This window comes from Paenibacillus sp. 01T47, from assembly GCF_056398245.1.
Genome location: NZ_JBFTPA010000002.1, coordinates 461374 through 519044, shown reverse-complemented (window position 1 = coordinate 519044; position 57671 = coordinate 461374). Strand labels below are relative to the sequence as shown.

Here is a 57671-nt window from a genome sequence, read left to right as displayed (position 1 = left end):
AGGGCTCTTGATCTAAAAGCAGACCAAAAAACGAAGCTGCAGTTTGCGGATGCGTTAGAAATTCCTGTTTGGGCGACTGGTTACGTAGCTGCAGCTGTGGAGACAGGAATAATCAAAGGGCGAAATGGTAACCGGTTTGCACCTCAAGAGCATGCTACTCGGGCTGAGTCGGTAGTCGTCATCCTTGCAATGTTGAAGCAAAAATAGAACGATAAACAATAACAAAGGAAAGTCGAGGGGAAAAAAAGTATGAGGAAAACCATGAGTCTTCTATTAGCTTTGGTGATTGGCTTCACATTATGCTTGCCTATGACTAGTACGGCATATGGCGAAGCGGGTGGAACGGGAGCAACGATGGCGGTAACCGATTTAACGACGGAGTACACGAACAATCCGATCGGTATTGATGTGGTGAAGCCGAGGATGAGTTGGAAGCTTCAGTCCGATAAACGTGGACAGCTTCAAACAGCATATGCCATTCAGGTAGCTAGCACCAAACAGAAATTGCTGGATAATCAACCGGATGTGTGGAATACCGATAAAGTTGATTCGAATCAATCGGTAAATGTCGTTTATGACGGCAAACCTCTGGAGTCTGGCAAACGTTACTTTTGGAGAGTAAAAGTATGGGACTTGAACAATGAGAAGGCTTCAGAATGGAGTGATCCTGCTTGGTGGGAAATGGGTCTTCTCCATGACTCGGATTGGCAAGCGGAATGGATCGGTATGAGCGACGCGAACAATATGACAACAGAAGGTCTTAAATGGGTTTGGTTTCCGGAAGGGAACCCGGCTTCAAATGCTCCTGCAGGAGATCGCTATTTTCGCAAAACCATTCAATTGCCGTTAGACCGGACAATAACACAGGGGAAATTTTTATTAACTGCGGATGATGGGTTCGTGTTATATGTGAATGGAAAGCGAATGGGTAGTTCTATCAAAGCGGTCGATTCATGGAAAGAAGGCAAAATTGTAGATGTCTCAAGTGCACTCATTCCTGGATCTAATACGATTGCAATCCAAACATCAAACGATGGCGGACCTGCTGGTCTTCTTGGCAGCTTGAAAGTGGTATTCGAGGAAGGAACACCTCTTCAATTGAATATGGATCATGGTTTGAAAGCAGCCAAGGTAAAGATGGAGGGATGGGAGAAATCAGATTATGATGACAGCAGCTGGTCAGCTGCGATGATCGTCGCGTCCTATGGGGAGTCGCCGTGGGGGAAAAACGTAAAAATTACAGCTTCGCCTCCTTACATTCGCAAAGGTTTCTCTTTAGAGAAGTCCATTGCAAAAGCAAGACTTTACTCCAGCGCTCTCGGAATATATGAACCTAGCATTAACGGCAAACGTATAGGCAGAGATTTATTTACGCCAGGATGGACAGATTACACGAAGCATATTCAATACCAGACTTATGATGTAACTGATTTGCTTCAAAACGGTGACAACGTCATTGGCGCTATATTGGCTGAGGGATGGTATTCAGGTCATGTCGGTTTTATTGGTCCGAACATTTATGGCGATAGCAATTATTTGTTCATGCAATTAAATCTGGAGTACACAGACGGTTCAACAGAAACGATTGGAACGGATCAATCATGGAAATGGGCTGCAGGACCAATTGTATCTTCTAGTATTTTGATGGGAGAGACCTATGATGCAACGAAAGAAATAGACGGATGGGATACTCCTGCCTTCGATGCATCGAGCTGGGATTCGGTTCAGAAATTAGAGGATGAAGTGACTGGGAAGCTAGTCGCCCAGGATGGCCCAACGGTACAATTAATTGAAGAAATGAAGCCGATTAAGATGACAGAGCCGGTACCTGGCAAATATGTGTTTGATTTAGGGCAGAACATGGTCGGAACCGTAAGGCTAAAAGTAAGCGGTGAAGCAGGTCAAACGGTTACTCTGCGACATGCAGAGGTGTTAAACCCGGACGGGACCTTCTATACAGCAAACTTGCGTGCGGCAAAAGCAACGGACCGTTATACCTTGAAGGGCAGCGGAGATGAAGTATATGAGCCGAAGTTTACGTTTCATGGTTTCCGTTATGTGGAGGTAACGGGTTATCCCGGTGTGCCGAGTATGGATGCCGTTACAGGAATGGTCATGCATACAGCAGCACCGTTTAGCGGCAAGTTAGAAACTTCTAGTGCGATGTTGAATCAACTGCAAAGCAATATTACTTGGGGGCAGCGAGGCAATTTCTTGGAGGTTCCTACCGATACGCCTGCGCGTGACGAGCGTTTGGGTTGGACCGGTGATATCAATGTCTTTATTGGAGCTGCTGCTTTTAATATGGACGTGGCAAAGTTTATAGGAAGCAAATGGATGAGAGATTTGAGAGATGGACAATCGATTAACGGTGCTTTTCCCGATGTAGCGCCTAATGTTCTCGGAGAAAGAGGCAATGCCGGCTGGGGGGATGCTGGCGTTACCGTTCCGTATACCATTTGGCAGCGTTACGGAGATATCCGTGTTATTGAAGAAAATTATGATGAAATGGTTCACTGGATCGAATATATGAGAAAAAATAGCTCTGGACTTATTCGTCCGTCGTCCATGTATGGTGATTGGCTGGATGTGAATGATCCAACGCCAGGAGATTTAATCTCTACCGCTTATTTTGCGTACAGTACAAAACTGGTATCCGAAATGGGGCATGCCATCGGCCGTCAAGAGGATGCCGACAAGTACGAGCAGCTTTATGAGCAAGTGAAAGCAGCGTTTATTAAAGCCTATGTTAGCGAAGATGGAAAAGTTAAAGGAAATAGCCAAACGGGATACGTCTTGGCTTTGTACATGGATTTGGTTCCCGAATCGAAACGTCAAGCTGCGGCGGATCATTTGGTAGAGCTGATTAAAGCGCGCGATTGGCATTTATCAACCGGTTTTCTTGGGACGAGAGATTTATTGCCGGTATTGAGTGAATCGGGACATTTGGATGTTGCTTACCGATTGCTCAACAATGACACTTATCCTTCATGGGGATATCAAATCAAAAATGGTGCGACTACGATGTGGGAGCGCTGGGATTCTATTAAGCCGGATGGCAGTTTCCAAGACATTGGCATGAACTCCTTTAACCATTACGCTTATGGAGCAGTCGGAGACTGGATGTATCAAAATATTGCCGGCATTCAACAGGACCCTGCAAGCCCGGGTTATAAGCATATTTTGATTAAACCTCGACCTGGTGGAGATTTGACTAGTGCCAAAGGATCGTACAATTCTGTTTACGGTATGATTGTAAGCGATTGGAAAATAGAAGGGGATATTTTTAGCCAGCATGTCACGATTCCAGCAAACACAACGGCTACGGTCTATATCCCTGCTGACAGCAAGTGGGCAGTAACAGAGAACGGCCAATTTGCATTGTCGGTGGAAGGTGTACAATTTGTTGGTATGGAGGAAGGCAATGCGGTATTCACTGTAGGTTCGGGTGATTATCAGTTTGTAGTTGATCCTATTATTGGAGAGTTAGGCAGTGCACTTGATGAGGCGGAGAAATTTCAAAATGAAGTAATAAGCTATTCCAATAATGGAGAGCTCACCAGCGAACAAACTCAGTCACTTTCAGGTAAAGGCGAGGCGCTTGCAAGCCGAATTGAAGCAAGTATTGAGGCGTACAAAGCGGGTGATGATGCACTCTTTATCGAGCAAGTTCATCATGCTTTATATGAAACAGACGGTTTACAGCTATGGTTGCAAGAACAAAGCGATGCTGGGTCAATAAATGACGCTATTGCTAAAAATTTAGCAAATCTTGTTTCAAACGCAACAGCGTTTTTGTCTGCCATTAGTAATGAAAAGTTAGGAATAAAGTGGTTAATTAGCCCTTCGGAGCTATCCGTACTGCCCGGGAATACATTTACAGTTGAAGTGAAAGCAACTAACGATGGTGATGCGAGCATTAATGATGTGCGTTATACTCTCCAGAAACCCGAAGGATGGGAAGTCACTTCGATAGGAGATAGCCAAATAGCTGTCATTAAACCAGGTGAAACGTTTGCTGCTGCATTCCGTGTGAAAGTGTCGGAGCAACAAAAACCCACTAGCCTATTTAATATAGTTGGCAGCGGAAGCTACAAAATAAATGATGCAACAGTGGAAGTGCCTTTGAAGACGACAATAAAGATCGATTCGCCAATCATTTTCAAAGCATTAAACGTTGAACCAGCAACAATCGAGCCTAGCGGTACAGCAACGGTTAATACAACCATTCAAAATAAAGGAAGCTTTTCCGTTGAAGGATCTATAGAGCTCAGTGCTCCTTTAAACTGGATGGTTTCCCCTGCACGCCAAGCCTATAGCCTTGAAGCCGGTGAAGAAAAGAATATTAGTTTTGAGGTGAAATCACCGCTTCTTGCAATTGAATCGGCTGTTGAGGTGCATGCGATTGCTTCGTTTAATGGAGCTGAAGCAGCCAAGAGCAGTACGGCCATTCAAGTGCGTTATAAAAACCCGCCGCTAGACTTTTACGATCATGTAGACGTTGGCGAACAAGGCTCTGAACAAAAACATAATGTAAAGTTTTCCGCTCAGTCCGGTGCAAATGTTGAGGAGGGATTAACGAGAAGATATGTTAATCATGGAGACGCAAATGGTTATTTCCAATTTGATATGGCCGTTGAGCCAGGCAAACCTTTCATCATTAGGGCAATCGAAACGTATGATCGGGCACAAATGAAAGATTATTATGTATTGGTAAACGGAACGAAAGTGCTCAGCCGCGTGAATGAAAAAGATAGCCGAGGTATTGTAACCTATCAATTTGTTGTAGACGATATCTCTTTAACAAAGAATGGCAAGGTGACTGTTCGGTTCCAAGAAGATGAGGAAGGACGCAATTATGATCCTTCGATTGCCGACGTTTGGACGATGCCGCTGAACGCAGAATATGTCTCATTACAGGATATTCCTGCTAGAGTAGCTGGGGACTCCGTAACGATAGCGGGGTATACGACACTCGATAAAGTGGAGGTAAAGGTACTAGGGCCGGATCAAGCAATGTTGTTCAATAAAGAATTGCCTGGCGGTGTATTTAGTGAATCCTATTTAATAGAAAAAGATGCGTCTTCGGGAACTTACACAGTGGTTGCAGGCAATGGTATGACGCAAGCAATCAAGCGTTTCGAAGTAAGCGCAACTATTCCTGTTACTGAACTAAAGCTCGATCGTTCTTCCATCGAATTGAAGGATGGTGAAAGCATTGAAATTTCTGCTACCGTCTTTCCGGCGAATGCAACAAACAAAAATGTGCATTTTGTATCTAATCATGAGAACATCGTTGTCACGAATGTTCATTATGATGAGGCTAGTGCAGTAACCAAAGCAACCGTTACCGCAACCAATAAGGGAGCGGAAGCATTAACAGGTCTCATAACGGCGAAGACGGAAGATGGAGCAAAAACAGCTGCACTGAATGTCAAAGTAAGCGCAGTTGCTTTAGAAAAAGATATGGCCACACTGTCAGGTCCTGCAATGGTTTTAGCAGGGCAGTTGGCAGAGTGGACAATTGGAACGGACAATATAAGTTCGAATTTCACGGCTCTTGATGTTATTTTTCATTATGATCCGCAGAAGTTTGAATTCCAGACAGTGAAAGAAGGCATATCTCAAGCGTTAGATCCGTCAGCCATTCAATCGTTGAAGCCGAATTTCGCTGTATTCGGGAGTGCGGTTAAACCAGAGCTTGGCCAGATTCGAATCATTATGGTAACCACGGGTGAGCAGCAAGGCGGCATCGACGGTGGTCCTTTGTTCAGCCTCCACGGTAAGGTGAAGGCAGAAGCGAAGGCAGGCAGCACGACCGCATCGTTGTCTGATTTCGAAGTATCGATGAATGGCAAAGGAACAATAATGAATGTGTCCCAAGCTTCGCTATTGATCGAAGTGAATCTTGCTGATAAAACGGCGCTGAATGCAGCAATCCAGCAAGCGGAGTCCGCTCATGAAGCTGCTGTGGAAGGAACTTTACCTGGTCAGTATCCAATTGGAGCTAAAGCAGCATTGCAAGCAGCAATCAACAGCGCGATAGCCGTCAAGAATGATGCGAATGCGACAGGTGAGGAAGTTGCTGGTGCGCTTAATGCTTTGAATGCGGCTATGAAACGGTTTGCCGACTCGGTCATTCCATCGATTCCTGTGGACAGAACCGTATTGAACGCTGCGATTGCAGCAGCACAGACAAAACATGACAGGGCGATTGAAGGGACTAAGGTTGGAAAGTATGCTGCAGGATCAAAAGCGGCGCTTCAAGCAGCCATTAATACAGCCAAAAACGCTGGCAGCAGCCAGTGGCAGGTCGATGAAGCTGTAACGTTGCTAAACAAAGCTGTTCAAGTATTCACGTCGAAGATCGTGACATTAATCGAGGGACAAACGAAGGTTACGATACGAGATCTATCGATTATTGCGAAATTCTACGGTGTAACCTCAGCAGATCCGAACTGGTCTGAAATTGAAAAAGCGGATGTGCTAGGCATAAATGCAATTGATATTCGTACTTTAGCGGCAGTTGCCCAAATGATCCTCGACGAGTGGCGCACAGAATAGCATTTTTGTAATTGATTATGAAAAATAATAGTTATGCTTAAAGTTAAGACACAGGGCCAAAGAACAAGGAAAAGAGCAGGTTATCGAAAAGATAACCCGCTCTTTTTTTTTGCATTCCATTTGTATTCCAGATCTTATCTCTGATTTTCTCGCTCTATATTTGACAAAATCGCTTATAAGTGCGCAGAATTCTTATTGATCTTTTGGAGCAAAGTAACCAATAGTTCTATCTCTTCTGCTGATAATCCTTCGGCAAGCGTGTTATTTATTTCCGCAAGAATCGCTTGGAGCACCGGAGCAAACTCAAGTGCCTTCGATGTCGGGTAGAGCAGGGAAGAGCGGCGGTCCTTAGGATCAACTCTCCGCTCGATATATCCGGACTCCTCCAGCTGCTTTACTGAACGAGCCGTTGTTGCCTTATCAAATTTCAACTCATTGGTCATTTGATCCTGTGTTATGCCAGGTTGTTTCAGAATCAGCTTAAGGAAGCTTGGCTGCCCGCCACTGCCGATACCATAGGGCAAAAGCTCACCAGCGAGCTTTTTTTGATTTTGGCGATGAAGCTGAGAGATCAGCTTGCCGATCGGTTCCTGGTTCGATTTCATCATGCGCACCTCTTTAAATAAATTTCAAATCGTCGATTAGCCTTTCCTCAAACACTACATGAAATTGGTTGCGTGCGCAACTACATTGTAGTACACTGGGTGTATTATTTGGTTGCATTCGCAACTATATATCAATAAAGAGGCATGAGGTGCTAGGTATGAGTACAATTGGTGCAACCTATCAAGAGGATGAGGCGATCCAGAAAAAACGCTGGATGATCCTGATCGTATTAAATTTATTCACGTTTATGGCAACGCTTGATGGCAGCATTGTCAATATTGCTTTGCCTGTGCTGGTCAAGCAGCTGCATCTGCCTCTAGCGCAGGTAGAGTGGGTGACGACCATCTATTTATTGTCGATTTGCACGGCCATACTTTTCTTTGGAAAGCTGGGGGATATTGCTGGCAAAATAAAAATCTTCAAAATTGGCATGGTCGTTTTCATTTTTGGATCACTGCTTTGCGGACTAAGCTCATCCCTACCCTTCCTCATCGCTTCACGGGTTATACAGGCGATTGGGGCTTCGATGACCATGGCCAACAGCCAGGGCATTGTCACCGATATTTTCCCGTCCACAGAGAGGGGCAAAGCGATTGGGTTGATCGGTACCTTCGTTTCGTTAGGCAGTATTGCGGGACCTAGCTTGGGCGGCATTATTGTCTCGACCTTAGGCTGGGAATATATTTTCTGGGTGAACGTTCCGATCGGACTGATTGCCATTATCCTCGGATGGAAGGTATTGCCTTCGGACTTTATCAAGGTAAAATCTAAAATCGATATTCCCGGCAGTCTTTTGTTCGCCGTGTTCATTATCGCGCTGTTTGCTGGACTGCTGCTTGGTCAGCAATTAGGGTATGGAGACAGCCTGATTATTTTATCACTGATCGTAGCAGGCGCTGCTTTCATCGCTTTTATAGGAGTGGAGCTTCGCAGTCCTCATCCGCTGTTGCAGCTTTCGCTATTTAGAAATTCTTTGTTTTCACTCAGTATTCTTTGCGGCTTTCTTGTGTTTGTTGCTAACTTCTGCTTTAACATTATTGCACCTTTCTATGCGCAGAATATGCTGGAGCTGTCCCCCTTCTATGCAGGGTTCCTGCTTATGTTATTCCCGATCTGCATGGTCGTCATCTCTCCGATAAGTGGGGCATTATCGGATAAGATCGGCTCTGAAGCACTCACCTTCGCTGGGCTAATCGTGATGGTCATCGCACAGTTTGGGCTAGCCCGCCTGCATGACGGCAGCTCTGTTGTGCTCGTGGGCGTTTGGATCGCTATGCTAGGCATCGGCAGCGGTTTATTTCAGCCGCCAAACAATTCTTTAATCATGTCCAAGGTTCCTCGCACACAGCTTGGCTCTGCCGGCAGTGTCAACTCACTGGTTCGCAACGTGGGTATGGTCGTCGGTATTACCCTTGCCACTACCATCTTGTTTCACGAAATGAGTGAAAAAGCCGGATACCGGGTAACCGACTTAATTCCAGGCCAACCCGCTATTTTCCTTTCAGGCATGCATCTTGTATTCATGACATCGTCGGCCATTTGCTTAGTATGTGCAATGCTGACTGGCTGGAGACTTGTCATTATGAAAAAAGCAAAAAGAGCAACAGCCTAAAACCGCATGATTTTAAGTATCCTTTTACGTTCTTGACTGCACAGTCAAGAACGTGGTAGAGTTATCTCATGAGCAGACCAAGAGAATTTGATGTCGATCGTGTTTTGCACCAGTCCATGGAAGTGTTCTGGTCCAAAGGGTTTAAGTCCACCTCTTTTGAGGATCTAACCCGTATGACGGGAGTCAAGAAGCAAAGCTTATACTGTGTATTTCATGACAAGAGAGCCTTGTTCCTGAAGGCTTTAGCACATTATCGTGAACAGAGCATTTCGTTACTGAAAGAGCTGGAGGAGCAGAACATTTCTCCACTGGAGAAGCTCGACTCATTACGCAGATCTCTTCTAAACGATGAAGCCATGTGCCGTGGATGCTTAATGGTCAATTCGTCTCTGGAGTTCGGAAAAGAGGACGAGCAGGTCACTCGCGAAATCGAGCTCATGTTCCTCGAAGCCGAACAGGTTCTAGAGAAAATCATGAGCAGCGGTCAGCAGCAGCAGTTGATCACCTCCCGTTTTTCCAGTAAAGAGCTTGCAGCTTATTTGAACAACGCTATTTCTGGCGCTAGAATTTTAGAGAAATCAGGCGCAGCTCGTGAACAAATCGAGGCGGTCTTGCGTACATCTTTTGCAATGATTTTGCCTTGATTTTTTTTGCCATGATTTTGACCGATGAGTCAAGAATATGAAATAAATTCAGATGATAAACAAACACTACAACCTTAAGGAGGTGGTGGGCAGGTAATTCCCTTTGGATGGACATTCACATTAAAATTGCGCAGATTGCTGCAGGCGACTGCCTGTTATATTACGAAACATTATAAAATTAATTTTGGAGGCTATTATGAACTATTCTCAAACCGTAGAACCGCTGTTTAAACCTTTCAAGTTAGGAAATTTGGAATTAGCTAATCGGATCGTCATGGCACCGATGACCCGTCAATTTTCACCTAATGGCGTGCCAGGTGCAAATGTAGCTTCCTACTATCGTCACAGAGCAGAGAACGGTGTAGGACTGATTGTGACTGAAGGAACCATAATCAATCACCCGGATGCATCCAATCAGCAGAACATTCCCCATTTTTACGGCGAAGCAGCCTTAAATGGCTGGGCAAACGTGGTGTCTGAAGTACATGAAGCAGGCGGTAAGATTATTCCGCAAATTTGGCATATGGGAGCACGCGGACATGTTGGCGATTATACGGAAGCAGAAATTGCAGATATCGTCCAATCGTTCGCACATTCAGCGCTGGAAGCCAAGCGGATTGGATTCGATGGCATTGAGCTGCACGGCGCGCATGGATATTTAATTGATCAATTCCTTTGGGAGAAGACTAATCCGCGCACGGATCGTTATGGCGGGGACATGCTGGCACGTACTACCTTTGCGGTAGAGGTTGTCAAAGCTTGCCGCCTGGCAGTCGGAGCAGAATTTCCCATCGTACTGCGATTATCCCAATGGAAATCGAATGAATACACAGCAAAATTAGCAGAAACCCCGGAACTGCTGGAACAGTTCCTTGCCCCGCTCGTTGAGGCAGGCGTAGAAATATTCCATTGCTCCACTCGCCGTTTCTGGGAGCCTGAATTCGAAGGCTCTGATCTTAATTTTGCCGGATGGGTCAAAAAGCTTACAGGCAAACCAACGATTACCGTTGGATCTGTTGGCCTTGATGGCGACTTCATTAGCCTTTTCCAAGAAGGAAAGGGTGCCACTAACGTCGGGCTTGAAGGATTGATTCAAAGGCTCGAGCGTGAAGAGTTCGACATGGTAGCCATCGGCCGAGCGCTATTGGTTGATCCGGCTTGGGCAGCCAAAATCCGGGATGGCCGGACAGACGAGCTGATTCCATTTACTTCAGAGGCATTAAAAACACTAAATTAAGTCAGGATATTAATCGCTATTTCAGGTGGAAATAATAGGTGAGTAAGCATGCTGCGTAATGCAGCATGCTTTTTTACATTTCATTTAAATCGTGCATACATATTATTGGTCTATTGATGTGAAATGGGATAAAGCTCCATCTCCATGCATAATTGGGCGCTTCGAGGGTAATTATACCAAATGAAATATTGTCCGGAAAATGGAGGTGAATAACAGTGGAAGTATCCTTTTCTAGACTTCAAATCATTTTTTTATTGTTGTTATCGCTCGGAATATCGAATCATGTACTAATCATTCCGCATCTGTTAAAAGCAGCGGGACGCGATGCCTGGATTAGTATTCTGCTTGCTTATGTTGGATTGATTGTTTGGAGCCTGATCTTATATTGGATTTTAAAATCGATGAGTACTTTATCGTTTCAAAGCTGGATTGAAGGCCGAATCGGAAAAATCGGTTTTAATGTCATTGGCGGTGGATTCGCTCTATATTTACTGGTAGCCGGCATGATGATTGTTTTTGATACAACAAAAAACGTCAATATTTATTTCCTCCCGAGAACACCGAGTGCTATCGTTATCCTCAGCTTTATTTTCTTGGCTTACTGCGCTGCTAGAGGGGGACTCAAAACCATCGTATATATGTCTACCGTATTATTGCCTGTCGTTTGGATATTGGGAATCGGCGTAGCTATTATGACAAAGAACAGCAAAGATTACGGCATGCTGCAACCCATTTTGACAGAAGGAATAGGTCCAGATCTGAGAGGAATAGTGGTCGTTTTTGGCGGGAGCATAGACCTCATGGTGCTGCTTCTATTACAGCATAAATTGAAGAAACCTTTAAATTATAGCACCGTTTTTGTGCTGCTTACCTTATTAGTGGGATTGATCATGGGACCTACTATAGGATCTTTAGCTTCCTTTGGGCCGATCCAGGCTGAAAATTTTCGGTTTCCCGCTTTTGAGCAGTGGAGGCTGGTGATGATCGGAAGACATATTTCGCATGTAGACTTTTTTGCAGCTTTTCAATTAATGGCCGGAAGTATCGTGAGAACGGCCCTTATCATCTATTTTTTAGCTCAACTTATGGGACGTGGTTCTGAGAAATATTCAAAAACGATTATGATTTGCATAACAGTTGTCATTTCTATACCTTCGTTATTAATGATTAGTGATATTAGCATGCAGGCGTTCATTCAGCGCTACTTCTATACCTATTCACTGTGGTTTGGAGTAGCCATAACGGCGATACTCTTTATGATCACCTATATGCCACATCGAAGAGAGGAAGCCCAATGAATCAGCTGCTTGAAGAATCAAAGCTTTTTGTTGATCTGGAAACTAGCCTGCAAAGTGGTAGCCTAAGGAAGAGCCAATTGATAGATGTATTCTCCAATTACTCAGATGTACAATTTCCCCCACTGCCGCAACTGGAGATGCAGGATAAGCTGACGGCATTTTATTGTGAAGGAATGGTTGATAAAACGGAGTTGAACATCTATTTCACCCGAATGTGCCAGTATATAAACGCCATGTTATGCGGTACGGATGAAGTACAGGCTCAAGTGGACGAATTACCCTTATTCGCAATAAAAACGACAGCTGAAGATATGGTGTCTCATTTATTTTGCGGCAGCTTGATTATATATTGTGAAGGAGCAGTGGACTTTTGGGTTGTTCACATTTCTAAGATTCCACAGCGGTCGTTGCAGGAATCGAATACAGAAATTTCAATTAAGGGGCCAAAAGACGCCTTCACGGAAGATTTGTTTACGAATATCTCACTCATTCGGAAACGGATGCAAACGGGTTTGCTGTTCAGTGAGCAGTTCGTCATTGGGAACATTAGCAAAACCGAAGTATCTTTGCTTTATCTTAGTCATAAAGCGAACCCGGAAATGATAGCTGAAGCACGTAAACGATTGAGTAACATTGATTTGGAAAGTGTGGTGAGCAGTGGGCAGTTGGAGCAATGGTTATCGGATCGAACCTTCTCGCTGTTTCCATTAATTGATTATATTGGTCGTCCTGATTTTGTTATCGAAACACTTCTGCGGGGGAGATTTATCATTGTTGTAGACGGATCACCAATGGTACTGATCGGACCGAGCAACTTTTTTGAGTTATTAAAATCACCTGAGGATGTCCACTTCCCCTATTTTTATGTCATGTTTCAAAGAGCCCTTCGCATTATAGGGCTCATACTAAGTATTTTTTTACCTGGCTTCTGGATTGCCATTGCGACCGTAAATCTGGATCAAATCCCTTTCTCCTTATTATCAACAGTAGTCATATCTCGTGAAGGTGTTCCTATGCCATCTTTCCTTGAAGCATTGCTGCTGTTATTTCAATTTGAATTGCTTAGAGAAGCGGGCGTTCGGCTGCCTAAAGCTGTTGGACAAACCATCGGTATTGTCGGCGGTTTAATTATTGGAGACTCGTTAATAAAGGCTGGACTTGCTTCACCCACATTGCTTGTTGTTATTGCTATTTCGGTGGTAGCTACATTTAGTTTGGTCAATCAGTCGCTGTCAGGAACAGTGAGCCTGCTCAGACTTTTTATTTTGCTAATTTCCTCTATGCTTGGCATTTACGGTTTCTTTCTGTGCATGTTTCTGATTCTGATCTATTTATGCAGGCTCGATTCGTTTGGGCTTTCCTATCTAGAACCGATATCCTCCTTGCGAATGAAAGACTGGTTATCAGCGTTGCTTGCTGATCCATTCAGAAGGTCACGTTTCTCTTCGGCGATGTTAAACAAAAGGAAAAGGTGAGAGAAATGATGCGTAATTTACGATTGACTTTTGTTCTGATAGTCCTCTCGTTATGTATCTCAGGCTGTGCTTCAGATGTTAAGGATATTGAGAAATTGAATTATGCATCGGCAATTGGCGTGGACTACAAGGATGGAAAATATCACGGTTATATCCAGTTTGTTGATTTTCAATCGATCGCTAAATCGACTGAAGGAAAGAAGCAAACAGCGAAAATTTGGGTGGGCGAGGGGGTAGGAAGCTCTTTTGAAGAGTCCTTCTTTGCTCTATATCAAACCGCACAAGAACGAATTTATTGGGGGCATTTGACTTCTGTTATCGTGAGTGAAGCGGCTTTCAAAAGAGGATTTGGAGAAATCTACGATAGTATTGTTCGATATTATGAATTTCGTTTAACGCCTTGGGTATTCGGGACAAGAGAATCGGTAAAGGATATTCTCAGCACAGGTGGTTTTCTAGGACAGTCTCCGCTGAGCACCATTCTCCATGAACCGGAAGGAATTTATGCTCAAAGCTCTACTATAAAACCGATTAAGCTCCACCGATTAATCGGAGAGATATATGAACCTGGCTATACTTCTTGTATTCCAGTACTAGCTGTAAACAACAAACAATGGAAGGAAAAAAACCAAAACGAGCCCAAACTGATGATTGATGGGGCTATATTTCTCAAAAACGAAGCTTATCAAAGCTACATCCCATTAAAAAAACTGTCTGGACTGCGCTGGATGCAACAGGGGACAATTCGTGCAGGTGTATCTGTACCTAAAAATACGCAGGAAACCGTTCAAATTGTTGTAGAAAATCCTAAAACCAAGTTGAAGCTTGTAAGTGCGGAAGGAAAACCTAAATATAATATTGAGATAAAAGCGAAAGCTTATATCGTAAGCCAGACCAAGAACAGCTTTCTTGGGATGAAGCAATTAACTGACGAGACGAAAAAAACAATCGATCAAGAAATTGTTGAGTTATACCGTACAGGAAAAGAGACGAAGACAGATGTCTTAAATCTTGAACATGATTTATATCGACACCATTACCGTCAGTGGAAAGCTAGCTCTCCGGCTGGGGAACTGCTGTTAAAAGAAAATCCAATTAATGAAGTCAAAATTGACTTGAATATTGTACATTCGAGTTCTGAAAAGTATTCCGTTTCAAACCATAAAGACCCTTCGAAATAATACAAAGCGATGCTGTGTTCATTTCAAATAACCAAACTGCCGTGAAATTTCTTTAGCCGTTTTTAAGACTTTATTCGTATAGGAGATAATTCGATTTTCATCCATACGATGTATGGAGCTAATTAAAGTAAGTGCGGAAATAACCTGACCGTTCGAGTCTCGAATTGGAGATGAAATGGAAACTAAGTTTTCGTTGAATTCCCCAATTACGACGCAATAATCCTGTTTCCGAATTCGTTTCAGTTCCTCTTTCAACAGGGAGGGGTCAGTAATTGTTTTTGAAGTAAACTTGCTAAGAGGTTGGTTCAACATTTTGTTCATTTCAAGCTCATTTTGAAAGGCTAAAAGCATTTTTCCGGAACTCGTGCAATGAAGCGGATTTCTCCCTCCCACAAAAGAACCAATGTCTTTTTTACTTAAACCCTCTCTTTGATAAATATAAGCTACTTCATTTTCCTCCAATACAGCTATTCGGAGTGCTTCGGAGGTTTCTTGCGCGAGACGCTCAATGAAGGGGCTTGCTGCTTCAGCTAAGTCCTCAAAGGACATAACCATAACATGATATAACGATACGATGCGTTGGCCAAGTCTGTATTTATGAGAAACTGGATCTTGAAAAACAAAACCTTCGCTCAGCAAGGTAGACAGCAGGCGGCTGGTTGTGCTTTTACCTAGACCTAATTCTTTGGCCAGCTCCGTTAGTCTTTTATCAGGCGTTTGCACAGTAAACAATTTTAATAAACGTAGTGCGTTTTTAACAGAAGAGAGCGTCTGCGGATTTGTATTCGGCACGAGTTGAAACCCCATTCTCCGATTTATATTTTAATTTTATAATTCCGTATACAGGAACAATTACATTGTTTGCGTCGACTTTGCTTATTATTATACATACATAAGAGCTCTTATCCAATCACGTTTTTTGAAGGAGGAGTAGTTGACGAGTGGAACAATTTTGATTTTGAAATCAGACTCAATCATGATTTGATAACGCTTACAAATTTGCGTGTGGAACGAACGTTTGAATGAACTGCTTGATAAAATTAAACAGACCATAGCGTGAGTCTGCACTATGAGGGAATGAACAAAGCTGAGCAGTAAAATGGAATATGAAAGCGCTATATATTTAAATGTTTTCGTATGTGTAAACAAGAAAAGGGAGCTGAAAAAATCATGGTTATGGATGAAGAGTACAAAAAATTAGTTTCTTTGATGGAACAACGAGTTGAGGTCAATAAGCATAAAGGGCTTGATATTGTCATTAAAAAAATTCCGGATTCCGATGTAGAAGGGGATCTGGACCCAAGGGTGATGAATGTTACTTTGGATATGCTGAAGGCGATGGCTTCCGGACCCCAGATGGATTTTGGTTCACTCGCTGCGGATAACATCGGTCAACTCAGAGCTATGATGGGATGGCCAAACGTAGATGTTACCGTTACCGAAATTGAAACCGAACATAAAACGATTGATGGCAAACACGGTCCGATTCCGATCCGTATCTATTCGCCGCAAAAGAGCGGGCCTATGCCTGCAATTGTGTTTTTCCATGGTGGAGGGTTTATTGGAGGTTCTGTAGATAGTGTTGAAAACCCGTGCAAGTGTTTGGCAGAAAAAGCAGGGGCTGTTGTGGTGAACATTGACTACCGCTTAGCGCCGGAGAATCCTTATCCTGCCGGACTTACCGATTGTTTTGATGCGGTCAAATGGGTATATGAGCATGCAGCTGAAATCAATGTCAACCCGGAACAAATTGGAGTGGCAGGCGACAGTGCAGGCGGGAATTTGTCAGCCGTGTGCTCTCTAATGGATAGGGATTTAGGAACCGGTATGATTAAATATCAGGCGTTGCTCTACCCTACGGTTAGCATGAGCGGCGTTGCTACCGATGATTTTGAATGGAATTTGGAAGAGTATACCGTTAACCACAACCACGAACTTATTCAGGGAATCATACGAGCATTAGGCAGTTCTACGGGGCTTGAGAACATTTATTTGGATGGAAATACTAAAGTAACCGATCCTTATGTATCACCGTTGTTAGCAGACGATTTGTGCGGTTTGCCAGCAACCCTTATTATTGAAGCGGAATATGATTATCTGAGATTGGAAGGCGAGGCTTATGCCAGAAAATTAATCAGATCAGGTGTCAAGACGAAGATGATCAGATACAACGGTGTAGACCATGCTTTTATGGACAAAATAGGGCTATATCCGCAAGCGGAAGATTGTATGAACGAAATCGCAAAAGGATTAAAAGAATTGTTTGCTTAACAAATGATGCCCGTAACCTTATGTAGAGGCTGTTTCAAAAGTAGAACTAATTACTTTTGTAGCAGCTTTTTTTGTTTTGTGAACAGATGTTTATGCACTATAGATGACTCTTTCGAGTCATTTGGTTAAAAGTATACGTTGTTAAAATAAGAGAAGTACTTTTAGGAGAGTAGGTGAACCATTGCGAAAAATAATTATAGCAGCGGGGTTATTGTGTTTCATTCTAGTTTGTTTAGCAGCTTGCTCTGCTTCGGCTCCAGTGACAAACGACCCTGCAGCCATTGAGGTGGACTTGAGGACAAAACCTGACAAGCCAGTATCAGGCTCGCCGATAGAACTTATGGCAGATTTCAAGGGAGCTGAGCTTACCGATTCCTCAGGGATGACATTTGAAGTCCGCGTGAAAGAGGAGCCTGTGTTTTTTGAGGCAAAAAAGGAAGGACAAAATGTATTTAGCGGCACGTACACATTTCCAGAGCCGGGTACATACGAGGTCTATATGCATCTGTATACCGACGATATCCATGTGACGAAAAAGAAGCAGGTAGAGGTGCAATGAGAGCAGCTGTACAGAAATTAATGTTTGGTTTAATTGTGGCAATGCTGCCTATTTTGATTGGGGCAAGCAGTGTAAAGGCTGAAACAACGGCGAAATCGTTGCAGATGTTGATTAATGAGGCCCAGGCAGGCGATATTCTGCTGCTTTCTTCAGGAACATATGAAGGCCCCATAATGATTGATAAACCGTTACAACTGGCAGCAGAGTCTGGGGCAGAGGTTACGATTAAAAATACTTCTGAAAAATCAGCCATACAAATAAAGGCTAACAACGTTTCTATCACTGGAATTAACATTTTGGATGAGATGATTAAGAGAGACCCTACTATTTTAGTGCAAGCGAATGGCGTTTTACTGGATGGTTTACAAATACACACTGGCTCCTTTGGTATCAAGATGAGGAAAGCAAATAACGGTGAAGTTCGAAACACAAGAATTGATTGGGTTGGCGTAGCTCAGAATCGTCCATTGAAACTATCTGACAAAGGAAATGGAATAGATCTGTATGAGTCGAATGGGAATAACTTCAATGGAAATATGATTTCTTCTATGCACGATGGTATTTATATGGAGAACAGCGATGATAATTTAATTGAAAATAATCATTTTGAGCTGCTGCGTTATGGTGTGCATTGCATGTATACCAAAGGGACGGTCATTCGCAAAAATTACGGCAATCTGAACATTACTGGAGCAATGATTATGGCTGTTCGTGATGTCGAGGTTTCTGGAAACCGATTCAATAAACAAAGTGAAAGTGTTAATTCCCAAGGCATTTTATTGTTTGACGCACATGATACATCAATCATAGGCAATCATGTCGAGGGAAACCGCGTCGGGCTTTATGTAGAACAATCCACGCAAAACAAAATAGAAGACAATGCTGTAATCGGTAATTTTATTGGGGTACAACTGCTAGATGCTAAAGATAATGTGATCACTAAAAATCAGTTTGTAGGTAATGTGGCAAGCGCAGAAGCAAAAAATAGTATTGGCAATGCGCTAGACGGTAACTACTGGGATTCTTTCCAAGGCATTGATACGGATGGCGATGGCAGAAGTGAAATAGCCTATGCATTAAATCCTTTTTTTCAAAGTCTTGTTAAAGCGAAGCCAGGTTTTCAATTGTTTTTTCAGTCGCCAGGTATGATCTTTCTCGAAGATCTCTATCAGTCGGATAGACAGCTCTGGTCAACAGACTTTTCCCCGTTGATGCAGCCAAATGGGAAACTGAATGCTATATTACCGACACAAACGCTGCTGCATTCTGCATTAGTTGGCAGTGGACTTTTGATTTTGGCGTTTTTTATCATTTATATGGGGGTAAGAAAAAGATGAAAACGGGACGATTAGGTGCAGCACTTTTTTTAATTGTTATTTTGATGCTGGCAAGCGCTTGTGGAGCCAAGGAATACAAGCCGCAAGCAATTAACGAAGAAACGGATAAATGCGTCATCTGCAATATGGCAGTAAAGGATGATCCTTACGCAACCCAAATCATAACGAAGGACGGTCAGTCTTTAAAATTTGATGATATTGGATGCATGAATAAGTGGAAAGTTGAGAACGGAACCGAAACATTAGGTGCAGAGTTTGTTAGAGATCATAATAGCGGAGATTGGGTTAAATATGAGAAAGCTTATTATGCTTACGATGCTGAGTATATTACTCCAATGGCTTATGGCGTTATTGCCTTTGAGGATAAAGCGTCCGCTCAATCTTACATCGACGAGCAAGGAAAGGGACAGCTGCTTAGCTCGGATGAGCTTGCTCATCATAAATGGGAAGTTAACCGAGAAATGATGGATATGGAAGACATGGAGAAGCACAATGAAAGCATGCATTCCGATGGAAGCAAAGATGAGATGGACATGGGCCATGAAACGGAAGGTAACCAGTCGTGATTCAGACGATTCATTTTGCAATAAGGGAATTGAAGTTAGGGTTTCGCAATCCGTGGGCCTATTCTTTTATGGGTCTTTTTGCATTATTTATGCTCTGCCTGCTCTTAATTAACGCGCAAGGTTATGTTCAGGGCTATTCTGGCATTACCGGAACAACGCTTAATCTAGTCTTATATTTATTGCCATTGATGTCCCTGCTGCTCGGCTCGTTCTCTTTGACCGCAGAGAAGGAGGAGGGTAGCTGGGAGCTATTATCGACATATCCCATCAGCACCTGGTCATTTATGCTCGGAAAATACTTAGGGCTTGCAGTTGTGCTGCTAGTTATCGTTTTTGTAGGTTTTGGCGCTGCGGGTCTTCTTGGTTTAGCCGCTGGATCAGGCTTTGGATTGCAGACATATGTGCAGCTGCTATCCTTTTCCGCCAGCATTGCTTTGTTTTTTCTTGCCATTGCTCTGCTCATAGGTACACTCGCGAAAAATCGCTGGCAAGCTTTAACGATTGGTGTAGCCATTTGGTTTTTTGCCATTATCGGCTGGCCTCCATTGCTTATTTCTGTCCTTGGTTTCATGCCATATCCCGTTATCAAGCCAGCAGTTACTGTACTCACATTTGTTAATCCGGCAGAGCTTTCCAGGCTTTTTACAGTAGTGAAGCTTGGCGGGGGAGCCATAGTAGGTCCGGAATATTATGAATGGATTAAATGGATCAAGCAGCCTGCGGGGAGTATAGGTTTCGCTTTTACAGCTGTTCTATGGATAGGATGCGTGATCACAGCTGCACAGTTCATTTGGGAGAGGAGGCGATCACGTGCCTGATCCTTTAGTGAAGCTTGAAGGCGTCAAGAAATCAATAAAGAAGCAAGTCGTCATTAATGCGCTTGATTTGAACGTGGAACGAGGTCAAATTTTGGCTTTGTGCGGAGGAAATGGCGCAGGCAAAAGTACGATTTTAAGAATGATCGCAGGTATATCACAGCCTGACAGCGGTATTATTGCTGTTCAAGGCTTGCGTTGGAAAGAGGATCGCAAGCGTTATGCTGAGCTTATAGGTTACATGCCGGATGATTTTCGGTTTGGTACTGGATTAACAGCTTATGAAACACTTGCGTTTTGGGCATCGCTGCGAGGGGTACCAAAACTAAGAGTACTGAAAGTGCTGGAGGAAGTAGGCCTTGCGGATACTGGGAAAAAATCAGTATCCTCCTTCTCGAAAGGAATGCGACAACGTGTATTGTTTGCACAGGCTTTATTGGCCAAGCCGCCCATTGTATTGATGGATGAGCCTACTAATGGTCTCGATCCATACTGGATTGAAACCTTCGTACGTATGGTGAAAGAAATCGCAGCGAATGGCCAAACTGTTATTTTTTCAACCCATCAACTTCATGTGGCAGAGGCGCTTGCTAACCGAATTGCTCTGTTAAGAGGCGGTCATATTGAGCTTGAAGGTTCTTCTGTACAGATTCGGGAGCAATTAGGCGCGAGAGGACTTCAGGATGCATTCGCAGAGTGGTTTGGATTAACGGGCAGCCTTAACGGATTTTAATTATTCCCTAATACACAAAACAAATCCCCCGACCTGTTTAGGCGGGGGATTTGTTGCATCTATTCTTTAATGATGATGTCCGCTCTCCACAGGTGCAGGTTCACCAGAATGTTGTGCGCTCTCCAGCATTGCTAGCTTTTCAATCGCATCCTTGCCAATCGCAAAGCGTTTGGCCGGCATAACCTGATCGTTTGCAAAATGAATGCGAGATTGGACAACATAAAGGCCTTCCTTGGCAATTGGATGCGTGACACTATATACGCCAGGCGACAATTGTTCTGCTTGTATGGTCACGGCGGAAGACTGGTCGTCTTCCTGCCAGATGATGAATTGTGCTTGATCTGCGTTTATCATCGGCTTACCGCTCTTAAGGACTTCTACGGAGAAATGGTTTGGTTTTTCAATTTCGATGTTCTCAGGCAAAAGAAGATTAACGGTTAGATGAGGCGGCAGACCGCTCTCGTCAACTTCAGCAGCTTTGGCAGTGCAGCTACATAACAATACGACAAGAAGAAGCGGCAATACCGACTTATACAAACGGCGGATGGTTACATTCATAAGTACATTCTCCTTAAGCTTAGACCGAGAACCAGTGCCGTAGCGACTTTATTCTGCGGAGGATGAATAGATCGAGGACAAGAACAACGAGAATCGATAAGCCAACTAAGGGCATTAAAGCGCCGCATGCCAACATGATGATCAGTACGCCAATCGTTATTTTTCTGCTCTTTGGTTTGGCTGGAGCGCCAAGTTTGCCTTCAGGCTTACGCTTGCGCCACATTACATAAGAGCTTATGGCTACCAGGATAAGTCCCATGCAGGCAATTAATCCAAGCAGCTGATTGGCTAAGCCAAATAGGGTGCCTTCATGAAAAGCGATGCCATATGAAATCGCTTTGGCCATAATACCATAATCTGCAAAGCGTACATCTGTCAGTACTGCTCCGCTATATTGATCGATGTGAAGCGTTGCATCCTTACCCGGTGTGGGATGCGATGTGGATACAGTAAAAACACCGCTTTCTCCTATAGGGATTGTAATCGTGTAGGGTTTCAGAACATGACGCTGATCAGCAATAGCTTCCATTTCATTTATGCTTAAAGGTACATAACCCCCTAGTACAGAAGCAGGAACGGGTAAACTTTCTGCTGCCCAAGGCAAATCCTCGGCAATATCTTTGGCGACCGTAACGGATTCAGGTTTTGCGCTAAAGATGGAAGCGAAGGGAGGCGTATTCGTGTTCGTTGAATTAGCCAGCTTATCGATTTGTCCACCCATAATCCCAGACCATGGCAGTCCTCCAGCTATAATGACTAACAAAACGAGGGATATCCAAAATGCAGGAACCGCATGCAAATCTCTCCAGAAAATACGGCTTCCGGGTTTACTGAGCCTTGGAAGAATAGTTCCCCATATGGCAGCTTTATTGCGAGGCCACCAAAGGAATAAACCGGTCAATAACATGATGATCGCCCAGCATGCTGCAAGTTCTACAAGCCGGTTGGCAAAGGTACCGCCTATAACTAGCTCGCTGTGCATTTTTTTGAAAAAAGCGGAAAATGTTTTGTCACTGTTCATCATGCCAAGTACATTGCCAGTGTAAGGATCCACGTACATCGTTGTGGAGGTTCCATTCCGGCTTACCGCCATTTTGTAGCTTGATTTAGGATCATCGTCGAGCGTAATAGACGATACTATAGTGCCTGGATAAGCTTTTGTTGTTTTTTCAATAATTCCCTCAGGCGGCATCTTGGTTGTTCCAACTTCACGAACAGTAAGCATATCTTTGTACAAATATCCCTCGATTTGCGGTTTGAATAAATAGACGGAGCCGCTGAATGCTAAAACGATCAAGAAGGGTGCAAAAATAATACCTGCGTAAAAATGCCATCTCCAAACAGACTGATAAATGGCTTGGCGTATTCCTGTTGATGCGCGTTTTTTCATCCCGGGTTCAGATGTGTTTAATTTTTCTACTGGCATATTGCTCATAAAACGTTACCCCGTTCCTGTAATAATAAAATCTCATTTATTATAACGTCATGAAGGATAACATCGGATGACTCGATAGAGCTATCATTTCAAATCTAAAAAAGGTGTAAATATCACAATAGTATACTTTTAGATACCCTGTTCCTCGAAAGTACGTACTTCCATTACCTATTTAAAAGAGTAATAATAGGGTCATAACAAAAAGTAATTAACTTAAATTAGATAAGAGAGAGGTTGATATATAGTGGAAAAATATCGTATTGATCAAAGCAAAGGAATAGAGTTTGGGCTTTACTCTCTAGGGGATCATTTGCCCAACCCGCATACGGGTGAGCGGATCTCTGCACAGCAGCGCATTAAAGAAATCATTGAAGCGGCCAAATTATCTGAACAAGCAGGTTTTGATGTGTTCAGCGTTGGTGAAAGTCATCAGGAATACTTTGTATCCCAAGCCCATGCCGTTATTCTTAGCGCTATTGCTCAGGCGACAGATAAAATTAAAATATCAAGCTCAGCGTCGATTATAAGCACTTCCGATCCCGTTCGTGTCTATGAAGACTTTGCGACGATCGATTTGATATCGAGTGGACGAGCAGAAATCGTGGCTGGCAGAGCATCACGAATCGGATTGTTTCAATTGCTTGGGTATGATCTTCGTGATTATGAAGAGCTGTATGAAGAGAAATTCGAGCTGTTAAATGTAATCAATAATCAGGAGACGGTTACATGGAATGGACAATTTCGTGCTCCTCTTAACGATGCAAAAATATTGCCGCGGCCGTTAAACGGCTCTTTGCCGATATGGCGTGCAGTAGGCGGATCGCCAGCAAGTGCGATAAAAGCTGGAATGGCAGGAGTGCCAATGATGCTGGCGACATTAGCAGGACCGTCATCAAGCTTTAAATTATCTGTTGACGCCTACCGAAGAGCTGCTGAACAAAGTGGTTTTGACCCAGCAGCGCTGCCAGTTGCAACCACTAGCTTGTTTTATGTAGCGGAGACCTCACAGCAAGCGATGAAGGAAGCTTACCCTCATGTTAACAAAGGTATGGAATTTTCTAACGGACGCGGTTTTCCGAAGCAGCATTTTGCTCAAGGTGCCGATACCCGCAATGCTTTGATGGTCGGAAGTCCTCAAGAAATTATTGAAAAAATACTATATCAATATGAGCTATTTGGTCACCAGCGTTTTCTCGCTCAAATCGAATTTGGCGGCGTATCATTTGAAAAAATCATGGAGATGATTGAAACCATTGGCACTGTTATTTTACCCGCAATAAAAAAATATACAGCAGCGAAATAATAGGAGGGATTCATTATGAAAATCGTTGGTTTGTCGGGATCAATCGTGGGCTCAAAAACAAGAACAGCAATGAATTACACTTTGGAATCGGTCAAAAAGCAATACCCTGAAGCGGAAGTGACGTTAATTGATTTGGCCGATTATACGATTCAATTCAGCGATGGTCGAAATTACTTGGAATATGAAGGAGATACGGGCTACGTTACGAAAACCATTATGGATGCAGATGCCATTATTATTGGGACACCCGTCTTTCAAGCTTCCATTCCAGCTACTTTAAAAAATATTTTTGATTTGCTGCCCGTTAATGCTTTTCGCGATAAAATTGTGAGTATGCTTGTAACAGCGGGGTCATCCAAGCACTATTTAATTGCAGAACAACAATTGAAGCCAATTTTAGCTTATATGAAAGCTCAGATCGTGCAAACCTATGTGTTTATTGAAGAGAAGGACTTTCAACGGAAAGAAATTGCGAATGACGATGTTATTTTTCGAATTGAACGTTTGGTGGAGGATACCGTTGTATTGACCGAAACATTTACCAAGATTCGTGAACAGAAAGAAGAAAAGTACGATTTCTAAGACAACTGCTTGAAGACGTTGCAGTCCCGCTGTGCCATAGAGTAAAAAGATGAACTGAAGAGTTCATCTTTTTTTACTTAAAGGCTAGTTTGATTCTTTTTTTGCATTTTATACAAGGTGTGCTTGGTGCCCCATTCGTGCATAATATCGAGAACAGGTTCTATGCTCTTGCCGTATTCCGTTATGGAATATTCTACTTTTGGCGGTACTTGAGCATATACTTTTCGAGAGATGATGTCCTCTTCTTCGAGCTCACGCAGCTGTTGGGTTAACATTTTCTGCGTTATTCCTGGTAGATTTCGTTTCAACTCACTGAATCTGTTTGTGCCTGAATGCATAAGATGCAACAAAATGAGGGGCTTCCATTTGCCTACTAAGATACTAAGGGCATCATCTACATTACATAACTCGGGCTGCTTGTCCATTTCGTTTCGTTCCACCTTACAGTATTTTTGTATACTATAGTACATGTAAGCTTGTACTTACTATGATTGATTTCATTATTCATATTAGCATCATAAAGTGTGATTAGAAAGCGATCGTTGAAGTGCGCGCTTTTGCAGCCAAAATCCTCCATACGAATGGAGGTTATTTTGCGTTTATAATTAAGTGCCTCTAGTTTCCAAACCGCAGTGTAGATGATATTATCCTTATGGTTGTACAATATAATCAGGACTTTCATTATCATCTCATTTGTATGGTCTGAATACGCTGCAAGTGTTCACTTTTACTATTGGAGGCTTTATTTGTGAAAAAAAATGTTGACTCGGAGTGGGCAGAATCCCACTTTCCATTATATACGGCTGAGAGTATTGATTCGATTTATAGTACAACGAATCGCCCAATGTATGAAATAAACGAGAGCTTAACGGTGCTGATTGCAATTGTTAGCGGCAAAGGCAGCCTTCGGATCAAGGATCAGCTCTACGAGTTGATGGATGGCAGCGTTATCCTCGTTCCAGCGAACACAGAGGCAGTACTGAGTGCAAATATGATGCATCCTCTTCATATGTACAAGCTTGCTATAAATACCCGAGAGCAGGCGAATTCTCAGTCATCAGGCACAATGATGAGAAAGAGTGAGGCAGCATCAAATTCTAGTGTACATTTTTTTCCTAATGAACCTGCGATTACAGCATCTGTGGAGGAGCTATATATTCACCGATTGCCAGGAAATGAAATCCGCCATGTACAAAATCAAATTGTGTTTCATCAAATTATTCTCCAATTGCTAGAGGGGCAAGAGGCTAAGTTTGCTTCAAGCGAAAAACCATCTATGGAACGCAGCATTGCTTACTTAGAGAGCCACTTTAGTGAAAAGATAACGCGTGAGCAATTAGCAGAAATTGCAGGTGTAAGTCGGTCCCACTACTCCATTCTCTTTAAGCAATTAACCGGGTTTTCGCCTAGCGATTACTTATCGCGCCTTCGTGTGCATCGTGCCAAGGAGCTATTGATTAGCGGTTCGGGCACGCTCAGGGAAATTGCTCTGAAGGTTGGGTACAAGGATGAATTTTATCTCAGCCGGCGTTTTAAACAGGAAACGGGGGCAGCACCTTCGGCGTACAACCGAGGCACTTTCCAGAGAGTGGCTGTATTGCTGACACCCTATGCGAGCCATCTGCTTTTACTTGGTTTGGAGCCGACGGTAATCATCTCGGACAGCAGTGAATATTTGAATACGTCCGGACTTCAATCGCCTCAAACCATGATGTTTATAAACGCTGACTGTTCGGCAGAACAAGTGAAATCGCTATTGCTCGAAAACAACATTGAGCTGATTATTGCGGCAAATCAGCATTTGGATGAGTATGGACTCAATGTAGAACAATTACGGGCAGTTGCCCCTATTGTGGAAATATCGTGGATGGATTTAGGCTGGAAAGAGCATCTTCGTCTTATCGCTCAAGTTATACAGAGAAGAGATAGAGCGGAGCAGTGGCTAACAGAGTATCAGAGAGAGGAACAGCACGCGCATTCCTTGGTGCAGCAAAGCAGAGCCGCGCAAGAAATTATAACGATTCTCGTCATTAAGCCTGAACATTTGCTCGTTTATGGAGCGCGCAATGTCGGATGTGTGGTTTATCAATCGCTCGGATTACAGCCTCCTGCACGGATCAAGGAGGATATGGACAAGCTTGGCGATAAATTTCATTCCATTCCGATTAAGATATCGGAGCTTACACAATATGCTGGTGATCGAATATTAGTTATCGTTTTTCCTGATGCGAAAGGATCAACTGCTCATTCAGATGTAATATTCAAATCTAATTATTGGAGTCAGCTTCCTGCCGTACAGCAAGGTAATGTACATCTGCTCAGCCATGATGAATGGATTCCATACAATCCCGTTTCAATTCGTTTGCAGCTTCAACGCGCTGTATCTTTATTCACAAGCAACTAATAGTCCAAGTTAATTTCCCAACAAAAAGGCATGGATCAGAGCATAATGCATCCCTATAATAACGTTATGGTAATGAAAATGATAATTATTTTCAATGCCTATACATGATAGCAAAAGAAAAGGGAGAGAGTCATCTTATGAAAAAGCTTTTTGTTCCGTTCGTTCTATCTTTAGTTCTTATTCTGAGCGCTTGCGGCGGCAATCAAAACAATAATGCAAGCAGCACACCTGAAGTATCATCCACGGATGCACCGAAAAATGAGGCGTCACCATCAACAACCTCAGATTCGGGCACCTTTACTTATCAATCAGAAAATGGCCCTGTGGAAGTTCCGAGCAATCCACAACGCGTCATTGTAATTACAAGGTTCTTAACAGGTAACGTTATGGCGTTAGGTGTACCGCTTGTCGGCGTGGATGAAATGTCCAAGGATAACCCAAACTTTAAAGAAAAGCTAGCGAATACAGAAGCAGTTACAGATGAAAGTCTTGAGAAAATTATCGAGTTGAATCCAGATCTTATTATAGGACTATCCGATATTAAAAACATTGACAAGCTTAAGCAAATCGCTCCTACAGTTACTTATACTTACGGCAAAGTAGATTTCTTAACGCAACAGATTGAAATTGGCAAGCTGTTGAATAAGGAGCAGGAAGCCAAAAACTGGGTCGATGATTTTAACGCGCGTACGAAAAAAGTTGGCGAAGAAATCAAAGCAAAAATCGGTGCGGATGCGACGGTTTCGGTAATCGAGACATTCAATAAGCAGCTTTATGTTTATGGTGACAATTTCGGTCGCGGAACTGAAATCCTCTATCAACAATTCGGGCTAGGCATGCCTGAGAAAGTTAAAGAAGCGACGAAAGCAGAAGGATTTTTCGCAGTTTCAACGGAAGTTCTGAAGGACTACAGTGGGGATTATGTCATTTTCAGCAAAAACGCAGATGAAGACAATACGTTCCAAGACACTGAGACGTACAAAAATATTGCTGCTGTCAAAAACCAACACGTTTTTGAAGCGGATGCCAAAGCGTTCTACTTTAATGACCCGCTTAGCATGGAATATCAATTAGAATTTTTCATTCAAAATTTTCTAGGAAAATAAAGTAAAGAAGAGAGTCCAATGAAAAGTAAACGACAATCTGTTTTAATTTCATATAAGCTCATAGGCTGCTTACTCATGCTTGTTCTGAGCTTCTTTCTATCCATGAAATTCGGAGCAGCGGATACGACATTTCGCGAGCTGTGGCTGGCTATCACATCAAACGTGAAGGACGATAATATTCTCGTCCTTCGCGAGATCCGGCTGCCTCGTGCAATAGCGGCGATATTGATCGGTGCTGCTTTTGCCGTATCCGGCGCTATTATGCAAGGGGTCACGCGCAATCCACTTGCAGATCCAGGCTTGCTAGGTCTTACTTCCGGCGCCAACATGGCGCTCGCGCTGGCTTTTGTATTCATACCGGGGCTGAATTATTTCGGCATCATGCTTGCTTGTTTCCTCGGAGCTGCTCTTGGAGCAGCGCTGGTCATGGCTCTTGGCGCGACTCGGCGAGGAAGATTGTCTCCGATGCGAATTATACTTGCTGGAGCAGCCGTTTCAGCTTTTTTGTACGCGATCTCAGATGGCGTCAGCATCTTTTTCAAAATTTCCAAGGATGTAACGATGTGGACTGCTGGAGGATTGATCGGAACAACCTGGTGGCAGCTTCAAGCCATTGCACCGGTCATTCTTATTGGCATTGCGGCAGCTTTGGTTCTCTCGAACCAAGTAGGCATACTGAGTCTGAGTGATGAGGTAGCGACGGGGCTTGGACAAAAGCTGATGATGATCAAAGCGATTTTGTTCGTTCTAGTAATTGTACTTACTGGCGCTTCGGTTGCGCTTGTTGGCAATATGGCCTTTGTAGGTTTGATGATTCCGCATATCGTGCGTAGGTTCGTAGGTACCGATTATCGGCATGTCATGACCTTCTCCGCTTTTGCAGGAGCAATCTTCATGCTGCTTGCTGATATGCTGAGCCGGACGATTAACGCACCTTATGAGACGCCTGTAGCAGCTATAGTTGCTATGCTGGGTTTGCCTTTCTTCTTATTCGTCGTGCGTAGAGGAGGGAAAGCATTCTCATGACATTGTCAGCTCTCATTCGCAAACAACGCTTTATCCTGCTAGCCAGTTTAGTACTGATTGTTGTTACGGCTGTCATCAGCATGGGAGTAGGGTACTCTAAGCTGTCGTTTGACAGACTGCTTCCTGTGCTGCTTGGCCATGGCACCTTCAAAGAGGATTTTGTCTTGTTCTCCGTACGTTTGCCGAGGATTTTGATCACCTTGCTGTCGGGTATGGCTCTTGCACTGGCCGGCTCTATATTGCAAAGCGTCACTCGCAACGATCTCGCAGATCCTGGAATAATCGGCATCAATTCTGGAGCAGGCGTGGCGATTGCGATATTTTTTCTCTACTTTCCGATCGATGTAGGAACATTCGTTTATATTTTGCCGTTAGTCGCTTTCCTTGGCGCATTGCTCACAGCGGCTCTAATCTATTTTTTCTCGTACAGCCGAACACGCGGGCTTGATCCCATTCGACTGGTACTCGTCGGTGTCGGTTTCTCAATGGCGCTGTCGGGGATAATGATCGTCATTATTTCCTCAGCAGAACGCTCGAAGGTAGATTTTATCGCAAAATGGATTGCAGGTAATATATGGGGGGCGGATTGGCCGTTCATCTGGGCTTTGCTTCCATGGCTGTGCTTACTCATTCCGTTCACCTTGTATAAGTCACATCGGCTCAATCTTCTTTCATTGAACGAAGAAACAGCGGTTGGTGTCGGTCTAAAGCTTGAACGGGAACGTCTCGTGTTGATTCTAACCGCGGTTGCCGCATCTGCGTCAGCGGTATCGGTTACAGGAGGAATTGCCTTTGTTGGATTGATGGCACCGCATATTGCGAAAGCATTGGTTGGTCCACGCAATCAGCTGTTCATTCCTGTCGCTGTTTTGCTCGGCGGATTACTGCTGTTAGTGGCGGACACAATTGGCCGCAATATCGTCGATCCTGACGGTATACCTGCCGGTATCATGGTTTCATTGATCGGCGGCCCGTATTTTGTTTATTTACTGCTCAAAAAATAACAGTTTTCTAGCTTCATGAAAAGATTATTTGAAGAGAGCATTGCACCATTTTGGGCAAAAAACAGCATCTCGAGGACTTGTGTTAAACGGAGCACAGTTACTTAAATGTGTAATTTTTTCTACTTTTCAAAAATTGTTGTTTACGTTAGAACAGATTTTTGATAATATAATCGCAACATTCAAATGCGATGAAGAGATGAGTAAATAAATGAATTCTTTCACAGAGAGCTCCGTTAGCTGAAAAGGAGTAAGAGTTCCTTATTGAACAAAGACTTAGAGCAGCACATCGGAACCGGGTTACGGGGATGGTGTGACAGGAGCTCCTGTTACAGAGCTAGAGTATAAGCATGCGCTTGCATAGCCGTACTTGAAGAGGTTAATATGGCGACATATTGACGAATCTGGGGTGGTACCACGAGCATATTAATCTCGTCCCTAAGACTTACCATAGTCTTGGGGGTGGGATTTTTTTTATTGGTGCAAAGCTTACTCAACGTACATTGTATATAAGGTATAACAATTTAAAATATTCGAATCGTTAGTAGCAGAATGATTAAGCGATATAGAAAGGATTGAATATCTAATGACACAAAAATTAAAAGTAGGTATTGTTGGAGGAACAGGCATGGTGGGCCAGCGGTTTGTTGACCTGCTGGATCAGCATCCTTGGTTTGAGGTTACAGCTATTGCAGCTAGCGCCAGCTCGGCAGGTAAAACTTACGAGCAGTCAGTACAAGGCAGATGGAAGCTCACCAGCCCTATTCCTGAAGCTGTAAAAAATATTGTCGTTCTGGATGCTTCGAAAGTAGAGGAAGTTGCTAATCAGGTCGATTTTGTTTTTTGTGCAGTCGATATGAAAAAAGATGAAATCAAAGCGTTGGAAGAAGCTTATGCAAAAACAGGCACGCCTGTTGTATCCAACAATTCAGCTCACCGCTGGACGCCTGATATTCCTATGGTCATTCCAGAGATTAATCCTGGTCATTTGGAAGTCATTGCAGCACAGAGAAAGCGACTTGGAACAGAAACTGGATTTATTGCTGTTAAGCCCAACTGTTCCATTCAGAGCTATGTACCTGCACTTCATGCACTGCTTGATTTCAAACCTCAAGTTGTCATTGCATCGACGTATCAGGCGATTTCTGGCGCAGGCAAAAACTTTACCGATTGGCCTGAAATGTTAGACAACGTTATACCTTATATTGGCGGCGAGGAAGAAAAGAGCGAGCAGGAGCCTCTACGCATTTGGGGCAGCATCGAAAATAATGAAATCGTAAAAGCGAACGCACCTTTAATTTCTACACAGTGTATCCGAGTTCCCGTATTAGACGGACATTTGGCAACTGTATTTGTATCATTCGAAAACAAACCTTCGAAAGAAGAAATTCTCGATCGTTGGCAGCAATTCAAAGGTCGTCCGCAGGAGCTTGGCTTGCCAAGCGCACCGAAACAGTTTATTACGTATTTTGAGGAAGAGAACAGACCGCAAACGAGACTAGATCGTGACATTGAACAGGGCATGGGCGTTTCAGCGGGAAGATTGCGTGAAGACTCTGTATACGATTATAAATTTGTAGGACTATCTCATAATACAATACGTGGAGCTGCGGGCGGTGCTGTACTGATTGCCGAGCTTCTTAAAGCAGAAGGCTATATTCAGGCAAAGTATAGCAACGCATAAGCTTTTTAATAAGATTTAACAGGTTCATTATGATTAAAGACCATCCCTCGGGATGGTCTTTTTTTATATATCGAGTTGATTTTTTTAGCTGCTTTCCACGCCATTAGATTTACAGTAAGTTAATATGTATTTGAGATGGTGAAAACAATTCGTGCCTATAATTGTGGTATGTAGACTGTTTGTTACCGATTCGTTTTGTTTTGTTGAACAATTAAATGCTTTGAACAAGGAGAGATTGCATTGAAACGCATAGCGATTGATATGGATGAGGTAATGGCGGATACTGCGGGTGCGCATTTGGAATGGTACAACAGGGATTTTAACGATAACCTGCTGATTACGGATTTGCATGGAACAACCTTGTCGCAATTGAGGCCTCAACTAAAAAAAGAAATAGACCGTTGTTTTGACAATGAAGTTTTTTTTCGTGAACTAAAAGTTATTGAACATAGCCAAGAAGTCATACGCGAGCTCAGTCAATTTTATGAGATTTATATTACGACTGCTGCGATGGAGGTTCCGGCATCATTTAAAGCCAAGTACGAGTGGTTACTCGAGCACTTTAGTTTTCTGAACAATATGAATTTTGTGTTTTGCGGAAATAAGAGTGTCATTCACGCTGATTATTTGATTGATGACAATGTAAAGCAGCTTGAACGCTTTCGAGGTCAAGGCATTCTTTACGATGCTCCGCACAATATTCATAAGACCGGGTATGTTCGGGTGCATAACTGGGGTGAAGTAAGGGACTATTTCATGGACAAGGAACGACAAATAAACGATCTTAATGTAGAGAAGGATGGTTGAGCACTATGGAGCAAGGACGTGTTATGCACATTCCGCAGAGGCAGCAACCTGTAAATGTGTTGACTCATTGGATATTTGATTCCGTGAACACATTGTCTGGTTCGATAGAGGAAAGGAATTTGGTCCTAAACGATGTAAGTGGCAGCGGGAATCATATTAAGATGATTACGACGCAGGATGTGTTGGAGCAGCCTGATAAGGTTCTGCTTGGTTGGCTGGCAGGAAACCGTGAGGAAGCGGGATTAACTTTTCAAAATGATCGATGCAATAAAGGAAGCGGTAGTTATTTTCAAACGGTGGAGAATGCTCCTATTAACCTTGACCGATTAGAACATGGATACACGATAGAAGCAATCGTTCAATTGCCTGAGCCATTTAATGAGGATAAACATAGCTGGATGGGGGTGCTTACGAGACAGGGCAGGGGCGTTGATATCGGCAACTCGGGAGAAAATGAACTGCTCGCGACATTGTCTGTTTCGAACTGCAAGGAATACCAGTGGATATGTCATCCAACGAATCGGTCATCCTCGGTAACGAGCTGGTCGCGTTATTTGAATCCAGGACAATGGCATCATATCGCAATTGTGAACGATAGGGAACAAACGCTTATGTATGTGAACGGAATTTGTGATTACAGCAGTCCTTCCAAATCAATTGTCGGCGTTTCTGGCGTTGAAGGTAAAGGATGGAATATTGGAGCTTCGGAGTGGGGCGGTCAATTGGATCAATTATTTTCCGGAACCATTCGAGAAATCCGTATTGCTAATGAGCCTCTGGACAGGGCAGACTGGTTGCAAAATATTAGTCCACAGCAAGTTCTTCAAGGTACGAATGAGCATGTTTTACTTTTGCAGCAGGAAACCAATTACAATTTCGCTTTTATTCCAGATGCTCAGAAGCTGGTCTACTTAAATCCGGAAATGTTTGAAGCACAGGTTGATTGGATTGTAAATAATGAGTTGAACAGCAAAATTGCTATGACTGCTTATGTAGGTGATATTGTTGATCATAGTGATGCCATAGAGGAGTGGGAACGTTCCTCAAGTGCAATCTCTGCTATGGATCAGTCACGTACTCCGTATTTGATGACAGCTGGAAATCATGACTATAATGAAGAAGATACTTATTTGAATTATTTTGGCCCAGAACGTTTTCTCAGCAAAGATTATTATAAGGGCTGTTCACCATCAAGATATAGTTCATTTGCCATTGTACAGGCTGGAAGCTATCATTATTTATGGTTAATGGTAGATATGCAGCATCTAATGAAGGACTTGGCATGGTGTAAAATAGTGCTTGAAGAGCATAGCGACATGCCAACTATTCTTGTTTCGCATGATATTTTGTATACAACGGGTGATAGTCACAATCTAATTTCACATGAATCGGAAAACGGGAAAATCATATGGGATGAGCTGGTTGCACCCTATAACCAAGTATTCATGACGGCTAATGGGCATTATAACGGCAATTTTCATCAAATTAGGCAAAATAATTCAGATCACGAGGTTATACAGCTGCTAATCAATTATCAAGACAGCTACCGCGGCGGCAATGGTTGGATGAGATTGGCTCAATTTAACGAGAACGACAATCATATTTGTTTTCAAACCTATTCACCTTGGGTGGAAATGTTAGGGCAAAGCGAATCTTTGACCTATCCGGATTATCGCTATTTAACAGGAAAATATGATTCGTTTACCATTTCATTTGATTTTAAAAAACGGTTTTCCTTTGTGAATAATAGCTTAAGGCTAGAAATGGAGTGATCTTTGAATGTCTCTTTTATCAGAAGATCGAAAGCAGTATATTCTCGTTCAGCTGGATACCTTCGGGAAGGTGCAGGTCATTTCGTTAGCAGAACAGCTTCAGGTTTCTCTTGAAACGATTAGACGTGATCTGTTTGTGCTGGAGGAGGAAGGAAAACTTAAACGTGTATATGGCGGAGCTGTAAAGGTGCAATATGAGAAAGGCGAGCCACCCTATCAGCAGCGTCAAATTCTCAATCTTGAAGCTAAACAGGTGATTGGGCAGCGAGCGGTAGATCTGATCAATGATGGGAACACGATTTATATGGATACCGGAACAACGATTCATGAAATGGCAAGAGCTCTGCGAGGCAAAAAAAGGATAACGGTTATTACCAACTCCTTAACGGTAGCGAATCTTCTAACGGAATCATTAACGCAAGGACTGTTTAATGGACGAGTCATTATTTTGGGAGGCGAAATCTCGCCAGAGCAGCAATCGGTCAGCGGTCATATATCACAGGAAATACTTAAAAACTTTTACGTGGATAGAGCTTTTGTTTCCGTAGGCGGTATTTCAATCGAGACAGGAATTAGCGATTACGATATGAATGATTCCGTCATTTCAAGAATGATTATATTGAAGGCGAAGGAAGTGATCGTGTTAGCGGATCACAGCAAGATTAGTATACAGGCATTTTGCCATATTGCACCTTTAGAAGCGATTGATGTTGTCGTATGTGAGAAGGATCATCCTGAAGCATGGGCACAAGAGCTCGAAATAAAAGGAATTACTTGGATTAACGCAAGTCAAATGAATTAAGCGAGAAGAATCGGACGCAGCTCCGGTTCTTCTTTTTTATTTTGCGAAAATGATTAGCTTAAAATAATAGGAACGGCTGGATTTTCGGCTTGAAATCGAACAATCATACAACAAACAACAACATCGGGCTTAATGATACCTTATTATTACGAAAATACCACGATAACAATCTTTAACTACACTATAAATATCACAACAACAGTAATAAGTGCTTCATTAATTACTCATTAGAGAAATTTTGAAATTAGAAGAATAGGAGAATGGTTTATGACTTGTCGAGCTTTTCCGCTCATTTGTGCCCATACAGGGAGCGGTGCTGCACCGGATAACACAAGGGCTTCCTTTCTGGAGAGCATAGCTATGCGTGCAGACGTGGCAGAAGTTGATCTTAGGGTGACAGAGGACGGTGAGGTGGTATTGCTGCATGACCATAACCCGCTGCTTGCCGAATTGACATTCGAGCAATTGAATCGGCCGGAAAATCGCGTAAGGCTCAGCCAAGTTTACGAAAGCCACACCATTACTACACTCGATGAAGTTCTAGGCTTGGCAAGAGAATACGGCATAAAGCTCAATTTGGATATCAAAACAGAAGCGGTAATTGAACCAGCGATTAAGAGCATCAGGAATTTTGAAATGGAGGAGCTTGTATTCATTACAGGGTGCTCGGACGAAATTACGAACCGCCACCGGGGAATTAAGGTTCTTTATAACACGCCGGATGTACTTACTGAACAAGAGGAACTTGACTATATCGGATGGGCACGAATCGTTTGCGAATGGGCAAATGTAGGCGGATATTACGGCTTAAACCTGAATTACCGAACTTGCCGCAGCGAATTGGTGGAATATGCACATAGGCTGGGTTTGGCAGTGTGGGTCTATACCGTTGATGATAGGGAATCTCTTATCGAGATGATTCATTTAGGTGTCGATGAAATAACGACAAACGAGGTTAATCTGCTGAAACAATTAAAGTTGGAAACAGATTAATTCAAAAATGATAACGAAGGGAGAAGCCCTCATTGCAAACCAAAGTGGCTATAGTACCAGCTGGAAATCGAAAAAAACAGCGTTTTGTTTATTTGTTGAAAAAAATATGGTTATACCGCTATTTGTACTTCATGCTTCTGCCTTGTCTAGCGTCCTTCATTATTTTTTCCTATATCCCAATGGGCGGATTGCTTCTAGCGTTTAAGGAATTCAAATTTAATCAAACCATACTTGAGAGTCCGTGGGTCGGCTTCGAATATTTCGCAAAGTTTTTCAACGATGTTCAAAGTATGACGCTGATCAAAAACACACTTATCATCAGCTCAATGAAGTTATTTCTCGGTTTGCCGTTCCCGATTTTACTTGCGCTAATGTTCAATGAAATTAAAAACCGTGCCTTTAAAAACATCGCCCAGAGTATTTCGTATTTACCGCATTTTATGTCATGGGTCATCGTTATTGGTTTAGTACAAAGAACATTGGCGCCGGATACTGGCTTGCTTAATGAAGCGATCACCTATTTTGGGGGAGACGGCAGCACATTCTTTATGAATGAAGCCAAATATTTTTATCAAATCATGTTCGGCAGCCACATATGGAAAACAATCGGTTGGGATTCCATTATTTATTTGGCAGCCATCGCTGGAATTAATCAAGACATGTATGAAGCGGCCAAAATTGACGGGGCAAGCAAATGGGCGGAAATATGGCATATAACCCTTCCGTCGATTCGTCCGACCATTCTCATCGTGTTTATTCTATCGCTTGGAAGCATTTTGTCAGCGGGATTCGACCAGCTATATTTGCTCAAGATGCCAGGAAACAGTGATCTGGTAGATATTCTGGATACGTATGTGATTCGCGTGGGCTTGCAGCAAGGCCAATACGGATATGCAACGGCAGTCGGTATGATGCAAGGTGTTATCGCTTTAGTTCTTGTAGTCACTGCCAATCGTTTCGCACGAAAAGTGTCCGGCACTTCGGTTTGGTAACTTGTTCGATAGAAGCATTTTTCCTTGAAGAGAGACGCTTAACCGCGTTTTTCCATATAAATTAAAAAGAGAAGGTAGGAATGGAGATATCATGTTTAAAAACAAAAATTGGGCAAGAATGTTGACGGTTCCGATTATAGCTTCCTTGTTAATTACTGGCTGCGCGGCCAAAGAAACAAATTCAACAAATTCAGGGAACAAGCAGGAAGGCGTCAAAGATAACAAAGATAAACCTGCGACTTGGATTGCCGACCGCAAAATTAAAGGCTTAATCTTTATGGGGGCAGACGATTATACGGAAGAGATGAACCCGGAAGTATTAAAACAAATTAAAGAGAAAACGGGAATTGATTATCAAATTAATATAATGCCAGCCAATCGTTCGCTTGACGGCTTAATTGCTGGACTTGCTTCGGGTGACTTGCCTGACTTTATCGGATTTTATTTGAATCATAGCGGTCGACCAGAAATGCCGGTTGTACTAAAAGCTGCGCGCGAAGGGATGTTCACAGATCTGACTCCGTTTATGAAGGATACGAAAGTATACAGCAAGTATCTAGAAGATGGCTATCTGCCGCTTGATACGAAAAACGGTGTCATGTTCCGTCCAGAGTTTAACGGCTCAGCTTATTTCATGCACATGAATGTTTCGAGAGAAACAGGCTATGAAACGCGGAAAATGTTAGGCGGACCATTTATTCGCAAGGATATTGCCGAAGCGCTTAATATCGATCCAAAAACGATTACAACTTCCGAGAAGTTGTATGAGGTGGCACAAAAAATTAAAGCTGGAAATTTCAAAGACAACAATGGAAAAGACATTGCCAGCGTTATTGGTCCAAGATACTGGGGCGGAACAGAAGTTAAAGCGTTGTATAGTGACTTGACTGTAAATGTGAACCAAACTTTTGTAAGGAATAAGGAAGGTAAAATTGTTCACGAGAGTCAAACGGAATACCCGCTCAAGCGTGTAGCGTTTGTTCAAAAGCTGCTGAAAGAAAAGCTGATGAATCCTGAGTTTTATACGATGGAAGAAAATCGTGCAACAGAAGGGATTTTGAACGGCTCCTTCGCGATTATTGCTGATATGCATAACTACCTTGAATTTAATAAGGACATGCATTACTTGCCGATTGGTCCGTTAAATGAAGCGGATAAGCCTTACCAGATGAAGCTTAGCTATAAAACGGCTGGCGGTGCTTGGGCGATTCCATCTTCAACCAAAAATCCCGAAGATATCGTCAAATTCGCTGACTTCTTGGCGAGCCGCGAAGGCAAGCTGCTCTGGCAATACGGAATTGAAGGAAGAGACTACACACTTGATGATAAGGGCAACCCGATTGTGAAAAATGAAGTATTGGAATTGAAAGATAAAGATTCGAAAGCCGCGAAAGCGCTTGGGTTTGCGGGGGTAGGCAACTATTGGGGCGAAATTCTTGGCAATACAGACGTTGATCGTATAGCGGATTTTGGTGAAACAGAATACGGTAATGCTGCCAAACCTAATATCAATGAGGGACCGCTCAAGATTGCTGAGTATTGGGAGTGGGATAAGAAAAGAGCGAATGCAATAATCTCAGATACGTATGCTCCAACGGCTTTCCTTGGCGAGTTTGCGAAGGAAACGGAATTAAAAGCTGCACTTGATAATTATGACGAGAGCCTCAAACGTGCTTATTATGCTAAAAGCCAGGATCAAGTAACGAAAATATTGGAGTCAGCATCTGAACAATTAAAGGCTGCAGGCTTGGATGATTACTTAGCATTGCTTGAGAAAAAAGATAGCGATCCAAATACAAAAGTAGAACTATAACAATCATTAAAGCTGCTGGTGGTCTGTTTCATTCGTACATGAAATGTACTGCGATGAGACGGACCACTAACGCTAAGGACATGCTTCCGAGGCTGTTTTGCTTCGCAAATGTTGAAGGAGTGCAAATAACGTGGATAAACCATTTTATAAGATTTCTACAGGAGAAAAATTAATTCAGATTGCCATCTATGTATTGATCATTCTTTTATGTTTATCTATCATTCTTCCGTTTCTGAACATCTTTGCTTTGTCCTTTAATTCAGGCAAAGATGCGGAAAGAGGAGGCATCTATTTGTGGCCGAGATTATGGTCTATTGAAAACTATAAGGAAGTTTTCTCATCCTCCAATATTGTAAGTGCATTCGGCATTTCGATGTTCCGAACGATTGTCGGGACATTAGCGAGCGTCTTTTTGACTGCGATGGCAGCTTACGCATTAAAGAGAAAAGCGATGCCAGGCGTTCGATTTTTTACCATGCTTATTTTTTTTACCATGTTGTTTAGCGGCGGCATCATTCCATACTATTTGTTGTTGAAAGACTTGCATTTGACGAATACAATCTGGGTTTATATCATTCCGGGCTTGTATAGTGCATGGAATTTAATAATTATGCGGACTTTCTTCCAAGAGATCAGTCCGAGCCTCGAAGAATCTGCAAGAATTGATGGATATAATGATTTTTCAATTTTCATGAAGGTGATCATGCCGCTCAGCAGGCCGGTTGTGGCTGTCATCGCGTTATTTAACGCAGTGGGGCATTGGAATGATTGGTTTACAGGTGCCTTCTATGTTCGAGAGAGCAATCTGCGGCCTTTATCGACATTGCTGCAGGAAATGCTGACCCGGGCAGATGCGCTTCGAAATACGCTCGAGCAAGCGGCTGGTTCGACGCAATATGAAATGCTGGACAAAATTCAGGTGACAGGAAACTCGCTGAAAATGGCGACGATTATTATCGTCATCACACCGATTATTATGATTTATCCATTTATTCAGAAGTATTTTGCCAAAGGCGTTATGATCGGTTCGGTCAAAGAATAAGGCAGGAACGGAGGAACATATTGAATGACACAAGTAATCATTTCAAATCCTTATGGTAAACAAGAGGGCATGTGGCTGAAAGGGAGCTTCCATAATCATACGACAAATAGTGCTTGCGGCTCTCAAACGCTTGAGACGGTTTACCGGATGTATGGGCAATACGATTTCCTCGGCATTTCCGACCACGATTTCATTACAGTTCATGAAGGGAAACGTTCAATCACGACCGTATTCGAAGCGATGGAGGTTAGCAGTCCGCAAAGGCATATGCTTCTCATTAACCCTCCGCGCTCGATGATGGACAGCTATTCCAACGAGTTTTCGGTAGAACGGTATCAGCAGTATTCTGACCTTTGCACGAAGCAAGGAGGAATGAGCGTACTCGTTCATCCGAATCGTTATTATTCGCAGTATTGGCCGATTGAAGATATGCTCGCGATGCCTTGCTACACCGGAATCGAGATCGTAAATGGCGAAGGAAATCCAGCGTTCGACATTGCGTTTGACAAATGGGATGCGCTGCTCTCAGCTGGGCGAAAAGTATGGGGGTTTGGCGGAGACGATTTTCATGTATATGGGCAAGAGAAACGAACTTGGAATATGGTGCTTGCTGAGCAAAACACCAATGAGAGTATTACTTCAGCGATGAAATCCGGAAGTTTCTATGTTTCCACAGGCTATGGGTTTGAGTCGATTCATGCAGCCGATGGGACGATCGAGTTTAAGCTGCTTGCGAGTGAAGGATTGGACCGGATGTACAAATATGCAACTTTGTTCGGCAAAGACGGAAATGTGCTATACGAGACTTCCGGTCGTTTCAATAGCGTTAGTTACAAGTGTCGTGGTGATGAAGGTTACGTAAGGGCGGCAGTTTATTTGGAAGGCGGTTTTGGCGCATTCTCTCAACCCCTATTTGTTGGATAGGGTGTACTCTCATACATGATAACAGTAGTCTGACGATAACAGCAGGGTAGTACATGAACAGGAAGAATGTGAATTTGAATGAGTAAACAGGTTGACCCGCGCCAAAAGAGCATCATCTCGATAACATGGCCTATCTTTATTGAAGCTTTATTTGGGATGCTGATTGGAACGGTCGATACGATGATGCTAAGCAGCTACTCTGATGGAGCAGTGGCAGCGGTTGGGATAGCTAATCAGATTTTAGTTGTAGTGGGCTTGATGTTTGGATTTGTTACGGTGGGTACAAGTGTCATTCTCAATCAATGGCTCGGCTCAGGCAACTTGCATGGTGCCGATCGAATCGGGAGAACGGCGCTTACTTTGAATGTTATGCTCGGTTTAATAGCTAGCGTAGGATTGATTGTCTATGCCGACGTGTTTTTAGCGCTTTTTAAAGTGCCCGAGGATGTGATGGCAGAAGGAGTCAGCTATCTATCGATTGTTGGCAGCTCCGTCTTCATCACAGCAATAAGCATGACGTTAGGTACTATTTTACGATGCCGCGGTATTGTGAAAGAAATGATGTTCATCGCATTGGGGATAAATGTTCTGCATATTACTTTAAATTATCTGGTGCTGATGGAGCCCTTCGGCTTACCTAATTTAGGCGTAGAAGGAGTAGCAGCATCCACGTGGCTAACCCGTGCCATAGGGATGATCGCTTATTTGATTTTATGTATTCGAAGCTTGGAGTATAAGGTTGGCTTGATTAGTCCATTTAAGTTTCAAAGAAAAAATATTGGCCTTATATTTAAACTAGGTATTCCTTCGGCAGGTGAGCATGTTTCTTATAATCTTTCACAGGTTGTAATCACATATCTAGTCACGCTGATCGGTACGGCAGCGTTAACGACAAAAATTTATTCGCAGAGCATAACTTCTTTTGTTTTTGTTTTTTCAATGGCAATAGGTCAAGGAACGCAAATTATTGTTGGACATCTGATTGGAGCCCATCAGAAGGATGATGCTTATCGATCCAGTATTCAAAGTTTGAAGCTGGCGTTCGTCATTTCGCTTGCGCTTGGTATTTGTATTTATAGCTTCTCAGGTCTATTGCTCAGCCTCTTTACTAATGATGCGGAAATTATATTGTTAGGCAAGCAGCTCATGTTGTTATCGATTATGCTGGAGCCGGCTCGGGCTTGCAACATGGTGCTTATCAGTTGTCTAAATGCGGCTGGAGATGTGAAATTTCCTGTTGCTGCCGGGTTAGTATCCATGTGGGGGATTAGTGTGCCGCTGGCATACGTGTTCGGGATTGTGTTCGACATGGGGTTGGTAGGAATATGGCTGGCCTTTTCAATCGATGAATGGATAAGAGCATTACTGATGTTCTACAGATGGAGGAGACGTTCTTGGCAGAAGGTCGATATTTTGGCGAAACTTGCTTAACTAGAAAGAGTAACTGTATGAAAATACGGATACTCTTTTTTTGTGTTTAAACCGTTATATTTTGAAAATGTGATTGGAAATTCATCTATTTTAATTACAAAAAAATCAGCACCTTTGACAAAAATCATGTAGTGAACAGCTAAATAAATAATAATAATGAAGAAAAATGAAAGTATTCTAATAAACCAATTGCAGGATTATGGTAAAAACAATCGAATTTAACGATACTATAAGGTTTATTGACATGCCGAGTTCTGTATATCGGAAACGGGGGAACCACCTAGGGTGAATTGCTTAATGTATTTTTTTAAGCATAGGGATCTTCAACCGAACCCATAAGCTAACCTCGTAGGCACCGAAGGGAGAAGTTGTTTTGAAGAAGGGTTTTATTTTATTGTTATCCTGCTTGCTGCTGCTTACTGGAGGAGGAAGCGTGCTTGCAGATAAGTCGGACAAGTCAGTGCTTACGAATTCCATTAGCGAGGTTGTTGGAACTCCTTATAAATGGGGAGGCACAACGAGCAAAGGGTTTGACTGCTCGGGTTTTATTCTACATATCTTTAATCAATTTGATGTTAAGCTGCCTAGAACATCTCAATCGCAATCAGACACAGGCACAGAGGTCAATAAAGATGAACTACGCGTGGGTGATCTTGTGTTCTTCAACACAAGCGGCAAAGGCGTTTCTCATGCGGGCATTTACATTGGGGATGGGAAATTTGCTCATTCTTCTACAAGCAAAGGGGTTACGATTACAAATCTTAACGATTCTTATTACGCAAAACGTTATGTAACAGCAAGGCGTGTCGTAACAGAAGATACATTTGCTGCGATGATGGAGTCTAAATAATGTGTAATGATTTTAAAAACCACCTTACGAGGTGGTTTTTTTTATGTAACCATTTATTAAGTATTTGTTAAAGGGTTGTAAGCCAATAATTCGCAAGCTTACAATGTAAATAACATGAGTAATGGAATGAGGTTATAGGATTGAAAAGAGGAACAATCGCATCTTTGGTAGAGGTACTAGCTGTATCTACTAAACTAGGACTAACCTCATTTGGGGGTCCGATAGCCCATCTGGGTTATTTTCACAATGAGTATATTCGTCGCCGTAAATGGATGGATGAACGTAGTTATGCAGACCTCGTTGCTTTATGTCAGTTTCTACCCGGACCAGCCAGCAGTCAAGTTGGGATCGGTATAGGGATAGTTAGGGCTGGGTTATTGGGCGGACTAGTGGCTTGGTTAGGGTTCACACTGCCATCGATCATAGCATTAGTGGCCTTTGCTTTTTTGCTGCAAGGATTTGATCTTGGAAACACAGGCTGGATTCATGGATTGAAAATTGTAGCGGTGGCCATCGTTGCTCATGCCATTCTAGGGATGGGGCAGAAACTAACACCGGATCGAAATAGAGCTACGATAGCAGTCATCGCTGCTGCGGTAACGTTGTATTGGCAAGCGGCCTATAGTCAAGTAATCATTATTGCTGCAGCTGGATTGATCGGGGTATGGTTATATCGTATGAAAACAGTCGAGGGAACTCCTGATCTGAACATTCGAATTAGCCGTTCCCTTGCGATCTCCTGCCTCGTTATATTTCTCACGCTTCTAATTGTGTTGCCATTTCTAAGGCAATGGGGAAATATGGAATGGATTGCGATGTTCGATAGCTATTATCGTGCAGGCTCACTGGTGTTTGGAGGCGGACATGTTGTGCTGCCGCTGCTTGAGAATGAAGTTGTCTTTACCGGGTGGGTTAATGAATCGGATTTTTTAGCAGGTTATAGCGCTGCGCAGGCTGTGCCTGGTCCACTTTTTACATTCGCTAGTTATCTTGGTACTCTCTCTGGTGGATTAACTGGAGCCATTGTCGCAACTACAGCAATTTTTTTGCCGGCATTTCTTCTTGTTGCTGGAACATTGCCGTTTTGGAATGTGTTGCGAAATAACTCAAAAATCCAAGGTGCATTAGTTGGCGTTAACGCCGCTGTAGTTGGCATATTGCTTGCTGCACTGTATGATCCGCTTTGGACTAGCGCGATAGTAGAGTCCGGTGATTTTATGCTGGCTGCCGTATTGTTTATTATGCTTGTTTTTTGGAAGCTACCACCTTGGATGATTGTTGTGGTCGGTGCATTAGGCGGAATGGTCCTTGAACTTATTTAATAATTAATCAATTGATAAAAACCTCTAATCCGCGATAACGGATTAGAGGTTTTTTATATGAATTGAATCTGCCTACATGACGGATTTTGCAGCAATGCTCAATTGCTCTTTAATGAGGTCAGCGGTGAGTTGTCCGGATAAAGTGACCATCGGGACGCCGCCACCGGGGTGTGTTGATCCGCCAACGAAATAAAGATTATCGAGCAGCTTGCTTTTGCTTGGAATTTTGAAGCCCCCGTTAAGCTTGCGGTCCGTTACAATGCCGTAGATGGAACCGCCATTAGAACCATAAAGGTGCTGGATATCATCTGGAGTGAAGGTATATTCAAACTCAATATGCTGTCTCAGCTCCGTTAGTCCCATACGTTCGAGCTTATTCAGAACCAGGTCTCTGTAAGCCGCCTTCTGTAACTCGAAGCTTTCTCCAGGTTTGAGCGGCGGCACATGAGTAAGCACAAATAGATTTTCTTTGCCCTGCGGTGCCTGTCCAGGATCCGTTTTGCTTGAAACCCCGATGTACACTGTTGGATCATCTGTAGGTTTGCCTTCGACAAATATATCGTTGAACTCTTTATCTGGATCTTCAGAGAAGAAGAAATTATGGTGAAGAAGCTGATCATACACTTTATCCACGCCAAGAAGCAGCACAAGTCCTGATACAGTAGGCTCGTATTTAGCTAAATCCTTTACGCGGTCGGCCGATTTCGGATGATGCTGCAGCAGTGTTTGATGCGCTGGAATAGCCTCAAGATTTGACACAATCAGATCAGCTTCTATTACGTTGCCATCTTCTAAAGTTACCCCTGTTGCGGTTTGGCCGACTGTATTTATTTGAGCAACTGGAGCTGAAGTGCGAACCTCCACACCGAGCTCATCAAGCAGCTTAAGCATACCCTCCGCAATTCGGTACATACCGCCTTCTACATAATAGATGCCAAGCCCCATTTGTACATAGATTAATTGTGACAGCACAGCGGGAGCGGCATAAGGCGAGGAACCGATATACATGATGAAAAAATCGAACAATTGACGCAAATGCTTGTCCTTCAGAAAGCGGTTTGTCGTCTGATGCATGGTCTTCATCGGGTCCATCGCTAACAGTTCCTTCATACTGTGGTGACGCCGCAGGTCGCTCAGGCCACTAAGGCTCTTGTTATAAAAGCTTTTTGTGTTGAGCTGATACATTTGCTGACAATAATCCAAATAAGAGAGGAATTGCTGTGCATCAACCGGTGAGATTTGTTCGAATTGCTTGATTAGGTCAGGGAAGTCACCTGTTATATCAAGTGTTACCCCATCTTCGAAAAAAGTTCTCCACTGAGGTTCAACACGAACCAGCTTCATATAATCCTCTAGATTGCGGCCAGCACTTTCAAACAGCTGTTCGAGCACCCAAGGCATCGTCAGAATAGAAGGGCCCGTATCGAAAGTGTAGCCTTGCCCTGATCTTACGTTTAATTTGCCGCCAACGCGTTCATTTTTTTCTAATATGGTCACTTGATGCCCATCTACAGAGAGGCGAATAGCAGCTGATAGTCCGCCGAGACCGCCTCCGACGACAATAATCTTTTTGCTCATAGGAGCACTTCCTCTCATCATTGGTCATTTAGCCGAAACGATGCAGATGACAAACTATATACACAATCGTATAATCGTTGTAGAACTAACGTAAAAGGTTAATGCGATAAGCAGAATGCGGGATATGCATTTAACCAACACTTTTTCACTTTCAGTATTAACAAATTTTACCTATAACATGCAGCTTTTGCAGGATCAAATCTTCGGATAGCTCCTGCTATTTCGTCGTTAAGGGACGAGAATGAGGCTATAAAAAGCGAATAATGGCTCGTATAGTTTGAATGCCATCATTTTCACCAAAGATAGGGCTGTGGTTGTAAGTTTGTATACCCATTATCAACTGCCAAATGGAATGACCTAATTAGCCTGGTGAAAGGTGGTACACAACTTTGGGGAAAATGAGCTGTTTGTATAAGAAAACATGGAATAACGAGTCATATAAGGAATTTTGGTACCTTTTGTACAGAGGATTAGATCTATGATTGGAAATGTTGTGCTGTTGCTTGGCGGACTTATTTGTGGTGCATGGCTGCTGAACAAAATCCGACCATTAGATGAGGATTTGGTGCCTTTCTCAAAGAACGATAGAAAGAGTCTCTCAAGCATTTCAGTTATCATTCCAGCTAGAAATGAAGAGAGAAACCTGACACAATTATTGCCATCAATAAAGGGGCAGCAACTCGCTCCATTTGAAGTGATTGTAGTAGATGACGGATCAACTGATCGTACAGCAGCCATCGCTGAATCATTTGGTGCAATAGTTGTAAACCCGGGCGAGCTGCCGGATGGTTGGCTTGGTAAAAGCTGGGCGTGCTGGAATGGCGCGCAGGCAGCAAGCGGTCATTTACTTATTTTCCTTGATGCAGATACTTGTTTAGAGGATGCTGGGTTGGCGGTGCTGGCTGAGGCCCATTCCAAGCAGAACGGGCTGCTTTCGATCCAGCCTTACCACAAGATGAAGCGGCGCTATGAATGGTTGTCAGCTTTCTTCAACATCATCGTCTTAGCAGCGGTTGGAGCACCTCAAACTGCTGCCGCAACAAAGAAGAAGGCTGTAGGCGCTTTCGGTCCTTGTATAGTCTGTACCCGAGAATCATATTTTCAAACAGGTGGGCACGAGGCTGTTCGTGAGCGTATTCTCGAAAATTACAGCTTAGGCCTTCTATTTGCTGAGCAGCAAACGGTTCGGAATTGTAGCGGAAAAAGTGTTATTGCTTTCCGAATGTACCCGGAAGGCATTCGGCAATTGTGTGCAGGCTGGAGTAAAAGCTTCGCATCAGGTGCATCTTCTACGACACCGCTGCGTTTACTAGCTATAATCTGGTGGCTAACTGGTTCGATTACGGTTGTTACACAATGGTTGAATCCTCAAATTTGGCGATCAAGCGACCAAATAACGATAGGAATAATCAGCTACCTCGCTTATGTTTTGTTAATAAATATACAGTTGAGCCGAGCTGGAAATTTTGGTTTCCAGACCGCTTTCCTGTTTCCTATTCCGCTTCTCTTTTTTATGGGGATCTTCGCTAGTTCAACGCTGCAAACCTTTTTTCGCCGCAAGGTCACATGGAAAGGTCGCTCGATTTCAACTATGAAGGGAAGCGGGCGGAAGTGAGAATTTTTGAATTTTCACCGTTTTGGACATTGGTTGTAAATATTTTTGCATGGCTGCTTGTGCATATGGGCGTGTCCTATTTGTTTTTGAAAATGCCTGATGTTTGGTTCAGCCGCACTGCTGATCGCATGAAACCTCAGACAAAGAGGCGCGGAGAAGAATTGGTCTATGAACGATTGTTATTCATTCGTGTTTGGAAAGACAAACTGCCAGACGGAGGAAGCTTGTTTCAAGGAGGCTTTGCCAAGAAAAAATTAGCTGTCCTTGAGAAAGCTTACTTGCAGACCTTTATACTTGAAACGCGGCGCGGAGAGTGGACTCACATCATTTCGATGCTGCCTGCGCCGCTATTTTTCCTATGGAACGAAAGCATTTATGGCTGGATCATGATCGTTTATGCCATTGTCGCCAATGTCCCATTTATCATTGTACAGCGCTATAACCGTTTTCGGCTGCAGCGCATTTTTTGGAAACTGAAGGAAAAGAGTGAAATGTAATGATGTACACAATCAGACAAGCTTCAACACTGCTAGGTATTCCTGCGGTTACGATTCGTGCTTGGGAAACAAGATATGAAGCGATTAAGCCCATTCGCACAGAAACAGGCTATCGCCTCTTTGATGATAAAAATATGGAGGATTTACGCTTCCTCAAAAATCAGACGGATGAGAAAGGGATGACGATTTCACAAGCTGTTCGGCTGCTAAAGGAGCAGCAGCTTTTGCGTGAACGGATGTTGGAAGCGAAGACAGAGACCCATGCTAAAGTTGGGGCAGAAGAGGCTCATCAAGAAATGGTGGAGCGCTTGTATAACACGCTTTGCAACTTTCGTACGGAACAAGCAAAAACGATGGTTGATTTAGGATTTTCTATGTATGGCTATGACATTATGATCTATCAAATCTTATTTTCAGTAATGATTAAAGCCGGCACGGAGTGGGAAGAAGGCAGAGCTTCTGTTGCGCAGGAGCATTTTATTACACAGTTCGTGATTCAGCGTTGTCTTAGTTTCTTTCAACTTTTTCCGATTGATAATCGAGTGCCCCGCATGCTTGCTTTATGTCCATCTGGAGAACATCACCAAGCAGGACTACTTTTATTTTCTTTATTTTTGCGTAAAAAAGGGGCTGACGTGCTGTATCTTGGACCAGATACTCCGGAGGATGGCATTGCAGAGTTGATTAAGTCGCAGCAAATTCGAGTCCTATGTATTTCGTTAACTGACGCAAACTTAATGGAACCCACTTTTGCTTTTATAAACCGTTTATTGGTTCATCATGCTGATCTGCAAGTCGTTATAGGCGGACAAGGCTTCAAAAACGTACCTGAACCGTATTCTGATTGGGTGCTGCCGAATGGCAATCAAGAAGAATGGGAAAGATGGTTTAAAGATAAGGTTTTAGGGTTAAGTTTCCAATTCTAATGAATAAATTAACTTTACAGACTATTATCAAGTATGTATTATGTTTGTATAATGTTTGTATAGTTAATTTGTTTTTTTTGGAAAGGGGAATTGGTATGGATAAGGGAATCGTGGCCGTTATTGGAGCAGGACCTGGCGGTTTAGCAGCTGCCATGGAGCTGGCTGGCCGAGGTTACCGAGTTACCGTTTATGAGAAGCAGCCCTATATAGGTGGGAGAACCTCCAGGCTTCAGCTGGGTGAGTATTTTTTTGATCGAGGACCTACGTTTTTCATGATGCCACACCTGCTTGAAGAAATGTTTCAATCTGTAAATCGCTCTTTGTACGACTATGTTGAGCTCATAGCGCTTGATCCGCTATATAGGCTGCAATTCGGCGATGTTACATTTTCACCGACACGGGACGAGAAGCAGATGGTTGAGAGGATCGAGGCGCTATTTCCCGGCAACGGTAAAGGTTATCTTCAGTTTATGAAAGAGGAGGGGGAGAAATATAACAAGGTTTCCCCGCTGCTGCAGCGGCCTTTCAGCAAGTTAAGCGACTATATTTCTCGGGATGTGTTTCAAGCGCTGCCGCGGCTGAATGCGGTAGGAAGTGTGTATGACAGACTTTCACGTTATTTTACAGATGAAAGGCTGAAATATGCGTTTACTTTCCAAGCAAAATATTTAGGCATGTCGCCATGGGAATGCCCTGGAACATTTACAATACTTGCTTATTTGGAACATAAATTTGGCCTTTTTCATCCCGTTGGAGGCGTTAACCGCGTCTGCGAGGCAATGGCTGAAGTGATTCGCGAGTACGATGGCGAGATTGTTACCTCCTGCGGTGTGCAAAGAGTGCTGAGCCGGAGCGGTAAAGCAGTAGGTCTGCTTTTGGAAAATGGTGAAAAAATAGAAGCGGATCATATCATCATCAATGCGGATTTTGCAACCGCTATGAACCACTTGTTTGAACCGGGTGAGCTTAAGAAATACAGTCCGGCAAAGCTTGCCAAGAAGAAATATTCTTGCTCTACTTATATGCTCTACCTCGGAGTAAATCGTGAAATACATATGCCGCACCATAACATTTTATTTGCCAACAACTATCGCCAAAACGTACATGAAATCATGACAAAAAAGATGCTGTCTACAGACGCATCTATTTATATACATAATCCTGGGCTTAACGATCCAACGCTGGCTCCTCAAGGGAAAACCGCTTTATACGCGCTTATGCCGGTACCGAATCTGACAGCGAATGTCAGTTGGGAGGAGCAGAGGACACTCGTTAGAGAAAAGATGATCGAGCGTATGGAGCAGGAGCCAGAGCTAGCAGGCTTCTCGGCTGACATCGAAGAGGAAGCCATCATTACACCATTAGATTGGCGAAATGATCATCATGTCTATGAAGGAGCAACGTTTAATCTTGCACATTCACTGGATCAAATGATGAAGCTTCGTCCACATAACCGCTTCGAAGAGCTCGCTAATTGTTGGCTTGTAGGGGGAGGAACTCACCCTGGCAGCGGCTTGCCGACGATCTTCGAATCAGCGCGCATTAGTACCCGTCTACTTATGGCGCAGGATGATAGTGAACGTATAAGGGTTGGCGGATCTTCAGCAGTCATCCACTCACAGAAGGAGGCCTTTCGGTGGGAGTAGCTTTTGTCGGTGGTGGAATAGGCAGTTTAACAGCAGCTCTGCTGCTTAGCAAGCAAGGCAAGCAGGTTACTATTTATGAAAGAGGCCCCCGGCTTGGCGGTAGATTAGCTTTTCAGGAAGGCGGAGGCTATCGGATCGATCAAGGCCCTACAATTGTGCTGTTGCCTGAAATGCTGCTTAGTATTTTGGAGGAAGCTGGAATCGAGCGATCACGCATACCGCTCCTCGAATGCGATCCGCTTTACCGTATTCATTATGCAGACGGCACCGTATTTCACAAATGGCGGAATCAGCAGCGCCAGATCGAAGAGCTTGAGCGAATGTTTCCAGAGGAAGTCGATGGTTTTCGGCGTTATATGGCGGACATGGAAGTGGCTTTTAAACAAGGAAAGGAAGCTTTTCTGGAACGTCCATTTTTGCGAAAACGAGAGTTTTATACTTTTCGAAACCTAACGTTATTAACGAAGCTTAAAGCCTACAAAAGCGTGCGTTCCTTTGCAGGACGATATTTCCGAAGTGAGAAGCTGCTTGATGCGTTCTCTCTACAAACCTTATACATAGGTGGCGCTCCTTTTCAATCTCCCGGATTGTATACGTTATTGCCCTTCGCTGAACATGCTTATGGCATTTGGTATGTAAAAGGAGGTTATGCCGGAATCGTTTCCATCTTGGAAGAGGAGCTGCGGAGTAGAGGGGTTCAAATCAAGACAGAAACTCAGATTGAGCAATTGTTACTTGAGAATGGACGCTGCATTGGCGTGATAGACGAAGGCGGCAGGGAATCGCTGCACGATACGATTGTATATAACGGTGATTTTCCGCATCTAGCCTCATTGATGCCAAAGAACACTGTTCCAATGAAAGCCTATAAGCCGTCTTCAGGAACAATCTTGATCTATTTAGGCCTAAACAAACAGTGGGAGCAAGCTTCCGTTCACCAGTTTTTTTTACCTGACAATTTACAAAGTGGATTAAAACAAATTTTTCAAAACAATCAGCTTCCGCGAGATCCATCCTTTTACATATTTTATCCGTCAGCTATGGATATGGAAGCAGCACCTCCAGGTGAGAGCGTCATGTATATGCTGATTCCCGCTCCGCCACACGGTTCTGTAGCGTGGGAGGATGAAGTGCCCGCGTTAGTCGAGCATGTAATTGATGAGGCTGAGAAGAGGGGCTTTCCCGGCTTGAGAGCTGCGATTCAATGGAAGGAAGTAAGGACGCCGCAGGACGCGGAGTCGGATGGACTCTATCATGGGGGCAGCTTCGGCATCGCGCCAACTTTTGGACAGTCGGCAGTGTTCCGTCCTCAAATCGTGCCATATCCGATAAAAGGTTTGTATGCTGTAGGGGCATCCGTGCATCCTGGCGGTGGAATCCCGATTGTTATGCAAGGTGCCAGATTGCTAGCCAACTATTTGTTAAAGGAGTGACCTCATGGAACCCACTGTCTGTTTGGCGCAATGTGAAGCGATGATTCAGAAAGGATCATCATCGTTCTATAAAGCTTTTCGTTATTTGCCTAGCCCAAGGCGCGAAGCCGTTTACGTTATTTATGCTTTCTGCCGCATGATAGACGATGCAGTAGATGAGCCGCAACGTTCTCCCTATACCATTGATGAGCTAGAACAACATTTTTACCGTTTGGATCAGGCAGCGGATCATTTCATATGGGCTTCTTTACGGTGGCTGTTTGATACTTTTCCACTCAGCAAAAAACCGTTTTTCAGACAAATGGAGGGACAGCGCCGGGATTTATCTTTCACCCACTATGAGACGATGGAGCAGTTGGAGGACTACTGCTACTTGGTTGCTGGAACTGTTGGGGAGATGCTTCTGCCAGTCTTGCATGATCAGCCAGATATTCAAGTAATAGAAGCAGGAATATGGCTTGGCAAAGCCATGCAAATTGTAAACATTGTTCGTGACGTTGGCGAAGATCAGCGCAGAGGGCGTCGTTACCTGCCGCTTGAGCTGCTCGCTCGTCATCGCTATACCGAAAGCGACTTCGAAATGGGCGTTGTCGACGAACGATTTCAACATCTTGTGCAAGAACTGGATACACTTTCACGCAGTTGGTTCGCACGAGGCTTGCGCGGGCTTGAAACGTATCCTGCCAGCAGCGCTTTTTCAGTTGAGCTGGCCGCAAGCTTCTATGCAGCGATTTTGGATGAAGTAAAGGCTGCCAACTACGAAGTCTATAAGAAGCGAGCTATCGTCAGCTCATTAAATAAATTAAAGCTTTATACGAATATAAAAATGAAATATATGCTCGTATCAGAGGTTAATGACAGCAATGCGGTATCGCTATGATCCGCTACTTATTTATTTTTTGGTATTGCATCGGGTTAATCCTCATGCTGACCATTGGCGTTCCAACGTGGCTTTCCTTTTCCAATGGTTTGTTTCTCGTGTTTTTTGCCCTGTATGCCATTCATATTGAAGGCATGATGGGCGAGGAGCGCCGTCGCAGCTGGAGTAGAATAATGCTCGTTGGGGTACTTACGTTTGCTGTAGAATGGCTTGGTGTGACGATGGGATGGCCGTTTGGAGACTACAAATACACATCTTTACTTGGCATCTCGCTTGGCGGAGTACCCCTCGCCATATTTTGTGCGTGGATTGGTGTCATTGTCACTGTTATGCGAATGACTGCCTTCTCGAATCGATGGACGCGTGCGCTTCATACCGGCTTATGGACGGTTGTTTTTGACCTCGTACTCGATCCAGTGGCTTTCGCTAGGCAGTTCTGGATTTGGCATGAGCCTGGTGATTTCTACGGGATACCGGCAGCAAACTTCATCAGTTGGTTCGTTATATCAGCAGCTATATCATTTCTGTTCCCTTTAAGAGAAGTATCGGCGAACGTTCGAATCGAGGCTGTAAGACTCACGCAAATGATGCTGTTTATGTTTGGTCTCTTAGGGGCCAAAGAAGGTTTAATGATGCCGTTCATCATCGCATTGGCAGCTATCGTTGTGGCGGAAGGAGCGGGAAGGATTGATCGCATCCGACTCAAGCAAGTGGTTTAAACGAATATTCGCGCAATACAATGAAAACTATTTGTTAAGACGGCATTTTCACTCGTTTCAACTGAGCGGTGAGATCGATCCAGCTCCGCAAGGTGAGCCTGTGCTCTATCTTATGAATCATAGCTCTTGGTGGGATGGAATGGTTGTATATCATGCGATCGCAAACGCTTCAGCGCGTGAACACTATATGATGATGGATGAAGAGCAAATGAAGCGGTATCGATTTTTTCGCAAAATAGGAGCTTTCTCGATTGATAAGAAGTCAAGCCGAGCGATCGTTGCTTCCCTTCGATATAGTGAGAGTCTATTAAATCAAGGATATGGAGTTTGGTTATTTCCACAAGGAGATATCGAGCATCTGGAGCGTAGACCTTTAAGATTTCAAACCGGCGCGGGCTATTTATTGGAGCGCTGTCCGGGAACGATTGTTCAGCCCGTAACAGCATATTATTCGCTAGGACTTCATCAAAAGGCAGAAGTCAGTCTTCAATTCGGTAAACCTATCCACAGAGCATGGCAGCAGCTGGGACGTAAAACCATTACGACAATGCTTGAATCGGCTTTGGAGGATCAACTGAATGAACACCGCCTTGCAGTAATAGCAGCAGCTCGCGGGGAGCTAGCCGAGTATCGATCAATACTGAAGGCGAAACGGTCAACGAACGAGGTTTTTGATGCTTGGATGAACGGGGTGACAAGGTGGAAATCTTTTTTTGGACGGTAGCTGCAGCCCTGATGCTGCAGCTATTATTTGTGTTATGGAACCTCTCGCAAATGCCTTCGTTGGGAGGCAGCGGTATAGGACGAGTTTGGCTGTCAGGAGGAGCTGAGTCCATTCAAGCTGATGCTCCAGATGTTCACGGAATTACACCTAGACCACGGCTGTCTGTTCTTATCCCGGCGCGTAATGAAGCGGATAACATTGCAGCATGTATACAATCGGTGCTGCTGGAGCCTTCCATATTTATTGAGGTGCTGGTGCTGGATGATCGTTCCACAGACGGAACAGCAGAAGCTGCGCGGCTCGCTGCAGCAGGCGACAGCCGTGTTCGCGTTTTGCCCGGTGATGTGCTGCCGTTCGGCTGGCTGGGCAAGTCGCACGCATGTCATCAGCTCGTCGAAGCGGCGCACGGCGAATGGTGGTTATTTCTCGACGCTGATGCGCGGCTTGAGCCGGGTGCGCTCGCGGATGCGCTTGACACCGCTTTAGCGCAAGGTCAAGGGCTCGTGACCGGTTTCCCTAAGCAGGAAACTGGAACATGGCTGGAGAAGCTCATCGTCCCGATGATGAGCTTCTCGATTGCCTGCCATCTGCCAATACGACTCGTTCGGCAATCGCCAGATCCAAAATTCGTCGCCGCACACGGTGCTTTTCTGATGATTTCAGCAGAAAGCTACTGGGCGACAGGCGGCCATGCTGGCTTCAAAGGTCATCTCGTCGATGATATGCAGCTGGCTGGTGCTGTCAAAAAAGCCGGGCTTCCCGTCACTTTAGCCTACGTTTGCCCCCAAATTTCCATGCGTATGTATCAGAACGCTGCCGGGGTTTGGAACGGCTATAAGAAAAATATATTTGCAGGTGTAGGTCGCAGCAGCTTATTGCTTGGAATTATGTTGTTTATGTACACCTTGCTTTATATACTGCCTCCGATAATGATGATCATTAGTTTAGCTGGGCTTCTCATGCATACATATCCGGAAGGATGGCTTACAACTGTTTTATTGCCAAGCTCGCTCTGCTATCTACTAGGCGTTTGTCTGAAGAGAATCATTGATAGGAAAAGTGGACAGCCCTGGTACTTATCCTTCTGTTTACCTGCAAGTATATTTCTGCTATCAGCGATTGCGTTGGCCTCGTGGCGGGCGAGCTTAAATGGCACTGGTTATGAATGGAAGGGGAGGAGGTATTCGTGAAGCGAGTCATGGTCATTGGCGGAGGTTTAGGCGGATTATCTGCAGCGATTCGATTGGCATATGCGGGTTATCACGTCACTGTGCTTGAACAACAGGCAGCACTCGGCGGAAAGCTTCAGCGCATTGAGCTTGGCGGTTATCGCTTCGATCGTGGACCAAGCACGATTACGATGCCTCATGTATTTCAGCAGGTATTCGAGAGCGTTGGTCGAAGAATGGAGGACTACGTTACTTTTTATCCGCTGAACCCGGGCACGCGGAATCATTTTGCAGACGGAACGACGGTTGATTTATGCTCTGATTTCGTTCTAATGGAAGCGCAAATTGCAGCATATAGTCCAGAGGATGCGAAGCAGTATCGCTCATTCATGAAAGAGGCTGCTGCGTTATATCAACAAGCTGATCAGCTATTCATGAATCGGCTGCTGCTGTCATGGAAGGATAAAGTTGACTTCCGACTGCTTGCGGGTTTGCTGCGGATTCGTCCATGGCTGACATTGGAACGGCTGCTTCGCCGTTACTTTAGGCATCCGCATACACTTGCACTCTTAGGACGGTATGCGACCTATGTTGGATCGGCTCCTCGGACGGCTCCGTCTATTTTTGCAATGCTTGCTCATTTGGAGCTGCAGTTAGGTATTTATGGAGTGAGAGGCGGCACCTACCAGATTGTGGAGGCATTCGGCCGCCTTGCTCAGGAGCTTGGTGTATCGATTCATACGTCCGAGAGTGTTCAACAGATTACATCAGTAAACGGTCGCATCACAGGTGTTGTTACGAGCAAAGCGGACTATAAAGCTGATATCATCATCGCAAATGGTGATGTGCTGGCTATTTGCAAAAACCTGCTGGAAGAATCAAAGCGACCAAGCATGAGCAATGCCAAAATCTCATCGTATGAGCCATCGTTATCAGGTTTTGTTTCCCTCATTGGCAGTAAGAAGACCTACAGCCAGCTGCTGCATCATACTGTGTTTTTCCCAGAACACTATGGCAGTGAGTTTGACGACATCTTCCAGCAAAGAAGAGCACCTCAGAACCCTGCAATTTACATTTGCCATTCAGGTTACTCAGAGGATGGGATGGCCCCTGCTGGAGGCAGCAACCTGTTTATCCTGACTAACGCTCCATACACTTCTCCGCTGTTGAACTGGGAGCAAGAAGCCGAATCGTATCAGAAAAACATTTTAACGAAACTTGAAGCATATGGCTTGTCTGGTTTAATTGATGATTCAGAGTTTTCAGCAGTCTACACTCCTGACCAAATGCAAAAGCAGACATCGGCATACCGCGGAGCTATATATGGCATTTCCTCCAATACAGCGCGGCAAACCTTTGCCAGACCCTCCAATCAAGCTGATCTAAAGGGTTTATGGTTTGTCGGAGGTACGACGCATCCAGGCGGGGGAACACCGATGGTAACCCTATCGGGGCAGCTTGTAGCAGAGGCTATACTTTCATCGTGAATATAGATCTTAATAAAAAACGCGTCCAATTCCAAAAGGAAAAAGACGTGTTTTTTAATGAGATTATTCCCTAGGCGAAGTTTGGCCTTTAGCACCCCATACAAATAGGAACACAACTGCAATGCCTATTATGAGAAGAGGGGCAATCATAATTAAAGTAATTTCCAATATCGTACACCTGCTTTCGTTTACGGTATTTATTTGCCTTTGACGTATTTAGTGTTAAATAAAAACAGACGCATCAGCAAGTAT

Annotated in this window: 50 protein-coding genes, 1 riboswitch and 1 other annotated feature (2 of these 52 only partly in view); of the genes, 42 read left to right on the top strand and 8 right to left on the bottom strand. The window is 43.7% G+C overall.

Going from position 1 to position 57671, the window contains the following annotated elements; translation table 11 throughout:
- Together AC1DOV_RS06395 and AC1DOV_RS06390 are read left to right on the top strand one after the other, a co-directional pair.
- Window positions 1-207, top strand: the end of a protein-coding gene (locus tag AC1DOV_RS06395; protein WP_477549467.1) for an S-layer homology domain-containing protein. It extends 807 nt beyond the left edge of the window; 207 of the gene's 1014 nt are visible here — the last part of the coding sequence; the start codon falls outside the window, past its left edge; its stop codon occupies window positions 205-207.
- Between the two features lie 42 nt (window positions 208-249).
- Window positions 250-6564, top strand: coding sequence for a family 78 glycoside hydrolase catalytic domain (locus AC1DOV_RS06390; RefSeq protein ID WP_477549466.1), 6315 nt, complete (start codon window positions 250-252; stop codon window positions 6562-6564).
- Window positions 6565-6737: 173 nt separating this feature from the next.
- Here AC1DOV_RS06390 and AC1DOV_RS06385 read toward each other — a convergent pair whose 3' ends face one another.
- The gene (locus tag AC1DOV_RS06385) at window positions 6738-7169 is read right to left on the bottom strand and encodes a MarR family winged helix-turn-helix transcriptional regulator (protein WP_339209652.1); all 432 of its coding nucleotides are present in this window, start codon (window positions 7167-7169) and stop codon (window positions 6738-6740) included.
- 158 nt (window positions 7170-7327) lie between these two features.
- On the opposite strand from AC1DOV_RS06385, the gene AC1DOV_RS06380 reads away from it, so the two are divergent.
- The 6 genes from AC1DOV_RS06380 to AC1DOV_RS06355 all read left to right on the top strand — a co-directional run bounded on the left by AC1DOV_RS06380 (window position 7328) and on the right by AC1DOV_RS06355 (window position 14617).
- Window positions 7328-8782 (top strand): MFS transporter, encoded by a 1455-nt coding sequence (locus AC1DOV_RS06380; protein WP_477549465.1) that lies wholly within the window; start codon window positions 7328-7330, stop codon window positions 8780-8782.
- Window positions 8783-8850: 68 nt separating this feature from the next.
- On the top strand, window positions 8851-9426 hold the full coding sequence (locus AC1DOV_RS06375) for a TetR/AcrR family transcriptional regulator (protein WP_477549464.1): 576 nt from the start codon (window positions 8851-8853) through the stop codon (window positions 9424-9426).
- 196 nt (window positions 9427-9622) lie between these two features.
- A complete protein-coding gene (locus AC1DOV_RS06370; protein ID WP_477549463.1) occupies window positions 9623-10663 on the top strand; it encodes an NADH:flavin oxidoreductase in 1041 nt (346 codons plus the stop codon).
- 215 nt (window positions 10664-10878) lie between these two features.
- Complete coding sequence (locus AC1DOV_RS06365) at window positions 10879-11961, top strand: endospore germination permease (RefSeq protein WP_441875118.1); 1083 nt, start codon at window positions 10879-10881, stop codon at window positions 11959-11961.
- Window positions 11958-13436 carry a spore germination protein gene (locus AC1DOV_RS06360; RefSeq protein WP_441875121.1) on the top strand — a complete coding sequence of 493 codons (1479 nt, stop codon included), beginning with the start codon at window positions 11958-11960 and terminating at the stop codon, window positions 13434-13436. The genes AC1DOV_RS06365 and AC1DOV_RS06360 overlap by 4 nt, the downstream gene beginning before the upstream one ends.
- Before the next feature lie 5 nt (window positions 13437-13441).
- Window positions 13442-14617 carry a Ger(x)C family spore germination protein gene (locus tag AC1DOV_RS06355; protein ID WP_477549462.1) on the top strand — a complete coding sequence of 392 codons (1176 nt, stop codon included), beginning with the start codon at window positions 13442-13444 and terminating at the stop codon, window positions 14615-14617.
- A gap of 18 nt (window positions 14618-14635) precedes the next feature.
- Here AC1DOV_RS06355 and AC1DOV_RS06350 read toward each other — a convergent pair whose 3' ends face one another.
- Window positions 14636-15409 carry an IclR family transcriptional regulator gene (locus AC1DOV_RS06350; RefSeq protein WP_477509679.1) on the bottom strand — a complete coding sequence of 258 codons (774 nt, stop codon included), beginning with the start codon at window positions 15407-15409 and terminating at the stop codon, window positions 14636-14638.
- A gap of 384 nt (window positions 15410-15793) precedes the next feature.
- Here AC1DOV_RS06350 and AC1DOV_RS06345 point away from each other — a divergent pair, with 384 nt between their 5' ends.
- The 6 genes from AC1DOV_RS06345 (at window position 15794) to AC1DOV_RS06320 (ending at window position 20898) form a co-directional block, all read left to right on the top strand.
- Complete coding sequence (locus AC1DOV_RS06345) at window positions 15794-16888, top strand: alpha/beta hydrolase (RefSeq protein ID WP_477549603.1); 1095 nt, start codon at window positions 15794-15796, stop codon at window positions 16886-16888.
- A gap of 181 nt (window positions 16889-17069) precedes the next feature.
- Window positions 17070-17447 (top strand): hypothetical protein, encoded by a 378-nt coding sequence (locus AC1DOV_RS06340; protein WP_477549461.1) that lies wholly within the window; start codon window positions 17070-17072, stop codon window positions 17445-17447.
- Entirely contained in the window at window positions 17444-18784 is a 1341-nt protein-coding gene (locus AC1DOV_RS06335) for a right-handed parallel beta-helix repeat-containing protein (RefSeq protein ID WP_477549460.1), read from the top strand. The genes AC1DOV_RS06340 and AC1DOV_RS06335 overlap by 4 nt, the downstream gene beginning before the upstream one ends.
- Complete coding sequence (locus AC1DOV_RS06330) at window positions 18781-19350, top strand: nitrous oxide reductase accessory protein NosL (protein ID WP_477549459.1); 570 nt, start codon at window positions 18781-18783, stop codon at window positions 19348-19350. The genes AC1DOV_RS06335 and AC1DOV_RS06330 overlap by 4 nt, the downstream gene beginning before the upstream one ends.
- The gene (locus AC1DOV_RS06325; protein ID WP_477549458.1) at window positions 19347-20168 is read left to right on the top strand and encodes an ABC transporter permease; all 822 of its coding nucleotides are present in this window, start codon (window positions 19347-19349) and stop codon (window positions 20166-20168) included. Before AC1DOV_RS06330 ends, AC1DOV_RS06325 begins: the two co-directional genes overlap by 4 nt.
- Window positions 20161-20898, top strand: a complete 738-nt coding sequence (locus AC1DOV_RS06320; RefSeq protein WP_339202946.1) for an ABC transporter ATP-binding protein — start codon at window positions 20161-20163, stop codon at window positions 20896-20898. The genes AC1DOV_RS06325 and AC1DOV_RS06320 overlap by 8 nt, the downstream gene beginning before the upstream one ends.
- A gap of 66 nt (window positions 20899-20964) precedes the next feature.
- Here AC1DOV_RS06320 and AC1DOV_RS06315 read toward each other — a convergent pair whose 3' ends face one another.
- Both AC1DOV_RS06315 and AC1DOV_RS06310 read right to left on the bottom strand, forming a co-directional pair.
- Entirely contained in the window at window positions 20965-21456 is a 492-nt protein-coding gene (locus AC1DOV_RS06315) for a FixH family protein (RefSeq protein WP_477549457.1), read from the bottom strand.
- Between the two features lie 19 nt (window positions 21457-21475).
- Window positions 21476-22891: a PepSY-associated TM helix domain-containing protein gene (locus AC1DOV_RS06310; RefSeq protein WP_477549456.1), complete on the bottom strand. Its 1416-nt coding sequence runs from the start codon at window positions 22889-22891 to the stop codon at window positions 21476-21478.
- A gap of 244 nt (window positions 22892-23135) precedes the next feature.
- Here AC1DOV_RS06310 and AC1DOV_RS06305 point away from each other — a divergent pair, with 244 nt between their 5' ends.
- Together AC1DOV_RS06305 and AC1DOV_RS06300 are read left to right on the top strand one after the other, a co-directional pair.
- Window positions 23136-24194, top strand: a complete 1059-nt coding sequence (locus tag AC1DOV_RS06305) for an LLM class flavin-dependent oxidoreductase (protein WP_477549455.1) — start codon at window positions 23136-23138, stop codon at window positions 24192-24194.
- A 15-nt stretch (window positions 24195-24209) separates the two neighbouring features.
- Window positions 24210-24776 carry an NADPH-dependent FMN reductase gene (locus AC1DOV_RS06300; protein ID WP_441875151.1) on the top strand — a complete coding sequence of 189 codons (567 nt, stop codon included), beginning with the start codon at window positions 24210-24212 and terminating at the stop codon, window positions 24774-24776.
- 77 nt (window positions 24777-24853) lie between these two features.
- On the opposite strand, the gene AC1DOV_RS06295 is transcribed toward AC1DOV_RS06300, so the two are convergent.
- On the bottom strand, window positions 24854-25201 hold the full coding sequence (locus AC1DOV_RS06295; protein ID WP_076265647.1) for a winged helix-turn-helix transcriptional regulator: 348 nt from the start codon (window positions 25199-25201) through the stop codon (window positions 24854-24856).
- Between the two features lie 323 nt (window positions 25202-25524).
- On the opposite strand from AC1DOV_RS06295, the gene AC1DOV_RS06290 reads away from it, so the two are divergent.
- The 16 genes from AC1DOV_RS06290 (at window position 25525) to AC1DOV_RS06215 (ending at window position 44745) form a co-directional block, all read left to right on the top strand.
- Window positions 25525-27180, top strand: a complete 1656-nt coding sequence (locus AC1DOV_RS06290; protein WP_441875160.1) for a helix-turn-helix domain-containing protein — start codon at window positions 25525-25527, stop codon at window positions 27178-27180.
- A 137-nt stretch (window positions 27181-27317) separates the two neighbouring features.
- Window positions 27318-28286: an iron-hydroxamate ABC transporter substrate-binding protein gene (locus AC1DOV_RS06285; RefSeq protein ID WP_441875163.1), complete on the top strand. Its 969-nt coding sequence runs from the start codon at window positions 27318-27320 to the stop codon at window positions 28284-28286.
- Between the two features lie 18 nt (window positions 28287-28304).
- Window positions 28305-29312 (top strand): FecCD family ABC transporter permease, encoded by a 1008-nt coding sequence (locus AC1DOV_RS06280; protein WP_441875166.1) that lies wholly within the window; start codon window positions 28305-28307, stop codon window positions 29310-29312.
- The gene (locus tag AC1DOV_RS06275; protein WP_441875169.1) at window positions 29309-30316 is read left to right on the top strand and encodes a FecCD family ABC transporter permease; all 1008 of its coding nucleotides are present in this window, start codon (window positions 29309-29311) and stop codon (window positions 30314-30316) included. Before AC1DOV_RS06280 ends, AC1DOV_RS06275 begins: the two co-directional genes overlap by 4 nt.
- 179 nt (window positions 30317-30495) lie before the next feature.
- Window positions 30496-30756, top strand: a binding site (T-box leader).
- A 143-nt stretch (window positions 30757-30899) separates the two neighbouring features.
- Window positions 30900-31997, top strand: a complete 1098-nt coding sequence (asd, locus tag AC1DOV_RS06270; protein WP_441875172.1) for an aspartate-semialdehyde dehydrogenase — start codon at window positions 30900-30902, stop codon at window positions 31995-31997.
- Between the two features lie 240 nt (window positions 31998-32237).
- On the top strand, window positions 32238-32804 hold the full coding sequence (locus tag AC1DOV_RS06265; protein WP_477549454.1) for a 5' nucleotidase, NT5C type: 567 nt from the start codon (window positions 32238-32240) through the stop codon (window positions 32802-32804).
- A gap of 5 nt (window positions 32805-32809) precedes the next feature.
- Complete coding sequence (locus tag AC1DOV_RS06260) at window positions 32810-34576, top strand: LamG-like jellyroll fold domain-containing protein (RefSeq protein ID WP_477549453.1); 1767 nt, start codon at window positions 32810-32812, stop codon at window positions 34574-34576.
- Window positions 34577-34583: 7 nt separating this feature from the next.
- Window positions 34584-35378, top strand: a complete 795-nt coding sequence (locus AC1DOV_RS06255; RefSeq protein WP_076265654.1) for a DeoR/GlpR family DNA-binding transcription regulator — start codon at window positions 34584-34586, stop codon at window positions 35376-35378.
- 267 nt (window positions 35379-35645) lie between these two features.
- Window positions 35646-36371 (top strand): glycerophosphodiester phosphodiesterase, encoded by a 726-nt coding sequence (locus AC1DOV_RS06250; RefSeq protein WP_477549452.1) that lies wholly within the window; start codon window positions 35646-35648, stop codon window positions 36369-36371.
- 50 nt (window positions 36372-36421) lie between these two features.
- Entirely contained in the window at window positions 36422-37363 is a 942-nt protein-coding gene (locus AC1DOV_RS06245) for an ABC transporter permease (protein ID WP_477549602.1), read from the top strand.
- A gap of 91 nt (window positions 37364-37454) precedes the next feature.
- Window positions 37455-39176, top strand: a complete 1722-nt coding sequence (locus AC1DOV_RS06240; RefSeq protein ID WP_477549451.1) for an extracellular solute-binding protein — start codon at window positions 37455-37457, stop codon at window positions 39174-39176.
- Window positions 39177-39306: 130 nt separating this feature from the next.
- Window positions 39307-40218, top strand: a complete 912-nt coding sequence (locus AC1DOV_RS06235; RefSeq protein WP_372238946.1) for a carbohydrate ABC transporter permease — start codon at window positions 39307-39309, stop codon at window positions 40216-40218.
- Window positions 40219-40242: 24 nt separating this feature from the next.
- Window positions 40243-41142: a CehA/McbA family metallohydrolase domain-containing protein gene (locus tag AC1DOV_RS06230; RefSeq protein ID WP_441875190.1), complete on the top strand. Its 900-nt coding sequence runs from the start codon at window positions 40243-40245 to the stop codon at window positions 41140-41142.
- Between the two features lie 78 nt (window positions 41143-41220).
- Window positions 41221-42573 carry an MATE family efflux transporter gene (locus AC1DOV_RS06225; RefSeq protein ID WP_477549450.1) on the top strand — a complete coding sequence of 451 codons (1353 nt, stop codon included), beginning with the start codon at window positions 41221-41223 and terminating at the stop codon, window positions 42571-42573.
- A gap of 235 nt (window positions 42574-42808) precedes the next feature.
- Window positions 42809-42943: riboswitch (cyclic di-AMP (ydaO/yuaA leader) on the top strand.
- A gap of 3 nt (window positions 42944-42946) precedes the next feature.
- Entirely contained in the window at window positions 42947-43423 is a 477-nt protein-coding gene (locus tag AC1DOV_RS06220; protein WP_339202917.1) for a C40 family peptidase, read from the top strand.
- Window positions 43424-43557: 134 nt separating this feature from the next.
- On the top strand, window positions 43558-44745 hold the full coding sequence (locus AC1DOV_RS06215; protein WP_477549601.1) for a chromate transporter: 1188 nt from the start codon (window positions 43558-43560) through the stop codon (window positions 44743-44745).
- Between the two features lie 72 nt (window positions 44746-44817).
- On the opposite strand, the gene AC1DOV_RS06210 is transcribed toward AC1DOV_RS06215, so the two are convergent.
- The gene (locus tag AC1DOV_RS06210; protein WP_477549449.1) at window positions 44818-46323 is read right to left on the bottom strand and encodes a phytoene desaturase family protein; all 1506 of its coding nucleotides are present in this window, start codon (window positions 46321-46323) and stop codon (window positions 44818-44820) included.
- 478 nt (window positions 46324-46801) lie between these two features.
- Between AC1DOV_RS06210 and AC1DOV_RS06205 the strand changes: the two genes are divergently transcribed.
- The 10 genes from AC1DOV_RS06205 (at window position 46802) to AC1DOV_RS06160 (ending at window position 57419) form a co-directional block, all read left to right on the top strand.
- The gene (locus AC1DOV_RS06205) at window positions 46802-47938 is read left to right on the top strand and encodes a glycosyltransferase (protein WP_477549448.1); all 1137 of its coding nucleotides are present in this window, start codon (window positions 46802-46804) and stop codon (window positions 47936-47938) included.
- Window positions 47935-48435, top strand: a complete 501-nt coding sequence (locus AC1DOV_RS06200) for a glycosyl-4,4'-diaponeurosporenoate acyltransferase CrtO family protein (RefSeq protein WP_477509657.1) — start codon at window positions 47935-47937, stop codon at window positions 48433-48435. The genes AC1DOV_RS06205 and AC1DOV_RS06200 overlap by 4 nt, the downstream gene beginning before the upstream one ends.
- Window positions 48435-49361 (top strand): MerR family transcriptional regulator, encoded by a 927-nt coding sequence (locus AC1DOV_RS06195; RefSeq protein ID WP_477549447.1) that lies wholly within the window; start codon window positions 48435-48437, stop codon window positions 49359-49361. The genes AC1DOV_RS06200 and AC1DOV_RS06195 overlap by 1 nt, the downstream gene beginning before the upstream one ends.
- Window positions 49362-49456: 95 nt before the next feature.
- A complete protein-coding gene (locus AC1DOV_RS06190) occupies window positions 49457-51007 on the top strand; it encodes a phytoene desaturase family protein (protein ID WP_477549446.1) in 1551 nt (516 codons plus the stop codon).
- Window positions 50998-52440 (top strand): phytoene desaturase family protein, encoded by a 1443-nt coding sequence (locus AC1DOV_RS06185; protein ID WP_477549445.1) that lies wholly within the window; start codon window positions 50998-51000, stop codon window positions 52438-52440. Before AC1DOV_RS06190 ends, AC1DOV_RS06185 begins: the two co-directional genes overlap by 10 nt.
- A gap of 4 nt (window positions 52441-52444) precedes the next feature.
- Complete coding sequence (locus tag AC1DOV_RS06180; protein WP_477549444.1) at window positions 52445-53320, top strand: phytoene/squalene synthase family protein; 876 nt, start codon at window positions 52445-52447, stop codon at window positions 53318-53320.
- A complete protein-coding gene (locus AC1DOV_RS06175; protein WP_477549443.1) occupies window positions 53317-54039 on the top strand; it encodes a carotenoid biosynthesis protein in 723 nt (240 codons plus the stop codon). Before AC1DOV_RS06180 ends, AC1DOV_RS06175 begins: the two co-directional genes overlap by 4 nt.
- Window positions 54008-54763 (top strand): lysophospholipid acyltransferase family protein, encoded by a 756-nt coding sequence (locus AC1DOV_RS06170; RefSeq protein WP_477549442.1) that lies wholly within the window; start codon window positions 54008-54010, stop codon window positions 54761-54763. Before AC1DOV_RS06175 ends, AC1DOV_RS06170 begins: the two co-directional genes overlap by 32 nt.
- On the top strand, window positions 54739-55953 hold the full coding sequence (locus AC1DOV_RS06165) for a glycosyltransferase family 2 protein (RefSeq protein ID WP_477549441.1): 1215 nt from the start codon (window positions 54739-54741) through the stop codon (window positions 55951-55953). Before AC1DOV_RS06170 ends, AC1DOV_RS06165 begins: the two co-directional genes overlap by 25 nt.
- Complete coding sequence (locus AC1DOV_RS06160) at window positions 55950-57419, top strand: phytoene desaturase family protein (RefSeq protein WP_477549440.1); 1470 nt, start codon at window positions 55950-55952, stop codon at window positions 57417-57419. Before AC1DOV_RS06165 ends, AC1DOV_RS06160 begins: the two co-directional genes overlap by 4 nt.
- Window positions 57420-57482: 63 nt before the next feature.
- Here the strand turns inward: AC1DOV_RS06160 and cydS are convergent, their stop codons facing one another.
- On the bottom strand, window positions 57483-57569 hold the full coding sequence (cydS, locus tag AC1DOV_RS06155; RefSeq protein WP_441875572.1) for a cytochrome bd oxidase small subunit CydS family protein: 87 nt from the start codon (window positions 57567-57569) through the stop codon (window positions 57483-57485).
- A gap of 47 nt (window positions 57570-57616) precedes the next feature.
- On the bottom strand, window positions 57617-57671 hold the 3' end of the coding sequence (locus AC1DOV_RS06150) for a cytochrome d ubiquinol oxidase subunit II (RefSeq protein ID WP_477549439.1). It continues 959 nt past the right edge of the window; only the last 55 of its 1014 coding nucleotides appear in the window; the start codon falls outside the window, past its right edge; it ends in the stop codon at window positions 57617-57619.

Excerpts from the sequence above, each read along its gene's own strand:
- asd (WP_441875172.1), top strand. The coding sequence starts at position 30,900 with ATGACACAAAAATTAAAAGTAGGTATTGTTGGAGGAACAGGCATGGTG.
- AC1DOV_RS06285 (WP_441875163.1), top strand. The coding sequence starts at position 27,318 with ATGAAAAAGCTTTTTGTTCCGTTCGTTCTATCTTTAGTTCTTATTCTG.
- AC1DOV_RS06300 (WP_441875151.1), top strand. The coding sequence starts at position 24,210 with ATGAAAATCGTTGGTTTGTCGGGATCAATCGTGGGCTCAAAAACAAGA.
- AC1DOV_RS06180 (WP_477549444.1), top strand. The coding sequence starts at position 52,445 with ATGGAACCCACTGTCTGTTTGGCGCAATGTGAAGCGATGATTCAGAAA.
- AC1DOV_RS06355 (WP_477549462.1), top strand. The coding sequence starts at position 13,442 with ATGATGCGTAATTTACGATTGACTTTTGTTCTGATAGTCCTCTCGTTA.
- AC1DOV_RS06240 (WP_477549451.1), top strand. The coding sequence starts at position 37,455 with ATGTTTAAAAACAAAAATTGGGCAAGAATGTTGACGGTTCCGATTATA.
- AC1DOV_RS06195 (WP_477549447.1), top strand. The coding sequence starts at position 48,435 with ATGATGTACACAATCAGACAAGCTTCAACACTGCTAGGTATTCCTGCG.
- AC1DOV_RS06280 (WP_441875166.1), top strand. The coding sequence starts at position 28,305 with ATGAAAAGTAAACGACAATCTGTTTTAATTTCATATAAGCTCATAGGC.
- AC1DOV_RS06330 (WP_477549459.1), top strand. The coding sequence starts at position 18,781 with ATGAAAACGGGACGATTAGGTGCAGCACTTTTTTTAATTGTTATTTTG.
- AC1DOV_RS06225 (WP_477549450.1), top strand. The coding sequence starts at position 41,221 with ATGAGTAAACAGGTTGACCCGCGCCAAAAGAGCATCATCTCGATAACA.
- AC1DOV_RS06375 (WP_477549464.1), top strand. The coding sequence starts at position 8,851 with ATGAGCAGACCAAGAGAATTTGATGTCGATCGTGTTTTGCACCAGTCC.
- AC1DOV_RS06295 (WP_076265647.1), bottom strand. The coding sequence starts at position 25,201 with ATGGACAAGCAGCCCGAGTTATGTAATGTAGATGATGCCCTTAGTATC.
- AC1DOV_RS06255 (WP_076265654.1), top strand. The coding sequence starts at position 34,584 with ATGTCTCTTTTATCAGAAGATCGAAAGCAGTATATTCTCGTTCAGCTG.
- AC1DOV_RS06370 (WP_477549463.1), top strand. The coding sequence starts at position 9,623 with ATGAACTATTCTCAAACCGTAGAACCGCTGTTTAAACCTTTCAAGTTA.
- AC1DOV_RS06315 (WP_477549457.1), bottom strand. The coding sequence starts at position 21,456 with ATGAATGTAACCATCCGCCGTTTGTATAAGTCGGTATTGCCGCTTCTT.
- AC1DOV_RS06175 (WP_477549443.1), top strand. The coding sequence starts at position 53,317 with ATGATCCGCTACTTATTTATTTTTTGGTATTGCATCGGGTTAATCCTC.
- AC1DOV_RS06260 (WP_477549453.1), top strand. The coding sequence starts at position 32,810 with ATGGAGCAAGGACGTGTTATGCACATTCCGCAGAGGCAGCAACCTGTA.
- AC1DOV_RS06250 (WP_477549452.1), top strand. The coding sequence starts at position 35,646 with ATGACTTGTCGAGCTTTTCCGCTCATTTGTGCCCATACAGGGAGCGGT.
- AC1DOV_RS06190 (WP_477549446.1), top strand. The coding sequence starts at position 49,457 with ATGGATAAGGGAATCGTGGCCGTTATTGGAGCAGGACCTGGCGGTTTA.
- AC1DOV_RS06310 (WP_477549456.1), bottom strand. The coding sequence starts at position 22,891 with ATGAGCAATATGCCAGTAGAAAAATTAAACACATCTGAACCCGGGATG.
- AC1DOV_RS06390 (WP_477549466.1), top strand. The coding sequence starts at position 250 with ATGAGGAAAACCATGAGTCTTCTATTAGCTTTGGTGATTGGCTTCACA.
- cydS (WP_441875572.1), bottom strand. The coding sequence starts at position 57,569 with ATGATTGCCCCTCTTCTCATAATAGGCATTGCAGTTGTGTTCCTATTT.
- AC1DOV_RS06335 (WP_477549460.1), top strand. The coding sequence starts at position 17,444 with ATGAGAGCAGCTGTACAGAAATTAATGTTTGGTTTAATTGTGGCAATG.
- AC1DOV_RS06345 (WP_477549603.1), top strand. The coding sequence starts at position 15,794 with ATGGATGAAGAGTACAAAAAATTAGTTTCTTTGATGGAACAACGAGTT.
- AC1DOV_RS06385 (WP_339209652.1), bottom strand. The coding sequence starts at position 7,169 with ATGAAATCGAACCAGGAACCGATCGGCAAGCTGATCTCTCAGCTTCAT.
- AC1DOV_RS06230 (WP_441875190.1), top strand. The coding sequence starts at position 40,243 with ATGACACAAGTAATCATTTCAAATCCTTATGGTAAACAAGAGGGCATG.
- AC1DOV_RS06275 (WP_441875169.1), top strand. The coding sequence starts at position 29,309 with ATGACATTGTCAGCTCTCATTCGCAAACAACGCTTTATCCTGCTAGCC.
- AC1DOV_RS06380 (WP_477549465.1), top strand. The coding sequence starts at position 7,328 with ATGAGTACAATTGGTGCAACCTATCAAGAGGATGAGGCGATCCAGAAA.
- AC1DOV_RS06360 (WP_441875121.1), top strand. The coding sequence starts at position 11,958 with ATGAATCAGCTGCTTGAAGAATCAAAGCTTTTTGTTGATCTGGAAACT.
- AC1DOV_RS06205 (WP_477549448.1), top strand. The coding sequence starts at position 46,802 with ATGATTGGAAATGTTGTGCTGTTGCTTGGCGGACTTATTTGTGGTGCA.
- AC1DOV_RS06210 (WP_477549449.1), bottom strand. The coding sequence starts at position 46,323 with ATGAGCAAAAAGATTATTGTCGTCGGAGGCGGTCTCGGCGGACTATCA.